The sequence below is a fragment of the Acerihabitans sp. TG2 genome (assembly GCF_035013185.1).
In the GTDB taxonomy this organism is placed as follows: Bacteria; Pseudomonadota; Gammaproteobacteria; order Enterobacterales; family Enterobacteriaceae; genus Acerihabitans.
On record NZ_JAYGJO010000005.1, the window covers coordinates 1 to 57,132 of the forward strand.

Below are 57,132 nucleotides of genomic sequence, written 5' to 3' on the forward strand. Positions count from 1 at the left end.
TCCTAATATGGCTTTGAATGGCTACACACCGATGCAGTATAGACAATACATGACCTAATTCTACTCATAACCTCTGTTAAAAATGGGAGGATTACCGGGGCTGCGGCTGTAGTAGGTGAGCATTTTGGTCGCCCGCTGCGGCTGTCAAGTATGTCGGCATCTACGACTATCGCCGGCGGTTTCTGGTGGATCTGTTGGCAGATGAAGAGCGTGGCAAAGATGAGTACGATTTAATCCTACTCACTAAGAGGAGAGATAAAATGAGCACTATGCAGCAGATGATCATCACACTGCCTACTGAAACGGCAACCAAGGTTAAATCAAAAGTCGCCAACGGAGAATATGCTTCAGAAAGCCACGTTATTCGCGAAGGCTTGCGAGCGCTGGACGCACGTGATCAGGCTATGGAACGCAGGTTGCGAGAAGACGTGATCCCAGCATATGAAGCGCTCAAGGCGGACGGAAGTCGGGGATTGAGCGCGGTAGATGTACGTGAAAACCTGGCGCGGACTCACGGGGTGAAAACCAAAAAAACATGACGTACTATCGGGTTGTGTTCACACCACAAGGGAACAAGCCGCTTACCGCCCTGGTGACTATATCACTTAAGCCGCTTCGACGGCGGTGGCACAAAGCTATACGAATAGCATTATTAGCGGACTGCTGGCCGACTTGGCAGCACAAGATGAGGCAGAAAAAGGCAAAAAAGTTGACGGTAGGGGTGGCTGAGAAAATACTAACATATAGCATCATTAGTCTGGAGATAGTCATGACAACCCGTATCGCGTTAAGTCATCATTTCGAGCAGTTTATTCGTGCGCAAATCGAAAGCGGTCGTTATAACAATGTCAGTGAAGTGGTAAGCGCGGGGTTACGCTCGTTAGAAGAGCGTGAGCAACACAAGAAACTCGAGGCGTTGCGCGCAGCGGTTGATCTGGGTGCGAACAGTGGGGAAGGCAAAACGGTGGAAGAGGTGTTCGGCTCGTTGCTCGAAAAATATCGGCGCATGATGGAAGATAATAACGCCTGTTGAAACTAAGGATATCCCCGTTGCTAAGACAGAATATCGCCGCGATAGGTGATTACTTCGTGCCCTCCAGGAACAATCGACATATCATTATTATTTATGGGGTACTTGTTTAAGTAATATATGTGGTGAATTTTTAGCTTGCAACTTATATCCATATTAAACAAAAAATATATTAATTGCATTTAACATGGGATGACGATATGTGTATTGATATAATGTCTTATTAAATAATTTTAACAATTAATTTTTTGATGGCGTAAGCATTATGAATTTCTTTGCTTAAAGAGAGAGTAATGTCCTATATGTATACTGCAGGAAATTTTTATGGATTGTGGGCAAATTATTATATCAGGTGCAGTAGGTATGGCTGCATGGTTTTTTTTGACTAAAATAAACGCTAAGTGGCATATCGGTAAAGTGACGGTAAGTATTCTAACATTAGTGGCTATTGCCTTATGGAATACTATTGCAGTCGATTATTTATTTTCTAACAATAATAAAAAAGAAATGCGCAATTTTGAACAGGCTATGGCCGACATTCCAATGTATCAAACTATTAAGAAATATGAACCTACTCTGTACTCTTCCATGTTGGAATCGGCTGTATCGCTCAAAAAAAATGGTTCGTCGCGTCAACAAATAATTGATATGTTACAACTTAAGCATGCATCTATACTGCTTGCACGCATACGGTATGCTACAGATGATACACTCATTGAACATGTGGCTGTGAATTTGCAGCAAATACAAAAATTATATGTGCAAAAAGAGCAAAAATGTTTTAAGTATCTGTTTCCTCAGTTAGACGGTGGCATTGATCCTGTGCAATTATTGCCGCTTAACATCATGCAACGCAGAATGGCAGTGGATAATGCTTTAATTATTGCTTCTTATGAAACCCCTAGAACGATAAATACACAACAGGATGACGCAATGGCACAGCATGAGCTATCGTTGATTTTTCAACAAATGTTGCTGCTCTATGGGCAGGATATAACGATGTTAGATGCGCCAGCTGATCCGAATAGTGATCGCGAGAAAATTTGTGAGATGACTATTGATTTGTATCAGAGGGTACTGAAGCTGCCGGCAAAACAATCCTCGAGTGTATTGAGAACGATGCTAACCAATTAATCATCATCATCGCTTACAAGCTCCGCTGACCCGCGCCCAGCAGACGGCGAGACAGGTCAACTCGCATCAGCTCAGGAAGCAAACTTAACAGGCGGAAAACACGTGCCGGGCCGGGAACGGTGTTCGTCCATGAAAGCGCCGCTATGCCGGCCACGCCAGCCTGGAAACCACGGCGCTGTATACGCAGGTGAGCATCAAGGCGCTGCAGGCGGGGCATGGGAGTATCCATCCGGCGGCGCTTAATCCTGAGGATGACATAAGTGATGATGATGTGAATAATGACAACACAAATGACACCACACTGGCGAACCAACATGAGCACGATCCACTTCAGAATAGATGAAGAGACAAAGCGACTGGCGACGCAGGCGGCGGAAAGACATAACAAGAGCCTAACGGAGCTGATGCGCCGACGTGCAGAGGAACTGGCTGCAGAAGAGGTAGAATATCAGGGCAATGAGCATGAGTACTGGCTAGCTCAGCAGATACAAGAAGCCTTTGATAGCTATGATGCCGGCGAGGTTGAGTTCATTAGCAATGAAGAAATGAATGCCCGAATGGATAATTTAAATAAACTGGCCATGCAGGGAAAGCTGTGACATCAGTGGTGGTATGGGAAAAAAAGAGAACGTTCATCATTCTGTGTCACGTTAAAAAATCACTACAACGTAATCACTTTATCGAGGCGACCCTCAAAATAAATCGCCAACTGGGACAATGTCAAATTCCAGCTCTGTATCGGCATTATCCATTTTTCCTATGCGTTCATTAACCTCAAACAAAGCAACTTCAACAGACTGTTTTAATTAGGAAATGCGCCTTTGGTTTTCATCAGCTTTCTGAACTGACGGCGCACCGATTCAATTGCGTTCGTCGTGTAAATTACCTTGCGGATCGTCGCCGGATACCGGAAGTAATGCGACAGATTATCCCATTTCCTTCGCAACGACTGGATCACCTCAGGGTACGGCTGACCCCATTTCGCCTCCAGCTCATCCAGCGCTGTTTCTGCCGCCTGTTTTTATCGGTGACAGCACTAATTGTGGCACTGGATACGCTGAAAGCGTATAAAGCTTCGATTTCCTGGCTGATGTCTTTGCCGCTCATACCCAGCGCGAACATGCGGATGATCTTGCGCTCCATCTCGTCAGAGAGGGTGGTCTGATACTTCTTCACCAACTGAGGTTCAAAGGAGCCGTTACGGTCGCAGGGAGTGGCGAGTTCAAAGGTAGCGGTGGGTGGTTTAACTGTCTTTTTGGTCGCGCTGTTTTTACGGTTAGCGGCAATATCCTGAGCGAGGTGAGAATCCAGCTCATCAGCTAGCGCAGCTACCGCTAACTGTTTGATTAAAATTGTTAATATGCCATCTTTATCCGTTAGGGCCTGACCCTCCTGAAGTGCTTTCAGGGCTTTATCAAAATCGAAGGGCTGGGACATGTATCATTCCTTTTTGTCGGTATTTTACTGGAATGACATAGAACTTCTAACACTCCCAACAGCCTAAATCAGCAGGGCGTGACAACAACGTTGACCCTGATCGATCACGTCCCTTAGCGGAATGATTTTATCATGCCGGATTTCCAGTTTTGAGTTGAGCAAAATTGTGGATTAGGGCCAACAGCTACTCTGGCTAACCGCAAGTTATCTCATCCCAGTGTCCCCTGATCTTAAACAGTTCTTCACATCCCAGCGCCATAGTCTGTAATTTAGATTGTATGATTGGCTGCTTTTGTTATCATTATCCCAACAACGAAAAAAGAAGGCTTATTTACGGCAACCTACTCAAGGGAAAAACATTTAGAAAGAAGCTGATATCAACTCTTTCTTTGGTTATCCGCTCGAACTCTGCAATGCGAGCCACACAACGAATGCTATTGAATTGCTAAACTGTGTCAGTCAGTAAATAATCTAAAAATCTATCAAATGGATGACTTGGTATGCAATGCAATGTGATTTGCCAATGCGTCGGCTTAAAAAAGAGTCTGCAAATATTAAATTGGAAAATAAATATGATTTTTTATCATTGATTTAGGTAAGTAGCTAACGATTAGATTCAATATTGTCGCAATAGTATTGCATTATATACAGAATCGATTGAAACTAAAAAATCAATCAAAGTGAAAAAATAATAATATGAATTCTTATATTTACTTCAAAAGAAAAATTAAAAACACTATTTTAGTGATTGTTATTTTTTGTGCAATGGCTTTGTGGTTTTGGTATATGCTGTGGGCTTCCAAAATTGGAAGAAATACCATTTTAATGAAATCTATCCCGGAATTTATGTCCTATATAACTTTCGGATGTATTATCGGACTTGTATTTGCTGGTTGTGTAACTTATCAACGCCCAGAAAATAAAACACCAGCACATATACTGGAGACCTTCTTAGGGGGGTTTTGTATTGGTTTTGTTTGCATTTTACATTGTTACGACGTTTGTACTTACCTATTACCGGGGGAGATAATTCGTTATGAATCTGATTATGAGTTAACATTCCCTGGACCGGCTATTGGGAAATCTAGTCGCTGTGAGGCAGGGTTATGGATTAAAGATGCTCACACAACACGCTGGATTCAACTTTGTACCAATAAATCAACTTTATTTAAGAAACAGCAGTACGGTATGGACGCAGTATGGATAACTGCCCGTTCTAATAGACTTGGTTCTTATATTGTAGACTATCAATTCATTAATAGACAAACTTCTGTTACGGTTCCCCCCTTTCACAACGGGGTTCGTAAGTACAATTCAGTTAGCCTGTTTTCACCCATTAGCCCTGACTAAACATCGCTCATATTAGGGAATATTTATGACACCCAGAATACAACCATTTTCAAGCTAGTAGTATTTTTCTCAATACTGATGGGCGCTGATATTCCTTGGCTACTGTCGGCACTCATATCCAGCAATAAAGGACGGGACCGCTGGACTGCTAAGGCAGCAGCAACTTACGTGCATCCTTGAGCAATAACAGCAACTGCTGTTCCCGTGCAGGTGAAACGTCGAAGCCGAAACGCTGGTAGAAGCGTGTCGCGGCTTGATCAATCGGGTGCGTCAGTATGGCGCGCACACCGGCCTGTTCGGAAATAAAAACCGTACGTCGAATGGCTTCTTGCAGCAGACCCACACCGATACCCGGCCGTGCATCCGCTGGTCTACCGCCAACCGTGCCAGAATGATCATGGGGATCGGATAGCCGGCCATGCCTTTACGCACACGATCTGGCGCTTCAAGTGTATCAATTTGGCCCACAGTCAGGCTGAAATAACCAGCAACGTGCTGTCCCTCTGCTACAACATAGGTTTTAGCCGAACCACTGGATTGTGCCTGACGCGCATATCGCACTAGCCAGTCGTTCAAACTGGCCTTGCCGCAATCGAAGTCGTCGAGCACATGGTTTGCGTCCAGTCCATGCGGACCCGCCAGTGGCATCAATTACTCCAGGGCACAGAGCGAGAGAACAGATCCCGTAGCCCTGCGTTGTCCTGGGCTGGTCGATCCAGTAAATCAAACAGCGCATGCGACTGACTTCCAGACACCAAGAACAGGCGCTGGTCGAGAAGCGTCTGTTCAGCCGCCTGATAGGCGCTATCGAGGATGAAGTCCGTCATCGACTTATGAGCGATGTCGGCCGCGCGCCGTAGCACAGCTTCCTGCTCTGGCGTTGCACGCAGACCCAGTCGTGCCGACCTCAGGGCTGTCGAACTCATTAGATGACCTCCGGAGTAATTGCGAAATTGTATGTCGCGTTAGCACAACAGGCGTACAGGAACCAGTCCAGCCCATGCATTTTTTCTGGCCCTGCCCCGTGACGGTCGCCCATGTGCGCCATCTACTTGGCACAACACGTCATGCATCGCTAATTCCGTCGACCCTCTTGGCGTCATTACCCCCGAGTGTCACACGAGTTGTTGTTTCTAATTTATTTATTTGATAAAAGTAGAGGCGTAGATTGCAGGTGAAACAAACGTATGTTCTTTTAATCAAAGTGCTAAGCGGGTTTAGGAGGGTCGATGCAGGTGAGGCTGGCTGTCCCTGATGAAGCTGAAGAATGTTGGCAGATCAGAAATCAGGCTATTCGTTATGGATGCAGAGAAAGCTATGATGCTTCAGTGATCAACGCCTGGACGCCGGATAAAATGCCGGAAAGCTACCCCATGGTGATAACTGATCACCCCTTTTTTGTCATCGATGGCCCGGAAGGCCAACCTGTTGCCACCGGTTATCTCGACGTTACCGCCGGCAGTGTTGAAGCGGTATTTACGCTTCCCGCGTTTGTCGGCAGAGGTATGGCGAGTTTGATTATTGAAACGATAAAACAGGAGGCAAAGGCGCGGGGGTTTACGCGGATCACGCTTTGCTCAACGCCTAATGCGTCTGGGTTTTACCAAAAACAGGGTTTTTCTGTTTTGGGACAAAATGGGTATCCATCCAAACTGGCACAAACGCATTTACACTGCCTGGATATGTTTATCCTGCTTTAAACGATATAACCAATCAAATAATGTGTAATTTTGTAATATATTACTTATTTTTATTGAATGGCAGGAATATCGTTTGGCCAGTATCGCAAACATATCTTTCCCAACCAGTGAACCCCTGTTTGCAGAATAGAGTGGGTTTAATTATCTATGGGGTTCCTAGGAACTATTTACTTACCGCGCATGACAGATTAACACCTAATCCTGCAATTTTTTTGAATAAAATTGCAGATAAGCAACAAAGCAACATACCGGGTGATAGGCGGGTTTGGTTGCTGGTTTTTTGATCTTATTTTCTTAATTTTATACGTTGTCTTCTGTAGTATTGGTTCACGCCGATGGGGCGAGCGTATTTATGAGTATCGGATGCAACATCATCTACCCATAGTGTCAGGTTGATTTACTATGCTACGATTAACTGCCATCAGATTTATGTTAAGCGATTTTATCGGATTATACTCAAGTTGTGTTTTTTTTAAAAAGTAATTCTATATTTAATTCCTTTATTTATTAATGCCATGAAGGTTTATTGTATGATTTTTCAATAAGTAGTGGTTTATATTTTTCGCGCTGACTTAGTTGACTAATTAATGACTTTAAATCTAACTCTCTGTTTTTGATCTGTTTTTTACTCACCTTCTATAAAGTTTTTTCAACATTTGCCGATAACCATTAACGCTAAAATATTAATCTCATCGGGAGTTGTACTATAGAGGATACACATTAACACCTAGATCACCTCAGATTCCACTGGGCATAAACGATGTACATCATTTTCACGGTCCCCACCTTGAATGCTTACCCATATATGCCAAAAAGCCAGCATAGGAATAATGAACAGGAGTAGGATTATGCACTTTCTTAAAAACACCAGCATTAGGGTTGTACTATTAATCACGCTTGGCTTTTTTTTGGCGGTCTGGAGCGGGGTAGCGGCATTTACTCTCGTCTCGCTCAATCAGGTCACCCAGTTATTAACGGTCAGTGAAAATCAGAAAAAAGATATTGATATCATTACCCGCGGAAACGATCAGTATTTTCGTACTGTGACCCGGTTAAACCGCGGCATGGACTTCTCCCAGACCGGTGATATGTCGGAGGCGGCCGCAGTGTTGGCTAAGGCGACTGTTGCCATGAACAATAGTGAAAAGGCCTTGGAAGAATTTAAAGCGCGTCAGCATTCTTCGATGGACGCCGCCACCACTGATGACATGATTACGACCTGGTCGCATTTGTTAACCGATGGGCTAAAGCCGATGCACGACGCCGCACTGGCCAATAATTTAGCGGAATATCGTCGTTTTTTTCGTACTGAGTATCCACCATTGAGTGTGGCATTTGGCGCGGCGGCAGAAAAATTTAAAACCGAAGCGATGTCGGATCACAGTGCGCGCCAGATGGTGGCGATGGTGGAACTGTGTAAAATCATCTTAATCATGGCGCTGATGGCTGGTGTGGTCATTTTGATCCTGACCGATCGGTACTTGATTACGTTTATGATCAAACCACTCGATCGGATCAAAGCCTATCTACATACGTTGTCCACTGGGCATTTGGGGGATGTCATCAGCGACATCGGTCAAAATAATGTTGGCCGGCTCATTCCCTATTTGCAGGAAATGCAGCGTAACCTGATTAGCACGGTAACCGCTATTCGTGATGGTTCAGCTTCCATTTACCAAGGCGCGGGAGAGATAAGCCTGGGCAATAGCGATCTGTCCTCCCGCACTGAGCAGCAGGCAGCGGCGCTTGAAGAAACGGCCGCCAGCATGGAGCAACTGGGCGCGACGGTGAAGCAAAATACTGAAAATGTCATTCAGGCCAATAAGTTGGTACAGGATGCGTCCAATACCGCCAAAAAAGGCGGAGAAATCGTCGATGAAGTGGTATCGACCATGGGTAGCATTAGCACCAGTTCGCGTAAAATTGCCGATATCACCAGTGTAATTAATGGCATCGCTTTCCAGACCAATATTTTGGCGTTAAACGCTGCGGTGGAAGCGGCTCGTGCCGGTGAACAAGGGCGTGGTTTCGCCGTGGTGGCGGGAGAGGTGCGCAGCTTGGCACAGCGCAGTGCTCAAGCGGCAAAAGAGATAGAAGGACTGATTGCAGAGTCGGTTGAGCGAGTCAATGCTGGCTCCCAGCAGGCTTCCCGTGCGGGTGAAACCATGCACAATATTGTGCAGGCGGTGACTCGGGTAACGGATCTGATTGGGGAGATTTCGTCAGCGTCACAAGAACAAAGTCGAGGTATTACCCAGGTGGGTCAGGCGGTATTGGAAATGGATGGCGTGACCCAACAAAATGCGGCGTTGGTGCAAGAATCCGCAGCGGCGGCAGCGTCATTGGAAGAGCAGGCGCGTTTGCTGACGGAAACGGTATCGGTATTCCAACTTCCGCAAGACAATAAATTGAATAATAATGCCACGACGGCTCGGGTGAAGGCATCGGCGAGTTCCTCTCGCGTGGCGAAAGCTGATTCAGATAAATCCAACGGCAATTGGGAAAAGTTTTAACCCGCCGATAATGTCGATAATAATTTGGCTTAAGGTGGGTTAACATTCTGTTTTCTCTACCGTGCACTCGAGTGTCACGTTACTGACATGCCACCGTCGAATACTGCATTTTATTTTCGGCGGAATACGATATATGTCAGTGAGAACGCAGTGGTTTTACCTAAAGCAACGATGGGGGCGAGTGGCGCCGCCGGAGTGGGCAACGAGCCTGCGCGGCGGTTTTATTCTTTTCCTGGTGGTATTTTGTTTATTGCAATGTGCATCAATGGTATTGCTAACCCGTCTGGTCGCCCACACCCAAGACAATATCACCGTGGTCCATGCCCTGGCTGAGCGTCAGGCGTTGATGGATAAATCCCGCATAGAGTTATTGACCGCCAGTGACGATATAAACCGCGCCGGTATCTATTTTATGCAAGACAAGCAAACGGGTTCAGTGAATAGCTGGCAGGCGCTGGCCGACAGCGCTGCACTATCGTTAACACACGCTCAGGATTATTTTGCGGCTTACCAAAAAAACGTGGGAGGAGGGGACAAGAATGCCCCGTTGCAACAGAATTTTGCATTGTTGTTCGATGGCCTTAACGAGCAATTAAAAGGCCTGCGCTCGGATAATCTGGACGCATTTTTTATGGTACCCATCCAAGCATTCCAGGAACAATATAATACTGTATTTTACCAAATTCTTAATCAAGACAATGCAGATGCCGGGCATTTCAACCAGTCCATTCTTAACTCGCTTACCGTCAACCGTAACCTGTCTCTCGGGATTTCCGCGCTGCTGGCGGCGCTGTTGGCCCTGGCCTACATCGTCTTGTCCCATGCGGTAATGGTGCCACTTAACCACGCTTTGCGTCATATGGCGCAAATTGCCACCGGTAATATTGCCGAATCCTTGCCGTCTTCACGCTGGCAGTCGCGGGAAATGCGCTGGTTGCATAAGGGTCTCGGTCAGATGCAACAGGGCTTGCAGCATATTGTCGGGGAGATTAATGATATCTCCTCTCTGGTCATGGGTGGGGCAGGGGAAATCGCCGATCATAATCAGCGTTTTAGCCAATCCAGCCTGCAACAACTGCAGGTCTTCGAAACCATTGGCCAAAAGCTAAACGGTGTTGCTCAGGAGGCGGACAATGGTGCGCGTTTCGCCGGCACCGCCACCCAACAAATGAGCGATGCGGAAGCGTTGACCCGGCAGTGCGGCACGATGGTCGCGGAGGTCGGCGAAAAAATGCACGAGATTGTGGCGGAATCGGAAAAAATCGCCGGTATCGTGGTATTTCTGGAAGGCATTTCCATGCAAACCAAACTGTTATCGTTAAATGCGGCCATTGAGTCAGCCCATGCCGGGGCCTTTGGTCGGACATTTTCAGTGGTGGCGCAAGAGATGGCGTTGCTGTCGAAAAAGAGCGGCGGTTCGACGGCGGATATTGATACCCTGGTTAACTCGACTCATCAGCATATTGATTCTGGTTTTAGTCGGGTAAAGGCGCTGGATGCGTTTTATCACGATATTATTCAGGCGGTACGGGGCGTTGCCTTGTTATTAGGTGAACTTCGGAAAAATGCCACACTCCAAAGCGAACAAGTGAACAGCGTTGCGGCTGAGATTGCCGAACTAAATCAGCAAATTCAGGGTAGCAGCCGCCTTACCCTGGCGTGTGCCGAAGCGTCGCAGTCCTTGATTGACCATTCTCAACGTTTGCGTCAAAGCGTAAGCAAATTTATTTTGGCATAAATTGGGGTCCACGAGGCCGGTAGTGTTTACCGGCAATGGCTGGATATAACCTAAAGTGTCAATGTATTACCACGCAACACGGCGGGTAACAGGCCAGAATATTTGCCTAATTTTTAAATTAGTTTACCTCCTGCCAGTTTTGTTGGCGCTCAAAGGGTATGGTGGATTCAGAAGCGCCCATTATCACGCCTTATGTGTGATTGTGGGTTCGTTAATGTTGAACCGAAAATTTTGAATCTACCCCTTAAGGAGTCGCTTTATGACCATCTCAACGTTCGTGTTGCCGCGAACCATTATCTATGGTGAAAATGCCCTGGATCACCTGGGAACATTAACCGGTAAGCGGGCCGCTCTGGTGACCGGCGGCAGTTCTATGAAACGTATGGGCTTTTTAGACCGGGCTCGGACATTGTTGGAACACGCGGGTTTCGAATGCATGATTATCGATAATGTGGAACCCAACCCCTCGGTAACCACCGTGCGCAGAGGTGCCAAGGAGATGTTGGCATTTCAGCCTGACTGGATTGTGGCCATCGGCGGCGGGTCGGCTATTGATGCAGCCAAGGTGATGTGGTGTTTCTACGAGCATCCGCAGTTGGACTTTCAGGACATTATCCCGGTGGGCTCAATGCCGCCATTACGTAACAAGGCGCGTTTTATTGCCATTCCTTCCACCAGTGGCAGTGGTTCCGAAATTACGGCGTTTTCGGTGATCACCGATACCGAAAGTCATATTAAATACCCGATAGTGGCGGCGGATATGGTTCCGGATATCGCGATTCTCGATCCCCGCATTCCGGCCACCATGCCAGCGCATATCACGGCGTATACCGGGATGGACGTATTGACCCATGCCCTGGAAGCGTACGTGTCTACCGCTGCGACCTCGTTTACCGATCCCTATGCGCTAGAAGCGGTGCATCTGGTGTTTGAACACCTGGAAACTGCGTATCTGCAGCCGGACAACTTGACCGCGCGTTACCACATGCACAATGCCTCAGCCCTGGCCGGTATTGCTTTTACCAATGCCTCTCTGGGGTTGGTTCATTCCATGGCGCATAAACTCGGCGGCGAGTTTGGTATTACCCATGGTTTGGCGAATGCCATCATGCTGCCATACGTTATTCAGTACAACGGCCTGTTTACCGATAAGTACCGCCAGTTGGAAAAACGCTTGGGCATTGGCAGCCTGATCGACGCTATCAATGATTTGAATTGCCGACTGAATATTCCCCGCACCATGAAAGATTGTCGTGAAGTGGTGATGGAAGAAAAGCAATACAATACCGTGTTGGACCGTATGAGCGGTAATGCCTTTGCCGATCCCTGCACCTTGACCAATCCGGGCAAACCGACGGTGGAGGATGTCAAATCGTTATATCAGCACGTTTATTACGGCGATTAGCACACTAGGCGCGCCGCCGTTATCGTTTAACGGTGGTGATGCGCGGGTGTTATCGACGGGGACATTACACAGGCGGCCATATGGCCGCCTGAATGATAAGTAAAAGGGGGAGAATGGATGGATAAGCTGCCTGTGCGTATTGCGGTCATTGATGACTGGCAATCCGTAGCTGAAAACATGGCGGATTGGTCGGCGTTGGCCTCGGTCGGTCGGGTGGATTTTTTGGCTGATTATCCCGGCACCGCGCAGGAGATGGTCGCACGGTTACGGCCCTATACCATTATCTGCGCCATGCGCGAACGCACGCGGTTTGATCGGGCATTGTTGTGTCAACTGCCCCACTTAAAACTGCTGGTCACCAGCGGCATGCGTAATGCCGCGATTGATCTGGTCGCCGCGGCACAGTCCGGCGTTGAGGTGTGTGGCACCGGCGGCGATGCCAATGCGGCGCCAGAACTGACCTGGGCGCTGGTGATGGCGTTGACCCGCGGCCTGCTCACGGAGTCCGACTCGCTCAGAGGGCGGGGCTGGCAGTGTGGCCTGGGGTGTGGGCTGCACGGTCAAACGCTGGGTATTCTCGGGCTAGGCAAGATTGGCCAGAAGATGGCCGGTTATGCCCAGGCGTTTGGCATGCGTACCATCGCCTGGAGTGAAAACCTTACCCCCGAGCGGGCGGCGCTAACCGGTGTCACCTACGTGAGTAAAACCGCGTTGTTTGAACGTGCGGATGTGCTGAGTGTACACCTGGTATTAAGTGAACGTAGCCGCGGACTGGTGGATGCCACCATGCTGGGGTTGATGAAACCCTCGGCCTACCTGATCAATACCGCGCGCGGCCCGATCGTTGATGAAGCTGCATTGATCGCGGCACTGCGGGCACGGCGCATCGCCGGCGCAGCTCTGGATGTCTTTGAACAAGAGCCTCTGCCGGCCGATCATCCTTTTCGCACCCTGAATAATGTGTTGGCGACGCCACATATCGGTTATGTTACCGAGCAGAGCTATCGACTGTTTTTTAGCCAGATGATCGACGATATTCTCGCCTGGCAGGCCGGTGAGCCGATCCGGATCCTCAGTTAACGATCGTCGAGCGGGTGCACCCTAAGAGGGGATTACCCGCTGTGCTTTTAGCCGATCAAACAGGTCGATAAAACTGTCTCGGGTGTTTTGATAGTCCATAAATCCAGCCTTCCTGCTTTTACTCATATCGGTGATGATCTCCATCGGCCGGCCGAGGTCGGCATCGGTATGCCACCAGGAAACCAGCCTGCCGATATCGTTCTCCTTTAGAGTGAAACGTTGAGCTATCGCTTGCCACTGTGCCGGTGCTGCTTGCATCCGATTGGATAGTGGGCGCGTCTCGCCGGGGAACGGTGCCGCTTCCAGACCAAAATAGTCCGCCAGTTGCGACCACATCCATTTCCAACGGAAGACATCACCGTTTACCACGTTAAAGTCTTGGTTTTGCCCTTGACTGTGGGTGGCGGCCCATTCCAAATGACGGGCCAATAGCCGGGCGTCGGTCATATCCGTGACGCCGTGCCATTGGGTCGCCGATCCGGGGAAAATAAACGGTTGGTGGGTTTGTTTGCATAATGTGGCGTATACCGCCAGGGTTATCCCCATATTCATGGCATTGCCAATGGCATAACCGATAATGGTATGGGGACGGTGCACACTCCAGGTAAAACCGTATTGCCCGGCGGCGGCGAACAGGCGATCTTCCTGTTCGTAATAAAAGTTGTCCACCGGCAAGCGGCCCTGCTCTTCGCGAAAAGGGGTTATGGGCACCTCGCCGGTGGCATAGGACTCAAATGGTCCAAGGTAATGTTTAAGCCCGGTCACCAGCGCCACATGGCCGGCTGCCAGACGGTCGCCCAGCGCATTGAGCACGTTGCTTACCATGGCGCCGTTGACGCGGATATTCTCCTTTTCCGTGTCCTGACGCGACCAGGCGGAAAAAAACACCCGGTCCACGGTAAGATTGCCGATCGCCGACTTGACTGATGCTGCATCGGTGAGATCGGCCAATAGGGACTCACAGCCGACGGGAACCGCCGTGTGGCCACGTGACAGGCCGTAAACGTGCCATTGGTTCGCCAGTAGTCTCTCGGCCAGGGCGCTGCCGATCACACCGCTGATACCCACGATTAATGCGCGTTTTTGCATCGAGTACTCCTTCGTTTGAAAATCAAAACATGCTCTAAATAATTCGTGCTACAGGAAAACCCACATCCCCTTATAACGTGAAGTATGACGGGTATAACCCTAAATAGTTCGAGTTGCAGGAAGGCGGCGACGCAGAGAATCCCCAGGAGCTTACTCTAGTAAGTGACTGGGGTGAGCGAGGTAAGCTAACGCACCTGCAGCGTGAAGTATGACGGGTATAAGCATAAGCTAGAATTAATGTCTTATCCCGGGTAAGGTTTCCCGACACTCACGACAATATATCCGTAATAGCATGAATCCTAATGAACGCTTAACCGGCCTGACGCCGTTTGTCTATGCCGCCAGATGTGGTAGTTTCGCCGCCGCTGCTGTGCAGCTCAATCTCACCCCTTCGGCGGTGGGTAAAAGTGTGGCGCGTATGGAGCAGCGCCTGGGTACCCGGTTATTTGACCGTACCACACGTCATTTATCGTTGACGGATGCTGGGCAGGCCTATTTTGAGACATGCCTGCGTGTGCTAAACGAGCTAACGGATGCGCAAGCGGTGCTGGCTTCCCATGCACAAACGCCGATGGGGCGATTGCGTATCGATCTTCCCGCCTCATTTGGCCGTCTGGTCGTCATGCCATTATTAATTGCGTTCAGCCAACGTCATCCTTATTTGCGACCACACGTGACCTTTACCGATCGATTCGTTGATTTGCTTGAGGAGGGGGTGGATGTTGCGGTGCGTATTGGCGCGGTGAATACTCTGCCTCCGGCGATCGGATCTCGTTATCTGGGGACTGAACGATTGATTTTTTGTGCGGCGCCTGGCTATTTGGCGCGGCGGGGGGAACCGGTCAGGGTTGACCAATTGGGGCAACATGATTGCGTGGTGTATGGCAAAAACGATGGGGCGGTAAGCCCGTGGTCGGTGACGACACCTGATGGGCTGCGCGCACCGGTGGCCGTGGCATGTCGTATGGTAGTGGGCGATAGCGAAGCTCAGGTGGCGGCCCTTGAGGCTGGGGCCGGTATCGCGCAAATGGCCACCTGGCTGGTTAACGACAGTCTGCGAGCGGGCCGGCTGGAACATATTCTGGCCGAACAGGTGGCGGATGGCCTGCCGTTACATCTCGTTTGGCCAATCTCCCGGCGGTTAACCCCTAAAATTGATTTGCTATTGCAGACCCTAAGCGAGCAGTTGTCGATCCTTTGACCTTTGCCGACCCCACCGACTTGGCGTCGGGCCAGCGCGATCGGCCGGGTGTGTTATTCGTTAGCTAACTGGGTGGTGCGTTTTACTGCCGCCAGGACGCTGCGCTGCAATCCCGCCGCGAAATCGCTATTGTTGAGTTCATACAGGCCGTGCATGCCGACGCCGGCCGGGGAGTTATTGATATCCAGCAGTTGCCGGGGGTGCAGTTGGCTGCGTTTTAACATTTCCACCGCGCCCACCAGATTTTCCAATACCACCGCGGTTGCCTGGGAACGGGGAAGTCCGGCCAGCACGCCGGCATCGGTGAGCGACTCGATAAAATAATAGATATAGTTGGGGCCGGCGATGGCAAAACCGGTAAAAATATCCAGTTGACGTTCGTCTAAATAAAGCACTTTGCCAAAGCTTTCAACAAAATCCTGGATATCGGTGGCCTTGACCCGTTCGTTAAGCACCACACCACTAAAGCCATAACCCGTATCGGTCAGGGTATTGGGAATGATGCGGGCAATGGGATGACGTCCGCCGAGTAAGGTATCAAGATGCGCCAAGGTGACACCGGCGATGATCGAGATCACGATAGCCTCTGCCGGCGCACGGTCTAGGATGCTTTTGGCTACGGCGGTCAGGTTGTCCTGAGGACGTACCGCGATGACCACCAGGCGGGCGTTGCTTAGGGAGGTTGACGCCGTCACCGCATATTTTTCCGTTAACCGGGTTATGCGGGTTGGATCAATATCTTCGATGGTGATGTTTTCCGCCTGGAGTTTGCCGTTGTTAATGCCCGCCCGGATAATGGCTTCAACCATTTGCCCGGCGCCGATAAAATGTATTTTGTTCATGAAATCCCCTGAGTCATATTCAGTTGCGCTGGTGTGCCATGTAACGGACAAGATTGTTCAATCAGTCTGGTCCAAAGATTGACGCCGGTTTCGATAATAGCATCGTTAAAATCATAGTGCGGATGGTGCAGCCCCACGGTACCAGCATCGTCTCCGGCGCCGAGCCAGAGATACGCACCAGGGCAGACTTGCAGCATAAAAGCAAAATCTTCCGCCGCCATGGACGGCTCGGCGCCGAAGGTGGCTCTGGCGGGCCCGACCACCTCAATCGCCGCGCGGTAAGCCGCGGCGGCGGCCTGGGGATCATTGAGGGTCACCGGGTATCCACTGCGATAAGACAACCGGCCGGCGACGCCAAATCCCGCCGGGATCTGGCGGACCATATCCTCCATGATACTGATGGCCGTGGTCCTCACTTGTGGACTGAGACAACGTACTGTACCGCGCAAGGTGGCGGTTTCAGGAATGGAGTTAATGACTTCTCCGGCGTTGAGCTGCGTGACGCTAATGACGATGGCGTCCTTGGGCGACACGCGGCGTGAGGAGATGGTCTGCAATCCCATGATCAGTTGCGCTGCAGCGATGATAGGGTCAGCGCCGCTTTCGGGCATGGCGGCGTGGCAGCTTTTGCCGGTCAGTGTGATCTCGAAAGTATCCTGTGAGGCCATCATCGGCCCGGCGTTGACTACGATGTGTCCCTCAGGCAGTCCGGGCCAGTTATGCAGGGCATAGATGGCATCCATGGGAAAGTGTTCAAATAACCCGTCTTCGACCATCTTTTGCCCACCGGCCAGATTTTCCTCGGCCGGTTGGAAAATAAAATGTACCGTGCCGCTAAATTGACGGGTGGCGCTCAAATGCGCCGCAGCGGCCAACAGTATCGCACTATGGCCGTCATGACCGCAGGCATGCATCCGGCCTGGGTACACCGAACGGTACTCGCACTGGCCCAGTTCCTGGATCGGCAACGCATCCATATCGGCGCGCAGACCGATCACCGGACCAGGACCGTTTCTCAAGGTGCCCACCACAGCGGTCACGGCAAATTCACGGTTGACCTCCAAGCCAAAACTTAACAGTAACGAGGCGATGCGTTGGGCGGTGGTGTGCTCCTCAAAACCGAGTTCAGGCGCGGCATGAAACGCCCGACGCCAGGCGATCGCTTGGGTTATCAGAGTCTGGGGTATCGACATGGCAATGTTCACCTGCTTGGGGGTTAACTGATTATTCGGCATAAACGTTCTCGTACTGAACGGTGCGGCTGCGTCAGGCGCAGAACAACGGTGTCAGCGGTGCTGGACAAACTCGATAATCACATTGCCTGCAGCATCGGGTGCCACCAGTACCCTGCCAGGGGTGTGGTGGTAAGCCACGCCGTGGGTCGTTAATCGGCGAATCAAGGGTTCCAGACTGGCGGTGTGCAGCCGTAGTGAAATACCGTGCGCTCGCGAACTGGCTGCTGCGGGCAGCGCGACCCCAGCATATTCTGACTGTGCGCTAGCGAGATCGATGGCACGCAGCACACCGGATCCGGTATCGACTTCGGCTATGCGGCCATCGTAGCGAACCCGATCCCCATAAAGTCGTTGCCAGCCAGCCGCCAGTTCAGCCGGATCCTCGACCAGATAGGTTACCGCCAACATCGCGTCGGCGCCATTCTCATGCTGGCGCCACTGATCTTGCCAGATCAAATCAGGACGGTGCTGTTGGCATAAAAACCACGAGCTGTCGGGCGAGTGCTGATCGATAAACAAGGCCATTGACACCACCACCTCATCCGGCTGACCATTTTCCAGGATAATGGGTCGCCGAAAATCGACCACACCCTGGTTTTCAGGTATTTTCGCCGCGAGTTGGCTGAAGTGTTGCCGGACATCTTTGCTGTGCAGTGCTATCAGTGAAATGCCTTCTTCACCCCGGCGCGCAAAGGCGTCCATCTGACGGCCGAAACAAAATCCATTGACCGCGCCGGTGCCCAATTTGTCGGGGTCGGTGACGCTTATCAACTCAATGAAATTATCGGCAAACATGATAAAACAGGTGGCTGTGCCCCATGGATGATAGCTGATGGGCGAAGGAGAAAACCCCAACAGGCGGAACTGCTCCAGCGTTAATATATAGTCTTTAGGCGTGACCAACACATGGTCCAGACTGAATGCTTTTTTTTCTGCTATGTTCATTTATACTATTCCCGGCGTGGGCCATTGTTTGGCCTGGCGTCAATAAAATGGTGTTATTGATAAAATATAGTCTGTTATTTTCGGCCGATACAGGACGCTGGCACTAAATACTTGCCAAGGGATATCGTGCCGATGAATTAACTGTATTCAAAACTGTACGATAATGTGTATACACATAAAATCAATAAATTTTTTACCGCTGATAGCCGAAGAAAATACGCGCCAAACCTTCTTTAGTGACCTCTACCGCATGTTCGGAACTGAGGGTGATATGCTGTTCGACGATCTTAACCCCGCGTTCTGCATCTCGGCAGCACAAGGCATCGATGATTTCCACATGCTCGTCATAAGCGTTAATCCGCCGGCTCGGCGTGGCGAGATCAATGCGGCGAAAAAACCTGATCAGCGAGTTCAGCCCTTCCAGTGTTTCATAGAGCAATTCGTTTTTCGACATGAGGGCAATGGACATATGAAAGGCTTCGTCAGCCTCAGCCACGCGCTCCCAGTTACCGACAGCGTCGTCTTCCAGGCTAATATCCTTATGGGTGTTCCAGATAGCGACGGTCGCGGCGATGTCATCATCGGAGCCGCGCAGGCAGGCAAAACGAAATGCTGCCTGCTCAATCACCGCGCGCATTTCATACATCGCATGCACACCCTGGGGGGTAATTTCCCGTGAATAGAAACCCCGATTGGGTACGCAGGTCATAAATCCGTCGCGCGCCAGTCGGTTTAACGCTTCACGCACCGGAGTCCTGGATACACCTAACCTGCCGGCTAATTCGACTTCATTGATGCGTTCCCCCGGCCGGAAATGATAATCCACAGCGAGTTTTTTCACCGCTTCGTAGACCTTGTCCACACTGTCCGCGCTACGACCGGTTTTCTTGGGCTTAGGGCTGGTTTTACTTTGCTGCACTGTCATTGAATACCTGATGCATTGGTTACCTGAGGAGGGGTAGCCTTTTTTTAATAAATAACATGGCCCAAAAAAGAAAACAATCAGATTGTGAATACACTGCTATCTACACATCGCTCGTGTTATTTTCCCCCGCTGCACCAGAATAATACAATACCGCCGACGTAATGCACCGATTTAAAGCAATTCATCTTATTTACCGTGGCAATGGTTAATACATTTTTCACCGCAAAGGGCAATATTATCAATCAACCGGTAAAAGTTTGCTGCCGGTTGATCACGCAGGATAAAGATAATTTTTATATTAATTACAGCCAGTAACCGCAAAAAAAGTCTCCGATACCCCGGTAAGTTTTTGGTTTGATTTACCGGTAAGCGCAGCAATACACACAGAATGGCATAGGTTTTGCTGTGTTTATTTAAAGTGTATTCACATTGATATACAGTAATGAATTTACTTGTAGATAATGTGTATAACATTTTGTTTTTTTTATAGTTATTAATTTATTACCCAGACTGGGAATGCGTTTTACTCACCTGATCACAGCCGATTCTTAACACCGGGAGCACTTTAATGTCATTACCTGTTCATAAATCGTTAACCCTACTGGCATTGGCCGTTATGTCATATGCCGGGGCGGCGCAACTTGCTTTGGCGGATATTACCGTTGGCGCGATTCTGCCGTTGACCGGCACCAGTGCCGATATCGGTAAGGATCAGCAGCGCGGCATGGATTTGGCTATAGCGGATATTAATGCCCACGGGGGTGTCGCCGGCCAGAAAATGGCGGTTATGGTCGAGGACTCGGCCGGCAGTCCTGGCATAGCACTAGACGCGGTTCGCAAGCTGACTGAGGTGAATAAAGTGCCGTTGGTCATCGGTGAGTTCTCTTCCAGTGTCACCATTCCCATTGGTCAATATCTGGTTAAAAATAAATTAACCCACATCAATATCGCTGGGACCAGTACCGGTATTCGCACCATTGGCGCAAGTTCATTTAGCGTTATCGGTCTTGACGATCTCTCCGCGAAATTCTCAGCGGCAGATGTATATGCACAAGGCTACCGCCATGTCGCGTTTATCGCGCCTAACGGGGCTTATGGGCAGGGCATGGCGGAACAGTTTGCCAAATTTTTCACCGCCGACGGCGGCAACGTCGTTGCCAAGTTGCTGTATACCGCTGGGCAGTCATCCTATCGGCGTGAGCTGCAGCAAATATCGCGGGCAAAACCGGATCTTTATGTCTATACCAGCTATGGGCAGGAAGCGGTAGTACTCAATCGCGAGTCCTACGAATTGGGGTTGAATAAAACACCCTGGTACGGCATCTACCTGACCATGAGCACCGCCGATTCGCCGGCTCAGTTTGTTAAGGGACAAACCGGGATGGAAGTTGCCGGCCTGAGTGATAAAGACGGGGGTTATGCTGACGAGTACCGTAAAAAATACGGTGAAGGCATGAAGTCTGCCTACGGCAGTTATGCGTACGACGCAGTGAAACTGGCCGCGGCGGCGATTAACAAGGCCGGCAGTGCCGATCCGGCGGCCATTCTGGCAGCCATGAAGCAGGTGGCCCCGAGTTTTGTTGGTGTGACAGGGGCGCTCGATCTCGATAGTGATCGTCAACGTCAGAAACAGCCCTATGAAAAAGTAAAAAGCCTCAACGGCGCTATCGTCGCCCGTTAAGCCTGGTTTCGCCGGTGGGCGGTTGCACCGGCGAACTTACCGCCAACCCGGACTTTTATTATGTTTCAATTCATCTTGGATACCCTGATTCGGACCTCGGATCTGGCCCTGATAGCCTTAGGGCTGAGCTTGGTATATGGCTTGGTAAAATTCCCGAATATCGCCCATGTACAGTACGCCATGTTGGGGGCGTTTATTTCCGGTTACCTCCTGCGCGCCGGTGCGCCGCTGTGGTTGGCGGCCGGATTTTCCTGCGTGCTGATCGGCCTGCTGGCGATATTGCTGCACCATCTGGTCTTTCGCCACCTCCTGCGCAGTGGACCGGCGCAAGGAATGATTGGCGCGCTGGCGGTATCAATGATCCTGATCGCGGCAGTGCTGGGTATCGCCGGTTCCGCGCCACTCACCTATGCTTTGCCGGTAACCCGTGCCTTGGCCTGGGGCGGAGCCTTGATTTCACCAGAGCAAATCTGGTCCATTGGCATTACCGCAGTGCTGCTGGTGCTGTTTACGTTGCTGTTGTTTAACACGTCCCTGGGACGTTCCATCCGCGCATTGGCCGGCAATCGGGAATTGGCCGCCGCGTCCGGACTGAACGCGGATGCCATCACCAATGGCGTCAATTTTCTGAGTGGGGTATTGGCCGCGTTAGGGGGGACCTTACTGGCGATGAATACCAGTGCCTACGTTAACCAGGGTAACGATCTGCTATTACCCATCCTGGCCGCCGCGATTTTAGGCGGGTTGGGCAACCCACTTGGCGCGGTGGTGGGCGCCCTGCTGATCGCCGCCACCGAGACCTTGGTGATAAGTTTTGATTTCAGTGACATCAGTTTTGGGCTGTTTTCCTTCGTGCCGGTGACCTACATTAACGCGGCCTCATTTATCATTTTACTCGTTACGCTATTTTTGCGTCCTTACGGTCTCTTTCACCGGGAGGTTAACCGTGTTTGATTTTCTATTACATATTATCAGCATTGCTGGCATTTATGCGCTGATTGCCGTTGGCCTCAATATTCAAAGCGGTTATGCCGGCTTACTCAATTTTGGTCATATTGCGTTTGCCGGTATAGGCGCCTATGCGGTGGGTATCGGTGCGCACCTGGGATGCTCTCCTTTATTGTCTATTCCTGCGGGCATCGTTATTGCCATGATGGTGGGTCTGTTGATGGCCGGGTTGGGCGGTAAACTGGCGTCCGACTATTGGGGCATAGCCACTCTGGCCATTGCGGAAGTGATCCGCACCCTGGCGTTTAATGAAGATTGGCTGACCGGGGGGCCCCAGGGGCTCAGCGGTATTGTTATTCCTTTCGATGCCGGCAGTCAGCGTGCGGATAATCTCCTGTTCGCCGCCGTGGTGATGGTGATATTGGCATTGGCAGCCTTTGCCAGCCAACGCATGGCGGGACACCGGTTTGGCCGGGCGCTGCGCTTAATGCGCGAACAACCCCAGTTGGCGGTCTGCTTTGGTTACTCGTTACCGGGACTCAAACGCACGGCATTGATGGTCAGCGCGGCGCTTACCGCTTTTGCCGGCTCGCTATTGGCGTATTACACCGGCTATGTTAGTCCGGATTATCTGCTGTCGTCGGAAACGTTCATTATATGGAGCATGGTGATGATTGGCGGCCTAGGCAATGTTTATGGTGTGGTGGCCGGTGCGTTATTGGTGCAATGCCTGTATTCCTTTATTCCTTTCGCGAAAGATTTTATCGATATCAATACTGATATTGCCGGTGCACTGCGATTGGGTACGTTAGGCGTTATTTTGCTGGCCTGTTTGTTGGGGCGTCCAGGGGGAATATTCCCGGAACGATTGAGGAAAATCCCATGAAACCATTGTTGCACGTGAGCAATCTCAGCAAAGCGTTTGGCGGCAATAAGGTGCTGGAGCAGATCGACTTTGTGGTCGGGCAAGGGGAAATCCTTGGGCTGCTGGGGCCCAATGGTTCGGGTAAAAGCACCTTGCTGAACACCATATCGGGGTTCACCACCGTTGATACCGGCGAGATAATGATTGATCAACTGCATATCGACCGCCTGCCGACTTACCAATTGGTGGGCAAGGGCATCGCCCGTACGTTTCAATTGCCCGTCATGCCGGAGAAAATGTCGGTAATGGAAGTGGTTTTGGCCGCCGGCATCCGACACCATGGTTTTTGGAGCAGTATCTTGCCGCTGCCGTCAGCCCGTTTAGCCGAACGTGAGGACCGCGAAAAAGCCAGCGCATTGCTTGATGAATTGTTGCTGACCAAGGTCCGCGATTTACCGGCGGCCGCCTTGTCCGGTGGACAGAAAAAATTGCTGGGTATTGCCTGCGCACTGATGGGGTCGCCCAAGCTGTTGATGCTGGACGAACCCATGGCGGGGGTGCATCCGAATTTGCGTAACGATATTGTCGACACCTTAAAAAGGCTCAATCGAGGAGGATTGTCGCTTATGATTATTGAGCATGATATGCATTTTATCCGTGATATCTGCCATCGTTGCATTGTGCTCGATCGGGGACATATTGTTGCCACCTGTCGCCCTGATGAACTCACGAATAACGCCAAGGTGTTGGAGGCCTATTTAGGTACCAAGGCCAAGCCATTACCGGAGGCGGTATGATTAGCCTGCGCGAGGTGATTGCCGGTTATACGCCGGGCATCGATATCCTTAAAGGCATCTCCATCGACGTGGGCCGCGCTGAGATCGTGACGTTGCTCGGTCCCAATGGATGTGGCAAGTCCACCTTGTTAAAATGTATTGCCGGGTTCTTGCGACCACGTTCAGGGCAAATGCTGCTGGACGGTTCGGAAGTGGGCATGTTGCCGGTTCATCTTAAGGTGCGTCAGTGCGCCTTGGGTTTTGTGCCGCAAACCGATAATGTGTTTACTAACCTGAGCGTGCGTGAAAATCTGCTGATCGGCGGCCAGTTTATGCGCGAGCCGTGGCGTCGTCAGCGTATGGACGCTTTGTGTGATTTATATCCGATGTTGGGGCGCAAATTCAACCTGCCCGCCGCCACACTGTCCGGCGGCGAGCGGCAAATACTGGCCCTCGGCCGGGCGCTGATGCCTGCGCCGAAAACGCTGTTGCTCGACGAGCCTTCAGCCGGTCTGTCGCCCAAAATGCTCGATGATGTGTTTGCGGCTATTTTACAGATCAGAAAACTCGAAGATGTGGCCATATTGATGGTGGAACAAAACGCCATGGAGGCACTCAGGATCTCCGATCGTGCCTATATCTTGGCGCTGGGCAACGTGGCGCTGACCGGTAAATCCGCCGAACTGGTGCATGATGATCGGGTGCGCGAGCTTTATCTGGGCGGACGGGCGGCCTGAGTCAGTAGGCCGGTTTTTTTACGACGCGCCAGCGGGGGTAGCGCTATGCGTGGTGAAAAAGTGGGCGCTTAGGGCCGTGCAGTGATGCGATCGCGACCCGCGGGTTAACTAAAACGGGCGGCGTCTCAGCTAAGGCGGGGTGCGCTATCAGCGCATCGCCAGGTAGGCGTTTTTTACTTTCGACAAATAACGGGGCGCCTGGGGCTGAGGATGTTTTTGCTGGATATGTCGGGAAAACTCTTCCGGGGTCAATCGATTGATTTTACTAATAGCGTAACCCCGATCGCTGGAGAACGAGCGCAACAGGGCACCTGCGCCGTTCACATAAGCTACGGCAATTGCATAACGTAACGTTTCCGGGTTTTTAATCCCCGATAATTGTCGCTGCAAGATGCTAATATAAGCTGTACCAAGATCGATATTGGTGGCAGGGTCTTTTAAGTCTTTGGCGCTGGGTTGGCCGTAGCGGCCTTTTAATCGGTAGGCATCACGCCCGGCGGTGGAGGCTTTTAGCTGCATCAACCCGATGGCATTTGATTTGCTCACTGCTCTGGGATTAAAACCGGATTCTACCTGAATGATGGCTTTGACCAACTTCTCATCTACACCGTAAATACTTGCAGAATCGTGTATATAACCACCATAAATCCCTTTCGGCGCCTCCACCAGTAATTTTTGTGGTTGCGGTGGCATGACCAGCGCGATTGGCCGTTCGACGGGTTGTTTTGCACAACCGGCCAACAGTAAACCGGCTAAAAGGTATAGGGCGTTTACTTTCACGTTATGCCTCTGGCGACAGGATCGACCCTAAGCATATACAGGTTTTTTGTTTTGCTGAATATCTCTTTTTTCCCATATTGTGGTGCATAAGTCATTTTTTATCCACCGGCTGGCTCGGGGCTGGGTTCGATTAAGTGGGTGTTACCCCAATGGCTTGCTTGCCATGCGCAGCGCTACCGCTGGTTTCACCGGCACAAAGCCCCCCGCAGTACCCCGTGCCTTATTGCCAAAAATACGAGGGTGGTAACGCTGTATTCCCTTTAGGGTGAAAAATGAAATATAGGATTTATCTGACCGTTTTTTATTGTCCGGGGCATCATGTTTTGAACATTGCGGATGCTGGAAACGGGTGGACATAAAAAGATTTTGCATAATACCCGGTCTTTTACCATTATTTGAAAGCAACCGTTTTTTTATAGCTGGGACAATTTTGCAAAATATCATAACCCCTGTGCGACACGCTATCGAGCGTACGGCGTGGTATCCCAAACGGCATTCCTACCGAGTCTTGTTCTGGCGTGAAATTACACCGCTGGCGGTACCGATATTATTTGAAAATATGTGTGTATTGCTCATGGGGGTGCTCAGTACTTTCCTGGTCAGTTGGCTAGGCAAGGAAGCGATGGCCGGGGTAGGGTTGGCAGACAGCTTTAATATGGTGATCATCGCTTTTTTTGCCGCAGTGGATTTAGGCACTACGGTGGTGGTGGCGTTCAGTCTGGGCAAGCTTGATCCTAAACGGGCCCGCGCCGCCGCCCGGCAATCCTTGTCCATGATGACGGTGGTCTCAGTGCTGTTGGCGCTGGGTATTGAGTTTAGCGGAGAAGCTATCATTAATATCATCGCCGGCAACGCCGAGCCGGCGGTAAAATCCTTGGCACTGACCTACCTAAACATTACCGTCTGGAGTTATCCTGCCGCCGCCATCGCGTTGATTGGCAGTGGGGCCTTGCGCGGTGCGGGCAATACAAAAATCCCGATGCTGATTAACGGTGGCATGAATATTTTGAATATTGTCATCAGTACCGTATTGATTTACGGCTGTTTTTCCTGGCATGGCTTGGGGTTTGTCGGCGCAGGGTTAGGGTTGACCATTTCCCGTTATATTGGCGCTGCGGGGGTGATTTACGTCCTGGTGATCGGGTTTAATCCGGCGCTGAAGATTTCCCTGAAAAGTTATTTCACCCGGTTTAATACCAATATTCTAATGGAAGTCTTAGGTATTGGCATTCCCGCCAGTATTGAATCGGTTCTGTTTAACGGCGGCAAGTTATTAACCCAGGTATTTGTTGCGGGCATGGGCACCAATGTGATTGCCGGGAATTTTATTGCGTTCTCCATTGCCTCTTTAATTAATTTACCGGGTAATGCGCTCGGTTCAGCCGCCACGATTATCGTTGGCACCCGGCTGGGCAAACTGCAAATCGGCCAGGCGGAGCGACAGCTTAAGCATATCTTCTGGTTGGCCACCCTGGGTTTGTGCGTGATTTCGTGGTTATCGGCGCCGTTGGCCGGTTTGCTGGCACAATTTTATACTCGTGAAGAAGATGTGATTCATGTGGTGAAAATACTGGTCTGGCTTAATGCCGCGTTTATGCCTATCTGGGCGGCGTCATGGGTTCTGCCCGCCGGCCTCAAAGGTGCCCGTGATGCACGCTTTACCATGTGGATATCGCTGTTGGGTATGTGGGGATGCCGTATCGTCGCGGGTTATATCCTGGGTATCATGTTGGGCTTTGGCGTGGTGGGCGTTTGGTTGGGCATGTTCCTGGATTGGGCGGTACGCGGCGTATTTTTTTACTGGCGTTTGGTCAGTGGCCGCTGGTTACGCAAATACCCTAAGCCGGTCAAGGCGCACTGACCGCTAACGGTGGGTGGTTTTGTTATATTTAGCGTTGTAAGATCAAAAAATAATTTTTATGATTGGCGTATTTTGTCTTGTCTTCTCATGTTATTGCAACGGGTAAAACATGGCCAATCCCACCCTGTCGTCCAGTAAATGCCAAGCGATTTTCCTGATGTTTTTTTTGGTGTCGGTAAATGTTATCGCATGGGTCTGGGCATGGGTGGTGTTTGCGCACAATGCCACCTTAACCGGCGCAGCGTTGCTGGCCTACAGCTATGGATTGCGTCATGCGGTTGACGCTGATCATATCGCCGCTATCGATAACGTCACCCGCAAACTGATGCAGCAGGGGCAACGGCCTATTTCCGTCGGCGCTTTTTTTTCCCTGGGGCACTCCACTATTGTTTTGCTTGCCTGCGCGGCTATCGCCGCCACGTCGTTAGCGTTCAAAAACCAAATGGGCTGGATCCACGATTATGGCGGGATCATCGGCACCCTGGTTTCCGCCGTTTTTTTACTGATCGTGGCGTTAGTCAATCTCATGATTTTACACACGGTCTATAAAAAATTTAGGCAAATCAAACGAGGTGGGGCAGTTAACGACCAACACATCGACGACCTGCCGGCCAGTAATGGTGGTCTGATGACGCGCATTTTTCGGTTTGCTTTTAAATTTGTTAATAAAAGCTGGCAGATGTATTTGGTCGGGTTCTTGTTTGGGTTGGGTTTTGACACCGCGACCGAGGTGGGCTTATTAGGCATTTCCGCCGCCGGTGCATCTTCGGGTCTCTCAGTCTGGTCGATTATGGTTTTTCCGGTACTGTTTGCCAGCGGCATGGCGCTGATTGATTCCCTCGATAATTTTGTGATGGTGGGCGCTTACGGCTGGGCTTTTGCCAAGCCGGTGCGCAAGCTGTATTACAATATGACCATTACGGCAACCTCGGTCGTCATTGCTCTCTTTATTGGCGGCCTTGAAACCCTGGGATTGATTACTGATGAGTTCAGTCTGCAGGGGCGTTTTTGGCATATGATTGGTTATCTCAACACGCATATGGGCCAGGTGGGTTATTGGGTTATCGGTCTGTTTGTGTTTTTTTGGTTGGTCTCGGCGCTCAACTACCGCTGGCGAAATTACGACAGCATCATGGTGAACTGAGCGTCTGCCCTTGGCACCGCGCCGTCAGGCCATACCGTTAAGCAACAGTAACTCCGCCGGGGGCAGCACCAAATCCGCTGCGGCCAGGTTTTCCTTTAGATGCGATAGCGATGATGTACCGGGAATCAGCAAAATATTGTCGGAACGCTGCAGTAACCAGGCCAGAGCAACCTGCATGGGTGTGGCCTGCAGTCGCTGGGCAACATCATCCAGCACCGTTGATTGTAATGGCGTAAAACCACCCAACGGAAAGAAGGGCACATACGCCATTCCCTGGGCGGCCAGTTGGTCGATTAACTCATCATCCGCGCGCTGAACCACATTGTAGCAATTCTGTACACAGGCGATCGGCGTCATTTTCTGGGCAGCGGCAATTTGGGTGGGGGTGACATTACTTAGCCCGATATGTCGCACCAGGCCACGGTGTTTGAGTTCGGCCAAGGCGGTCAGTGGCGCTTCCAAAGAACCTTCCTTTGGCTGGTGGATATCCAGCATACTGCGAAGATTGACGATGTCGAGGACATCCAGGCCAAGATGGCGCAGATTCTCTTCCACCGCCAGGGTTAATTCTTTGGCGGAGAACGCCGCTATCCAGCCGCCTTTCTCGTCGCGTCTCGCACCCAACTTGGTCACCAGGCAAAGATCGTCCGGGTAGGGGTGCAGCGCGTGTTTGATAAGCTGATTCGTCACGTGTGGACCGTAAAAATCGGCGGTATCGATGTGGTTGACACCCGCTGCGACGGCTTCGCGCAGTACACGCACCGCCATGGCCGGATCTTTTGCCGGGCCGAATACTCCCGGACCGGCAAGCTGCATCGCCCCGTAGCCAAGCCGCTGGACTTGCCGATGACCAAGTTGATAACGATCTGATGTATTGATACTGGACATAGTGCTCTCCTCTTCAAGGTAAGATGCATTGTAGGTGGATAAACTCTGTGCGACTATCCTGCTAAATGAAGACAGGTTGTACGGAGTTTCGCACAATGCAAATCGATCTTGGTCTGTTGCAAGCGGTAATGGCCGTCGCTCAAGCTGGCGGCTTTCGACAGGCGGCACGTGCCACCAATAGCAGTCCATCGCGCCTGAGCGACGCCGTGCGCAGAGCGGAGCAGCAGCTTGGTGTCCGGTTATTCAACCGTACCACCCGCACCGTAAGATTGACCGAAGCCGGGGATACCTTGTTGCAACGGCTGTTGCCAGCCATGAGTGAAGTGGAATCGGCGCTTGATGCCGTTAACCAGTTTCGCGCCACACCAAGGGGTACCCTGCGTCTTAACGTGCCGGTGAGTGCCGCTCGTCTGGTCTTACCGCACATCGTGCCGGCTTTTTTGGCCTGCTATCCAGAGATCCAATTAGATATTATTGCGCAAAGTAATGTGCTGGACGTATTTCGTGCCGGATGTGACGCGGGCATTCGTTATGATGAGTGTTTGGAACAGGACATGATTGCGATACCCATTGGGCCGCGCCGACAGCGATTTGCCGTCGCGGCGGCGCCGGGCTACCTTGATCGCGCGGGAAGGCCTACTCATCCGCGCGAGCTGCTGGACCATGCCTGTATTCGCGGGAAGTATGCCAGCGGTGTCATGCCGGAATGGGTATTTGAACGGCACGGTGAAATCTGCCGGGTGCAGCCTTCAGGACCGCTGGTGGTCAGTGTGGGCGCGGCGGTGGATCTGGCGGTGCAGGCGGCAGTGGCGGGAGTAGGGGTGATTCAGTTATTCGAGCAATGGCTCCAACCCCATATCGCCAGCGGCCAGTTAGAACCGTTGCTCGAACCTTGGTGGCAGTGGTTTTCCGGCCCCTATCTTTATTATCCGGACCGGCGGCTGGTGCCCGCACCACTGCGCACCTTTATTGATTTTATTCGCGAGCATGATAAGCACGGACATGAGGTGACAAATGATTCATTACCACCGGGAAAGGCATAGCATCGGGCACGTGGGATGGCTGCGGGCTGCGGTATTAGGCGCCAATGATGGCATTGTATCCACCGCCAGTTTGCTGTTGGGTGTCGCGGCGGCGAACGCGAGCCACGCCAGTTTGCTGCTAACGGGCATTTCCGGGCTGGTTGCCGGTGCCATGTCGATGGCAACCGGAGAATATGTTTCGGTTTCCTCGCAGTCAGATACCGAACAAGCCGCCCTGGCACAAGAGAGCGCTGAGTTGACTGATGATTATCATGCCGAACATCGTGAATTGACCGCTATTTATGCCAACCGCGGTTTGGACGTAGCCCTGGCCGACCAAGTGGCGCAAGCTCTGATGGCGCATGATGCGCTGGGTGCCCATGCGCGGGATGAATTGGGGATTAATGAGATCACCACCGCTCGTCCACTGGAGGCGGCGCTGACCTCAGCGTTGAGTTTTGCCGTGGGTGCGGCGCTGCCGTTGGCCATCACTATTGTTTCGCCCATAGCATGGGCCAGCGTGACCATCGCCGGTTCAACGCTGATTTCGCTGGCCGTCTTGGGTGGGGTTGCCGCTAAAATCGGTAATGCCTCGGTGCTCAAAGGCATTGTGCGAGTGACATTTTGGAGTGCGTTGGCTATGGCCGTGGCGGCGGGCGTGGGCCTCGCCTTCGGCCATGTGGTTGCTTGACGTCATCTCATTCTTACCTCTGCGCGAGAGTGCAATATCAGGTTAATAACGGACCATGGATAAATTGAACACCCTGCAGCTGTTCACCCGGATTGTCGAGCTGGGCAGTTTTAGTCAGGCAGCGGATCAGTTGGGGATTCCCAGAGCAACGGCCAGCAATGCGATTAAACAACTGGAAAAGCATCTCGAGTGCCGCTTGCTGGAGCGCACGACCCGGCAGGTGCGTGTGTCACTGGATGGCCAGGCGTTTTATGAACGTTGTTTGCATATACTCTCGGAAATTGATGATGCACAATCGTCTTTACGCCATGTCGCAGCCAGGCCACAAGGGGTGTTGCGTATTGATCTGCAGGGTGCCCATGCCACGCGCATCGTATTGCCGCGTCTGGATGAATTTCATCGGCGCTATCCCGATATTGAGGTGATCATCAGCAGTGGTGATCGGTTGGTTGATTTGGTGCGCGAGGGCATCGATTGTGTTCTGCGCGCTACGTGGTGCGGGTTTGGTGCAACTGCCCCGTTATCATGTTAACGACGCGTTGCAGGATGGGCGCTTGGTTGAAGTCTTGGCCGAGTGGCCAAGCCCGACTATGCCGGTATCCGCGCTGTATCCCCAGCACCGGCAACTGTCGGCGCGGGTACGGGTGTTTATTGACTGGTTAATCGGTTTATATGGGGCGTTTTTTCCCACTACCTATTAGGCCTGGGGCGCCTTATTATGGCGGTTAATCTGATGATGTTCATAAGAGAACCGCAATGAAAAAAGACATTACCCTTGCCGATGCAACGCAGGCGGATATTCCCGCGATCCAGGCGATCTATTCACATCATGTTTTACAGGGTATCGCGAGTTTCGAAGTCGAGCCGCCAAGTGTGACCGAAATGGGCAAGAGGTACCATAATGTGTTGGCCCATGGACTGCCTTATCTGGTTGCCACCCATCATGGCGACGTGGTGGGGTATTGTTACCTTTCTCCTTACCGGCCACGCTACGCCTATCGCTTTAGCGTGGAAAGTTCGGTCTATATTGCCGCTGATAGGCAAAAACAGGGGGTCGGTTTTTTACTGATGCATGAGGCTATCGCTCGGGTTGAACTACAGGGTTACCGGCAAATTATTGCGGTAATCGGCAATAGCCAAAATATCGGCTCTTTACGCCTGCACGCTTCTTTGGGCTTTGAGATGGTCGGCACGCTCAAGGCAGTAGGGTTTAAGCATGGTCAGTGGGTCGACACGGTACTGATGCAGCGCGCCTTGGGCGAGGGGGCCGCGTCATTGCCAATGGAGCGGGGATAAATGCCGTTGGGATAGCCGCCTCGGTTAATCGATGGAATATTTACCTATACCGGATGATTTGGCTCGGTACATTGCCGCATCCGCTTTGGACAGCAAACTTTCCCCGGTGGTGTTATCTCCTGAGTAGATGGCCGCACCAATACTCACGGTTAACCTGACATCCGTTTCGCCTAATCGCGTTAGCGCCGACAACTGCGACATGATCTCTTCACACAACTGTTTTAGTTGTTTCATGGGGGCGGTCAATGTAGTGAGAATAACGGTAAATTCATCGCCAGCCAGCCGGGCAACGAACCCTTTATCCTGCACACAGCCAGACAGGATCTTGGCGAAGTGAATTAATACCAAATCGCCGATGTCATGACCCAGAGTATCGTTAATGTGTTTGAAACCATCGAGGTCAAGGAACAATAACGCCATAGGTTGCCCCCTGGCCGCGCTTTCTGAGATGCTCAAGGTGAGCTGTTGGCGAAACGCCCGACGATTCGGTAAAACCGTAAGGGTATCGTGCATGGCTTCGTACTCGGCATGTCGTTGCAATCTTTTTAGTTCGCTTATATCCATCGACAATATATAAAATCCGTGAGTTTCACCGGGCACCAGAATCGTTTTAATTGTCAGCATCTCAGTGCGCGCGCGCAGTTCATGTTCAAAACTGACGGTTTGACCTGATAACACTTTGTCGATCATTGGTTTGGCCGTGAGGTATGCCTCCTCGCCGATGAATTCTCTAATGTGCATCATTTTTAGCGAGGTTTCGTCAATGCCAAACCACGTCATATAGGTACTGTTCGCAAACAGGTAAGTTTCTTCGGCGTCGACCTGACTAATCAATGCCGGCATGTTATCGGTAATGGCGCGCAAACGTTCCTTTTCGGCATTGAGTTGTAGCTGAGTATTTATCCTGTTCTGTATTTCAATATTGAGCTTACTGACGACGGTATTTAATTCTTGGGTTCTCAATACCACCCGTTCTTCGAGCTCATGTTGTAAAATATAAAGACCGGCTTCCGCTTCTTTGCGTTCGGTAATATTGACAATCACGGCAATAAAATGGTGGGGCGACCCATCTAATTGGCTATTAAGTGAAACGGTGAGTTGTGTCCATACAATTTTTTTGTCTGAGCGAAAGTAACGTTTTTCCATAGAATAGGTGGGTATGGTGCCCGCCAGTAGCTTGTTGAGCAAATCCAAGTCAGTATCCAAATCGTCTGGATGTGTAATATCCTGAAAGGTGAGGGCTAAAAATTCACTTTCTGAATAACGTAACATTTCACAGAGACGCCGATTGACCCTTAACCAATGCCCGTCGAGCGAGACCAGCGCCATTCCCACCGCCGCCTGAGAAAACGTCTGTTTAAATAAATTTTCCGTCCGCCACAGGTCGGATTCAATACTTTCGGTGTGAGCCTCGCGCTCAATATTGTGCAGGTACTCTTCAATGATGGCGGCAAAATAACGTAGGTCTGTCGCTTCATCAGACGATAATGTCCGCGGACGCGGGTCTACTATACACAAGGTACCCACTGGCAAGCCGGCGAGTGACAGTAAGGGTTGTCCTGCATAAAAGCGAATTTTGGGACCACTGGTGACCAGCGGGTTATCAAAAAAACGCCGGTCTGCCAGGGCATCGTTTATGATAAAAGTGTCGTGCTGAAGAATGGCATGAGCGCAAAACGATATATTCCGTGACGTCTCTGATGCTTCTAGGCCAAAACACGTTAAAAACCATTGGCGTTGGTGATCGATCAACGAAATCAGCGCCATTTCCACATCAAAAAATTTGGCGGCAAGCCGAGTCACCTGGTCAAATTTTTCCGCTGCTGAAGTATCTACAATATGAAGGGAATCGAGTGTCGCTTGCCTTGTGATTTCATTATCGGGAATGCCAGGCTCGATCATACACAAAACTCCATTCTTTTTTTCAGCGCGCTATGACAAGGGACTCAACCGGTTGAGCCCATTGTATTTTGGCTCCATACCGCAACGTGAGAACTCTTAACAGTATAGTCGCCCACGCAAATCGCGCCGTCTTAATGTCCACATAGTCAGTAATGCATCACCTCATGCAGATTATGTTGCCGCACGAACGAAAACCTCTATTTTCTCCGTGCGATCGGTGTATAGAATGCCGTTCAGATGGTCAACTTCATGCTGGATGATGCGCGCATGAAAGCCGGTGGCCTGGCCCCGCAACGGGCGTCCATTGATATCCTGAGCGGTAAATGCAATATGCTGCCAGCGTTCCACATAACCCCGATAACCGGGAATGCTAAGACAACCTTCCCAGCCTTCGGTTTTATCATGACCTATGGGGGTGATCTCTGGGTTGATTAACGTGGTTAAGGGCAGCGCGGCAATCGATTCACCCTCGCGCTCCATGGCCTGCGCCACTTCCACCACGATCGCGCGCTGCAATATGCCCAATTGCGGTGCCGCCAATCCAACCCCTTTTTCCTGGCGCATAACACACACCATATTATCCACCAACTCCTGCAGATCGGTGTCGAATGCGTCAACCACCAACGATGTCGCCTGTAATAACGGATCGGGTACATAGAGTAAAGCGTGATGCGTCATAGGGTGTTTCCTCTTCTCACCGTCTTGGTCACCCGGTACTGACCTGGTGCACCGTAACGCCCAATCTTCAGGGGGGCGGATATCAAAGGCGTGTAATGACCTGCTCCTGTGGGAAACGCGATTTTGGCAATGTCGCGTTGAAATCCGTGTCTTCATGATAACCCACCGTGGCGACCACTACGCTGGTCAGTTGTTTGGCGTCAAGATTCAGTGCCGCGTTCATTTTATCGACAAAAAAACCTTCAATCGGCGTTGCATCCAGACCCATGCTAGCCGCGCCTAACAGCAGAAAACCCAAGGAAATATAGGCCTGGCGGGCCATCCAGTTACGCTGCTGCTCAGGGGTGTGGCTATTAAGACCCACATAATGGCGGCGGCCTTTATCCTGATTTTGTTGTTGTTCGTCGGTGGCGAAACGGCCGTCTGATTGCTCTTGGGACAACAGTGCGTTCAGGTGTGCTTCACTGATTTGCGTACGGGTCGTGAACACCACAACCAGAGCGGATTTTATGATTTTGCTGCGATTCGCTTCAGAGACGGCGGGCAAAATTTTCTCTTTTGCCGCATCAGACACCAGCGTGAAGAAATGCCAGGGCTGCGAGTTCACAGATGACGGGCTATAGCGCAGTAAGTCAAGAAGCTGTTGTTCCTGCTCCGCGGTGAGTTTTTTTGTTTCATCGTAAACTTTGCTGGCATAGCGGGTTCGAAGCGCAAGATCGAGATTCATGTATAAACTCCTTTCACACCCTCATTCAGTGAGGGTGGTGGGTGGCCGGTTTCAGCCGATTCTTGGCTAATAATAACTTATTTTATTAATATCTATATCATAGGAGAAGACGTATCACCATAAGGTGTCACCAGGCTGGGCTGGCCATTGCAATCCGTCACTGGACGTGGTTATCCCTGTGAACATATTAGCCAGCGCACGCTGACCCAAAGTCTATGATGTTCGATACGCTCTTTAAGCAAAACCACCGTTAACACGTACCACCTGAGAATTCACCCAGCTACCATCCGGACCTGCCAGTGCGGCGACCACGCTGGCGATGTCGGCAGGTGTGCCGATACGTTCCAGCGGTGCCATTTTTGCGATGGTATTGATTTGCTCTTCACTCTTACCGTTGAAGAACAGCTCGGTGCCGGTCGGCCCAGGGGCCACTGCGTTGACTGTGATGTTGCGGCCACGCAGTTCGTTTGCCAGCACATGCACCAGGCCTTCTACGCCGGCTTTAGAGGCAATATAAGGCCCATAAGCCGGGAAGGATTTAGCGATAACGCTGGTGGACAGTGCGATAATACGGCCATTATCGCTGATGCATTCCGCTGCATTTGCCAGCACCAGGAAGGCACCACGCAGGTTGGTATGGATCACTTTATCGAAAGCGGCGAGGCCCGCTGGGGTGATTTTTGCCATCGGCATGATACCGGCACTGTGTACCACCACATTCAGTTGACCGTTGATGGCTTTTGCCTCGGTGAACAGGCGATTCACATCAGCTTCGCTGGCAACATCAGCTTGTATGGCGACGGCGTTTCCACCCTGGTTGACAATGGCCTGGACCGTTTCTTCGGCGTTCGCGGCATTGCCGGCATAGTTGACGATAACGGTGAATCCGTCTTTTGCTAGACGTTCCGCAATGGCTCGGCCAATGCCACGGGATGCGCCGGTTACTAAGGCTGTTTTGATTGATGTGTTCATGTGTTTCTCCCGATATCGTGTTGAGTGACGTTCAGTGCTGCTGTGTTATGTCGATATAGTAGTGTTTATATCAGGAGAATAAAGAGTGATAATTTGAAATGATAATTCCATAATTACCAACAATAGCGGGCGTTGCGACCAGACTAGGTGGCATTCGGTGTGACTGACAGGGTGTTTTTTTCAAAAACAGGGGTTTCGGTCGAAAATCGTGCAGTTTGCAGTGTACATGCACCGGGCCGTCGGGCATACATACCGCATAAGCGTTTTGACATACCTAGGCCAGTCCGAAGAGGTGTAAATACCTATCCCGCAGCGCCGGCGGCAGATGTATGTCAAGAAAATCGGTCACAACGCTGATATCGCTGAAAAATTTCTTGAACAACAGATCATGAGGTGTAGGAGATATTTTCATTGATGCACTGTAAACGCGTCAACATCTACCCACGTTAAACATCATCCGGGCCAACAGCAGCATATAAAGATCTTTCGAGGCGTTTCTCAAATAAATGAAACGCCACCGCTGTTTTCTTCCACTTATCGGACTTAACAAAAAACTGCGCTTACCCCACCAATGCTGCCAATTCCTGGGCACTCAATCCGGTGGCAAGTTCAACCGTGGCGCGATCGAACCCCATGGCCAGCATCGTTCGGGCAATTTCACTATTGCGCTCGCTGCGTCCTTCCTGGAGGCCAATACTACGTCCCTTTTCTTCCAACTGCTCGGCGATGGTCATTATTTCCTCCTTATAGCCTGTCGTCTTTTGTCCCAGATTACGGAAAAAGGCCTCCGAGTCAAGGGTATTTGCCTCCTGCGCCAGGTAGTGCAGCAGGCATGTCACCTGCTCTTTATTCGGTTGGGTTAACTCCAGCAGAAAGGCAATATCCCGCAGTCGCACGTTGATATCCCGTTCGCGGATATGCTTTTGCACATACTCCAGCAACGCCACCTTGCGGTGGGTTTTGATCTCTTCGTCTGGGATCACCGTCAGATCCACCAGGGGCATCGCCTGCGAGTACAGTGCTTGCGCCTCGGCAGGATGGGCAAAGCAGTCCAGCCAGCAAGTACTGTAAGGATAAGGGCTTTGACTACCATGATAAAACAACAGTGGGATCACCAACGGCAGCTGTTTATTGCCCTGATCAATATGCAGTTGCATGGCGTCCATACTGTAGCGCATCAGACGAAACGCCATCTGCGCATCCGCGCTGGACTGGTGCTCAATCAGGCAATAGATATAACCCGGTCCTGACGTGGTGTGCAGGCGGTAAAGTATATCGCAGCGCCGGTTGCGCATATCGTCCGTGACAAAACTGCCGTCGGTAATGACCAGCGTGCCAAGATCGCATTTTTCCCGCAGCGCCGGCGGCAGATGTATTTCCAAAAAATCGGTCACAACACTGATATCGCTAAAAAATTTCTTGAACAACAGATCATGAGGTGTGGGAGATATTTTCATTGACGCACTGTAAACGCGTCAACATCTACCCACGTTAAACATCATCCGGGCCAACAGCAGCATATAAAGATCTTTCGAGGCGTTTCTCAAATAAATGAAACGCGACCGTGGTTTTGTTTCATTTATTCAGCGATCAGGCCATATAGAGATCGCTGTTAAAGCGTTCCTGCGATTAATTGATTTGTCTGCGTGCGTTTTCCCCTATCCACGACCGTTAGACCTCGGCCCGGGCTACTTGGACGGGATAATGACCACTTCTACGTGCCAGCGCGCAGACGGAGAGGAAAATGCATGGCCGGGAGTTTGGGTGTGCCGGTTATCGGGTCTGCAACAAAACCGGGGGCGAGGGGAATGTGCTCCGTCACTGCTGGCGGGGTTTGGGATCTTGCTGAATACGCTGACGTTATTGTCAGAATACACACCGGAAGAACTGACCCGGCTGGCGACAACCGTTCTAGGCCAGTCCGACGATGTGTAAATACCTATGGCCTGAAGGCCGAGGTTTTACGGCACAGCGGATAAACGCAGGGCTAACGCCGCCAGCGTGACAAATAGCACGGGAACGGTCATCACGATGCCAACCCGCAAGTAATAACCCCAGGTAATTTTAATGTTTTTCTGCGCCAGCACATGCAGCCATAGCAGTGTGGCCAGACTGCCAATAGGCGTGATTTTTGGCCCCAGATCGCAGCCGATAACGTTGGCATAAATCATCGCCTGTTTAATCACCCCGGTTGCACTGCTTGCGTCAATGGACAGGGCGCCAATCAATACCGTGGGCATATTATTCATAATCGACGACAGCAATGCGGTCAAAAAACCGGTGCCGAGGGTGGTGGCCCACAAGCCGTGGCTGGCAAACCCATTGAGTACCGAAGATAAATAATCGGTCAGGCCGGCATTGCGCAGCCCGTAAACCACCAGATACATCCCCAGAGAAAAAATCACAATCTGCCAGGGGGCACCTTTTAACACCTTGCCGGTATTGATGGCATGCCCTTTTTTGGCCACCAGAAACAGAATGAGTGCGCCAACCGCGGCCACTAAACTGACCGGTACGCCCAGTGGTTCCAGCCAAAAAAAGCCCACCAGTAATAATCCCAACACTCCCCAGCCGGTTTTAAAGGTATTGGCATCGCGGATCGCCATAGCGGGCGCATTCAGTTTTTCCCGCTCATAAGTGGCTGGAATCGCCTGGCGAAAGAACAGGTGCAGCATGGCCAACGTGGCGACAATCGAGGCGATGTCCACCGGCACCATAATGGCGGCATAGTCGGTGAAACCGAGCTTAAAAAAATCGGCCGATACGATATTCACCAGATTGGAGACCACCAGCGGTAGGCTGGCGGTGTCGGCGATAAATCCCGCCGCCATCACAAAGGCCAGGGTCGCGCCACGGCTAAATCCCAGAGCCAGTAGCATGGCGATAACGATGGGCGTGAGGATCAGCGCCGCGCCGTCATTGGCAAACAGTGCCGATACCATGGCGCCGAGTAACACGATATAGGTAAATAACAGCCGTCCTCGGCCATTTCCCCAGCGTGCGACATGTAACGCCGCCCACTCAAAGAATCCGGCCTCATCGAGCAACAGGCTGATGATGATCACCGCGATAAAGGTGGCGGTGGCATTCCAGACAATATTCCATACCACAGGAATATCACCGATATGCACCACGCCCGATGCCAACGCCAGGACGGCGCCAAGGGTGGCGCTCCAGCCAATACCTAATCCTTTAGGTTGCCATATCACCAACACAATAGTCAGGATAAAAATTGCGCCTGCCAACCACATACTGCCTCCGGTCTTGGGTTCTATTTTTCTTTTAGACGATGGGGCCCATCCGTGCTTCTTCACGATGAAACACGATCGGATTATCGATTACTGTCTAAGGAAAAACGTTAATTGCCAATGATTAAATGTGTTTTAGCGAATAGGGTAGGATGTGTCATGTTGTAAACCGCTAGCGGCATGCCGCCTTGTCACCCACACTGGCATTGCTGCGGGTGGCACGCTGCTCCAGCAGGGTAATCTCTTTTTGGCTGCTCAGATACGCCTGTTCAATAATGGCGGACGCCCAGGCAGGCATATGGGGTGAAAGACGATAATGGATCCATTTTCCCTGACGGCGGTCTACTAATAAGCCGCTTTCACGCAGCATCGCTAGGTGACGAGATGTTTTGGGTTGCCGCTCATCAAGGTGAGTAGAGAGTTCACATACGCACAATTCGCCCTTATCCCGCAACAGCAGAATAATATTCAGGCGCGTCTCATCCGACAGGTTTTTGAACAACAACAGGGGGGTAAGCTGTGACATAGGCACGCCCTCAATAGTGTTATCGCTAATACTAAAGTGTCTATTGCTAATGTCAATATCATATTTGATTTAACGAATATGATTATATGGAGTCTGGTGTAAAACCGGTGGGTAGACTGTCGATAATCTATCAGGTGCTTCGGAGGGAAACGCGCTCCCCCCGTTTTTTTTCCTACGCGACAGACGTCGGTTTAGCTATTGCCGTCGGTTTTCGGTTCAGCAGGGTGTTTAACGCCAGGCGTGTGACGTGCCGTTGGCGCAGCGGTGGATTTATTGCGATCCAGTATCCGGTAAGCGAGCAACTTGATACGATCATTGACCAAGAACCAGACCAGCGCGTAACCCCACACGAACAACGCCCATCCCCAGCCCAGAGGGGCCATTAACAGACCGTAAACGGCGATAAGCGTGGCGATAATCTGGGTGCCGAATACCGCAATCAGCAAAACTTTTGCCGGGCGAATGGACCAGAACGGACCGCGGGTACGCGACAAAAAGATCGTCAAATGTCCGGCGACCGACAGCATCAGATACATCAATGTTTGCACATGTGACCGGTCAAACATAAACACCCGATCGGCAAGGTAAAACAGACCGAATGCGGCAATCGGTCCGACGACCCCGAGCACGGTGGCGATCCCCAGCACGCTGCGCATATCCCACGACTCGGGCTGGTTTTTGTACTGCACATTGTCATAGGCGATCGATAAAATGGCACCGTCGTTGAGCAGTGCCAGCATGACAATCATCACCGCCGTCAGCGGATAGAAATTGAATACCAGGATGGCCAGTGTCATGAACAGCAGTACCCGCAGCGTCTCCGCGATACGGTAGATAGCGTAGCTGTTCATGCGTTGGAAGATACGCCGGCTTTCCTTGATGGCATCGATGATCACCGATAGGCCCGGGGTGGTCAGCACAATTGAGGCTGCCGCCCGTGCTGCATCCGTGGCGCTGGAGACGGCGATGCCGCAATCGGACTTCTTCAGCGCAGGTGCATCGTTCACCCCATCACCGGTCATGCCCACGATATGCCCATGCTGCTGGAGCACATCTATGATGTGAAACTTGTGTTCGGGGAAGACCTGCGCAAAACCGTCAGCATGTTCAATGGCGTCGCCTTCCGCGCCCGAGTTCTTTTGCCCGTCGCTATCCAAATGACTGGTATCGAGGATATTGGCGCCCATATCCAGCTTCTTGGCGGTTTCCTTGGCGATAGCCAGCGCATCACCGGTGACCATTTTAATCTTGACGCCCATCGCCAGGGCGGTAGCAATAGTGGTTTTAGCGTCATCTCTAGGCGGATCAAATAAAGGTAAAACCCCCACCAATTGCCATGGCCCCTCGGCATCGGCACGCGCCACACCCAAAGAGCGAAAACCCCGTGATGCGAAGTCATCCACCACTTTTTGCACCGCCGATTTCATCTCATCGCCGTTACTCGAGAGTTCCAGTATCACTTGCGGTGCGCCTTTCGCCACCTTAAAGGTTTTACCGTCCTGGTCTTTGACTGAGGCTTGTGTACGCTTGTTGACGGGATCGAATGGTGTAAAGTGAAGCACCTGGTAGCTTTTCAGTAATGACGCATCCTTGATACCACTTAATACTGCCAGGTCGATGGTGTCGTCATTGTCGGCACGCGATGCCAGCGCTGCATCCAGGATGACTTGGTCAGCCGTCAAATCGCCCACACAATACGGATCGCCCAGCGTCAGTTGGTTCTGTGTGAGAGTCCCTGTTTTGTCCGCACACAATACATCCACGCCGGCAAGTTCTTCAATGGCCACCAGGCGACTGACAATCGCCTTCTTCTTGGAAAGCAACCGGGCACCGACCGCCATCGTCACCGATAACACCGTCGGCATGGCTACCGGAATCGCCGCAACCGTCAGAACCAGTGCAAACTGCAGGGTAGTGAGGAGCGGGTCGCCACGGTATATCGACACAGCGATAATGACCGCGACCAGAATGACGGCAAGAAAGATCAAATAGTTACCAATCTTTAACACGGCCTTCTGGAAATGACTGACGTTAGTCGCCTCGGTGACGAGTTTCGCCGTCTTGCCGAAGTAGGTGTCCGCGCCTGTCGCATAGACCAACGCACTATTCTGTCCTCGACGGACAATCGATCCTGAAAAAATCGCGTCACCAGGATGGCGTGTTGCGGGCAAGGATTCCCCCGTCAGCGCGGACTGATCGACTGACATCGGATCGCCGTCCAACAAACGCACATCCGCTGGCACAATATCACCGAGCTTAAGCTGGATCACATCACCTGGCACTAACTCACGCGCTGGCGGGGTGACCCACGCCTCATCGCGCTTCACCCGGCAGTGGGTTGCGAGCTTGGCTTTCAGTGCTGCAATGGCGTTGCCTGCCGAATGTTCTTCCCAGAACCCCACTACGGAGTTGGTCACCAGCAGTAGCAGGATGATAAAGAAGTCCGGCCAGTGGCCGACCACACCTGATAGGATCACTGCCGCCTCAATCATCCAGGGGATGGGCCCCCAGAAGTACGAAAGGAACTTTATGAAAGGATTGGTTTTTTTCTCTGCAATCTCATTGGGTCCATACTGGTCTAAACGTTTTTTCGCCTCGGTCTGCGTCAGGCCTTTGGGCGATGAGTTCAGTGTTTTTTCGACCTCGTCTAGAGGCGCAGTCTTAAGATCCTCTCCAGTAGGGGCCTTAGCGTTTGTTTTTGCGCTAGAACGGGGGGATTGATCAACCATAGCGGTGAGTCCTGAGTGTTCGGTGAGTCTTTCTGACACGGTCTGGCGAAGTGGGTCGTTGTGGGTTTTCGCCCTCAATGGGGATAACCGGCGCAAACTGTCTCTTCGTCTGTTCGCGCTAATTCGCGTCAGCCCTTGACGTAGTTAACTCTGCGTCAGTTTTTCCACTTAAAGATTGTCGTTTTCAGCAGTTTCGTTTTGTCCATATAAAACGAAAACCGTAGGTCATCGAGCCTTCTTCTAAGTGGCTGCTAACCTGTCCACAGGCGGATGAAGGTGGTGTGATGGTAGGCATGCGATTGGTGAGACGGTAAATCTTCAGGCGGTACCCTAATAATTATAAAGGGTACCTACGATTTTGCAGGAAAAATTACCCGGTTATTCCTCTTGGCGCTGTATTTTGGTATGAAGTGTTTTTCGGGTGATGCCCAGACGTCTGGCGGCCTCACTTTTATTTCCACCGGTGATTTCCAATGCATTGATGATCGCGTTGTGCTCAATCTCTTCCAATGTCATATTGGAAAAATCGGTTCCCATGGCTGGGCGTTCATTTTCACCATTGCTCAGAGAGGGAGGGAATTCCTGGATACTGACATATTCACCCATCATCAATACCACTGACCGTTCCACCACATTTTCCAGCTCGCGTATATTGCCGGGCCAATCATATTTCAGCAGCCGATCCATGGCTTTTGGCGTAAAGCCTTTGGCTTTTTTATCATTTTTTTCGGCGAATTTTTTCAAAAAATGCATCGCCAGCAAAGGAATATCTTCGATGCGATCGCGCAGCGGCGGCAGCGTGAGTGACACCACGTTGAGACGATAATACAGATCCAGTCTGAAACGCCCGGCATCAACTTCTTTTTGCAAATCCTTATTGGTGGCGGCGACAATGCGCACGTCGACTTTAAGCGGCCGATCGCCCCCCACCCGCTGTATTTCCCTTTCTTGAATAACACGTAATAACTTTACCTGCATTTGCAGCGGCATATCGCCTATTTCGTCGAGAAAAAGGGTACCTTTGTTTGCTGCGGCAAAACGCCCGTCACGTTGTTTCTCCGCACCGGTAAACGCGCCTTTTTCATGACCAAACAGCTCAGATTCCAATAAGGTGTCATTTATCGCAGCACAGTTGATCGCAATATAAGGGCCGTTACGGCGATGACTGTTGGCATGAATGGCCTTGGCCACCAATTCCTTGCCAACCCCCGACTCCCCGGTAATCAGTATGGTCGCTTCCGATGGTGCCACAATCGCCAGCATATCCATCAGTTTTCGTAATGCATCGCTGTGGCCGACCATGCCTTCGCCATCAAGGGACGTGGCAAGCGTGTTGCGCAAAGTTTTATTTTCATTGCTCAGGGCGACGTGATCCAACACTCGCTCCAGGGTGAGTCGCAACTCATCAAAATCCAAAGGTTTGGTCAGATAATCATAGGCTCCCGCCTTGATGGCTTGCACCGCCGTTTCGGTATTGGAATAGGCTGTCATGATGAGAATAGGAATGGACGGGTTGTATGACTTGATTTCTTTCAGTGCCTCAATACCATTCATGCCGGCCATGCGGAAATCCATCAACAATAAATCATAGGCTTGTTGCTGGCACAGGGTCACGGCCAAGGCACCGTTTTCTGCCCCTTCCACCTGGTAACCCCAATCGGCAAGCAGTGTCAGCAGCATAACCCGATGGCTGCTGTCATCATCCACCACCAATACTGTGGTTTTTTTATTCATCATTATCGTCCCATCCCGCGTGTCTGAGCGAGAGAAAAATCGTGAAAACACTACCGACACCGGGCTGACTGGTGACATTGATTTCTCCGTTATGGCCTTCCACTATCTGCTGGACAATGGCCAGACCAAGCCCGGTGCCGGAGGATTTGGTGGTGAAATACGGTGTGAAAATGGAATCGATAATTTCCGGGGACATGCCGCGGCCATTGTCTTTGATGGCAATGGCCAAACGGCGCTTATTATCATCAATCGCCACCGACACACTGATGGTCCCCGCTGTAGACATCGACTGTATGGCATTGATCAGCAGGTTAAGTAACGCCTGGGTAAAACGTTCCTCATTGAGTGGTACCTTGGGCAATAGCGCATCAGGTGAAAAAAGTAACCTGGTATTCTGTATTTTAGCGTCCGTTTCGGCTAAGCGCAGGGCGTGAAGGATCACCACATTAAGGTCAGTCTCCTTCAGTACCATCGCGCCGGTACGCGCAAATTCCAGTAATTCGGAAACCACGCGGTTTAATCGGTCCACTTCCAGAATCATCGTTTTGGCGGCGGTACTTTCCGGGCCTTCACTGAGAAACTTGCCGGACAAATACGTGGCAAGTCCTTTGATGGAGCTGAGTGGATTGCGGATTTCATGTGCCACGCCGGCGGCCATATGGCCCAGGGCGGTCAATCTCTCATTACGGCGCACGTCGGCCTGTAACTGTTTTACCTCGCCCAGGTCACGCAAGATAAACACATATCCAAGGTCCAGTCCTTGTTCATTACGAATTTGCGACGCGCTTAAACTGATGGGAATTGTTCCTCCTTTCGAATTATCCAATTCCATTTCTTTTTCCAGAATTTTTTCATTTTTTGCGAGGATGGCAATAATGGCGTGCCAGTCCAATCCGCCAAGGCTTTGCAGCGCAATGCCCATGAAGTGATTATTCTTCATGCCTAGCATATCCAGCGCGAGGGTATTGGCCATGACGATATTGCCCCCACTGTCACAGGTCAGCAATCCCACCGGCAAACAGGTCACCACCTCGGCGGCCAGTGCCTGGGTATCTTTGAGCAGCCGGTTTGAACGTCGATAACTATGGGCCCAGAACAAAGAGATGAATCCGCCTAAACCCAGCAACGCCACCAAGGATGCCAGGATCAGATTATTGCGGCGGTCGGTGTTGAATGTCTCTTCGGACGGTTTGGGATCCAGCCCGACGAGTATGTGTGTTTTCTCATCGAGGGCAGATGTCGTCGCGCCGTGCATCATCATCATCATGGTGGAGTGGGGCGAGGATGGGGTGAATAAACGCGACGCCTCGAAGACTTCGCCGTTAGTGGTTTTCAGTCGCCGCCAGTGCGTTTCTCCTGCGGGTGGTGCGTTTAGAAATGCCTGGTCTTCCGGGATGGTGGTGCCGATTTTAGCCTGTTCACTGTGCGCGATGATCTGTCCTTGGTTATTGATAACCATAAGATAGAGGACCCCGGGTTGGTGGGCGGTTTGTTCAATCAATGATTGTAATAAGCGATTATCTTCCTGAAACCCCATGGCCGTCCTGGCGCCCGCTTCTATAGACCAGATCAAGGAGTCAGCCCGGTTGAGCAGGCTTTGCGTCATATAGTGTTTTTCCCGGGAGGTATTCGTCGTGGCGAGCACGGCAATGGCCAATCCCAGGATTAAAGATAATCCCACCAATAACCAAGGGGATAAATCCAGCGACATTTTTTTCCGCCGGGAAAATAAAGCTGAATCGCTGGGCATAGTGATCCTGGGTCAGGAGATGATGCAGTATCATGACACTTTTTAACCCACATGGTCTAGTTTTGGCGGGTAATATTTACCCATAAAAGGTGTTCGTTTTTTTATTTATGGCAATAAATCTAAATAATACTATGTATTTCATATGGTTAAATAATTGGCACGGTGATTGCTTGTTACTCTATATTGGCGATGCAGAATATCGCAGCATAACGCGATGAAAACCGGTGTGGTGCTTGATGACATTTTTACGTCGAACCCCGAGATCTCGAGGTGGTCTGGTCGCCCAGTATCCATTAATCGTAAAAATTGGAAGGAACATAATGATGAAAATCGCAAAACGAAATGTTATCGCTACGACTATCGCCGTGGTCTCGCTGCTGGGCGTGATCGGCGGTGTGAGTGCTGCACCCGCCCAAGCTCCGGTAAATACGGCCAATAGTGCACCGGGATATATGATGGGCACAAATGCAGTAACACCTGAGCAGCAACGTGCTTTTAACGAACACTACAAAGCGGTTGCGTTATTGCAACAACAGATTTTGGCGAAACAAGCCGAAATGAACGTGCTGTACTACGGTAATAATCCGGATCAAGCAAAAATTAATACATTAACCAAAGAGTTAGGCGACCTTAATGCTAAGTTGTATTCTGAACAAGGCGCGTTTCGTGCACAATTGGTCAAATCAGGTGTACCGTGCGAAGGCGGCGGTTATGGCATGATGAATAGGGGCGGCGGCTACGGTATGATGGAAGGTAACGGCGGCGGTTATGGTATGATGGGTTATTAATTGTTCAAATATACTGAATAATTTTTACCCCACTATACCTTCCGGTATTTGACGGAATGCGCCAACAAATCAGCCCGGTATAAGGGCACATTATTTGCTGGCCATTCTGCATAATCATGATCGGTTGTGATGCGTTTGCATCAGATATTTTCATGCTTGATGGCACTTTCTGATTCGATAACTTTTTCAACCGAAACCGTATTCATCGCCGTCTCCTGGCGTTGTAACGTACGGGCTAACAGGGCTGAATATAAGGGTTTTCCGCCCAACAGTTGTGCCACTATCGTTGCGCCTAAACAGGTAATAATCATCGGCAAAATGAGTTGATAGTTGTCGGTCATTTCCAGTACTAAGACAATCCCAGTCAGTGGCGCTCGCACCGACGCGGCAAACAGCGCCCCCATGCCGGCAATGGCAAAGGTTCCAGCCTCAAGGCCATAATAGGGAAACCAATGGCTGCTTACCATGCCGAATGCGGTACCCAAGACGGTTCCCAATGCCAGCATAGGTGCAAAAATACCCCCTGGTGCCCCCGAGCCGAAACACAGTAAGGTCGTCACCATGCGGGCAACAAAAATGAATATCAGCATCCCCAGGGTATAATTCCCTGCTGCTACGATGGGAATTAACGCAAACCCCCCGCCGATAGCCGCCTGTTGAATGAGCACCAAAAGACCGCAACCGCCACCCAGAATGCCGCCAATCAGTAGAATTTTACGTAAGTTGCCGTTATGTATACGAGCAAACATGTCCTGGCTGCGAAACACCATACTATTGAATGACATTCCAACGAAACCAAATACCAGTCCCTGGACCAGATACAACCACAGGGTATTCATGGGGGCATAAGCCAATCGGCCAATATCGATTACCGAATGTTCGCCATTAAATCCGCGATACACAATTGTTGACATGATGACGCCAATAAATACGGCTTTAATTGAAATCAGGTTATAGCGAAACTGCGGACGCATTTCCTCAATGATAAACAATATACCTGCCAGTGGCGCATTAAACGCCGCTGAAAGTCCTGCAGCAGCACCGGTGGCCAAAAGGGTATGCCTTGCTTCGGCGCCGCGTACGCGAAATATATCCACTATCATGCGCCCGATACTGCCCCCCATTTGCACCGTGGGTCCTTCACGCCCTAATACCATTCCTGCGCCTAGTGTTCCCATACCACCGAAAAATTTTACCGGGATAACTCGCCACCAACGTACTGGCCTAAGTTCTTCCAGTGCGCCTTCAATTTCTGGAATACCTGAGCCACTGGCTTCCGGCGCATACCGTCGAACCAAATAATAACCCAGCATCGCCAGTAATGCGGAGAGGATGAAAGAGAGTGGCCAAACAAGGATCCCGATATTGGCAACATGTGCTAAGGCGGATAAACGTTGCTGTTGCACCCAATCCACCGCTTTCTCAAATGCCACACCGAGCAAACCGGCAATAGCCCCGACCAATGCCGCCAAGAGTAAAATGACTACCGGTGTTTTATCGCGTTGGATAAATTGGCGAATGACATCCCTACGCAGTTGTAAGGTCAGTACTGTGGGAGATGTAGACTGCAGCCTCTTCATAATATGTTTTTGTCATTGGTATTAAAATAAGGGACATAGTGTAACGTAGCAATCTGGCGATGGGGCTAGCAAATGGATACAAAATGTTAAATCAGGTGGTGTATGATCAAAATGATATATTTCAGTAGAAGAATTGTTATGGAAAAGATTCGAATAGTTGAGGATGCTGGTATTACCGCTAAATTTATCAGGTGTTATGCCGCTAAGAGGATAAGATCAGTCATTTTAATGTAGACGGTATTATGTCCTAATCAACTCTATGTCAAAGGATAAAATCATTTTTTTATGAATAATATTGGTTTTTAGCAATCTGGTTCAAGAGAATTCTTCCTAAATTCCTAATAAAAATGAACCACTAGGGTGAATAAAACATCGTCAACACAATCAACTTTCTTGACACATATCATGCTTTTGGCACATTATGTTACACCTCACATCACATAAAGTTATCTTTAATGTTTAAGTTGATGATTTCATAAGGCATAGAAAATCACGATGAATACCTCTTATCCATCAGCATTCGTAAAAAACTTTCTGGGACAATCGCCAGATTGGTACAAAGTCAGCATACTCGTCTTTCTTATCATAAATCCATTGTTGTTCTTTTTTGTGAGTAAATTTTTTACCGGATGGTTATTGGTCATCGAATTTATTTTCACCTTGGTGATGACGTTAAAATGCTACCCACTCCAAGCCGGGGGCTTACTCATCCTTGAAGCCGTAATTATCGGTATGACAACGGCCGAAAATATTTGGCTAGAAGTCACAAAAAACATTGAAGTCTTGTTATTACTTGTTTTTATGGTAGCAGGCATTCATTTTATGAAAGATTTGCTACTTTTCATTTTCACCAAAATATTACTTCGGATACGTTCCAAGATTACGCTGTCGGTGACATTTTGTTGTGCTGCGGCATTTTTATCTGCTTTTCTTGATGCGTTGACTGTGATTGCGGTGGTGATCAGTGTCGCCATGGGATTTCTTCTTATTTACCATCGTTTTATTTCTGAACAAGGCGCCATTGTCGACAACGATGATAAAACGGCTCCGTTAAGTGACGATCATAAACAAACATTAGAACAGTTCCGTTCGTTTCTGCGTAGCCTGCTGATGCATGCCGGTATAGGTACTGCATTAGGCGGCATCATGACGATGGTCGGTGAGCCGCAAAACCTGATTATTGCCAAAACGGTAGGATGGGGGTTTTCTGCCTTTTTCTTACACATGCTCCCGGTCACGGTCCCGGTGTTTATCTTTGGTATAGCGACCTGTATTTTGGTTGAGCGTTTTAAGGTATTTGGTTATGGTGAAGCATTGCCTGAGGACGTAAGGATAGTGCTGTCTGATAATGATATTGAAATGACAGCCAAACGTACTCAGCGGGAAAAAGTTAATTTAGTCGTACAAGCGTTGATTGGTGTTTGGCTGATAGCCGCATTGGCGCTACATTTGGCGGAAGTCGGCTTAATTGGCTTATCTGTTATTGTGTTGGCCACTTCATTTTGTGGCATTGTTGAAGAGCAAAATATTGGTAAAGCTTTTCAAGAAGCACTTCCCTTTGCCGCCTTACTGACGGTATTCTTCTCAGTCGTGGCCATTATAATAGATCAGCAATTATTCGCTCCACTTATCGACTTTTTATTACAATCTTCCGAAGGCTCACAACAAACATTATTTTACCTGTTTAACGGGGTGTTATCCTCTATTTCAGATAATGTATTTGTGGGTTCTATATTTATTAACGAGATTCATAATGCCTTTTCACAAGGGATCATATCGCGCGATAAATTTGAAATACTGGCGGTCGCCGTTAATGCGGGGACCAACTTGCTTTCCATTGCTACACCTAATGGCCAAGCGGCATTCCTGTTTTTGCTGACCTCAGCGGTAGCACCGTTGGTTCGCCTGTCTTATAGCCGAATGGTCATTATGGCATTACCCTATACGCTGGTGTTAAGTGTGGTGGGGTACTTGTGTGTGGAATTTATCTTATCGCCGTTGACTGCTGTGTTTTTTTAACTCATGCGATGTATCACGTGCTTCACGTTTGTTGCCGCGCGATGATAGCGTTTATTTATGTCACCAGCCCCTTACCTGGAGGATACCAGTAAGGGGTAAAACATCGCGGTGTGTTAGATGTGTTTGATCGCTATCAGATGGGCCATCTGGCCCATCTGACTGATGGTTGGCTTCACTCCTGCCATGGGGACACCTTGCTGTCGCTCTCCTTTTTTGTTATGCACCATTCTCTTTCTCTCTTGCACAATGTTTGTGCGTCAACCGCAAATTGCTCCCCTCTTGCCCGCTTATTCTTTAACGGTATTTTATGAAATAACCTTATATTACAGTATATTAAATAACTCCCTTTTTCTTGGCCTGTATTTTGCTTTACTGGTATACCAGTGGGCAACCAGTAAAAAAATATGGAACCAGATGTTTACGGCCGGCTACGTCAGATGATTATTGACCGGGAACTTGTCCCCGGGGATGGTGTATCAGAGCGGGGTATCGCCACGCAGTTCGGTGTGGGCCGAATGCCGGTACGTGAAGCAATACGTACCCTGGCCCAGGAAGGGTTACTTGACGTGTCGCCGATGCGCGGCACGTTTGTGCGCCAGTTGAGCTTAGGGGATCTGCAGGAAATCCATGAGCTACGGATGGCGCTTGAAGGCATGGCGGCCTTTTTAGCTGCGCAGCGGGGATCGTCGGACCAACTGCCGGCTCTTGAAGATGCCTTGGGGTGCTTATTGGCCGAACGGTTGCTCGATGTACCCGAGGCACAGCGCTTGGGTTGGCTGTTGCATGACGAGATGTTTCGTATGGCGGGCAACCTGCGTTTGCAGCATACGTATGAAAATTTACGCCTGCAAAGCGGCCTTGCGTTGCAAGGGCTGAAAGACTACGACCCGGCCCGGACCCGGCTGGCGGTCGCCGAGCATATCGACATCATTCAGGCCATCAGCCGTCGCGAGGCGGAGCAGGCGCAGCAACTGATGTTGACACACTTGCAAAACGCCATGCGGGCGCGTTTGCAGATACTCATCAAACCCTGACAGAAAAACAGCGAGTGATACGATAATGAACGAAGCAACAGCGAAGAGATCCGGTAAACGCAAGCGGCTCCTGCCCTTGCCGATACAGATGCTTTTGGGACTGGTCTTGGGCGCGCTGGCGGGCTTTTTGGCTCCAGCGTTTTCGTCCAACTTACAGCCAGTGGGGACCGCATTTATCCAGGCGGTTAAAATGATCGTTGTGCCGTTGGTTTTTACCGCGATCACCCTGGGTATTTACCAGATGGGTAGCAGCGTCGGGCGGCTGGGTAAAGTGTCGTTGATCAGCATGCTCTATTTCCTGGTTTCCACCGTCATCTCAGTGGCTATTGGACTGTTGCTTAATAACATTTTTCATCCCGGTGCCGGGGCCGATCTTTCGCAACACAGTGCCATCCCCAAACACATCGCCGTGTCTGTGGACTGGACTAAATTTTTTCTGGATATGATCCCATCCAATATCGTGGTCGCCATGTCCGGCGGAAATCTCCTGCCGGTTCTGGTGTTTGCCGCGATGTTAGGCCTGGCGTTGGCGACCCTGGGTGTTAGAGCCAAACCCATGGTTGATATGCTGGATGCGCTGATGGCCGCGGTGTTTAAAATGACCGATTGGATCATTTCCCTCTCACCCATTGCCATATTTGCGATTATCGCCTGGCTGTTCGCGACCAAAGGCCTAGGTACCCTCGTAGCGCTGATTAAACTGGTGGGCGTAATGTATCTCGGTTTGGCGATTTTGATGCTGGTTTTCGCCCTGATCCTGCGCCTGGCCGGAGAGCGACCTATCACTACCTTTCGCGAGGTTATGGAACCCTTTTTGCTTGCCTTTGCCACCCGTTCCTCCGAAGCGACCCTGCCACTGCATATGGAAAAACTGATCGCCAACGGTGTGCCCAGAAGCCTGGCTTCATTGGTGCTGCCGCTGGGTTATGCGTTTAATCGCGATGGTTCCATCATGTATTTCGGGCTGGCGGTTGGGTTTCTGGCCGATGCCTATCATATCCCACTCACCTGGCCAACCTTATTGTCGATTATTCTGGTGACCACCCTTGCCAGTAAAGGCAGCGCCAATGTACCGTCCGGCGGGCTGGTGGCGGTGGCAATGGTGCTGAGCACCATTGGTGTGCCGGTGGAGGCGCTGGCGGTCATTGCCGGGGTGGATGCGTTTTTGGACATGGGCCGTACGGCAGTGAATGTCATTAGCAATACCGTCGCCGTCAAGCTGGTGATGCGCTTAACCTCGGCTGATGAGTTGGTGCAAGCCGAGGCGCAGAGCGGCCTTGGCGTCACGTCGGAGATAAAATCCTTATGATTGATCTCCGTAGTGATACCGTCACGCTCCCCAGCGAAGCCATGTGGCAGGCCATGCGCGCGGCCACGCTTAACGACGACACTCTGGAAGGTGACCCGACCGTCGCGGAACTTGAGCAGTATGGCGCGCATTTGATTGGCAAGCAGGCCGGCCTGTTTGTGACCAGTGGCACCATGGGCAATGTCATCGCCGTGCTGGCTCACAATCAACGGGGCGGCACGGAAATCATAGTGGACCAGCAGGCCCATATGGCAGTCTCCGAGGCAGGCGGCATGTCGCGCCTGGCCGGCCTGTTTTGCGTCGCCATTCCTTCGCATCGGGGGGAAATGGATATTTCACTGCTGGCCGCACGGCTACGTGAAGGTTATTCCCGCTACGGCGGGCCCACGGCGTTGGTCTGCATTGAAAGCAGTCATAACCATTCGGGTGGCCATGTGCCGTCATTGGACTATATGCACCGAGTGACAACGCTCGCCAGCGCAGCCGGGGTGCCGGTCCATATTGACGGTGCGCGTATTTTTAACGCTGCAGTGGCACTGGGAACCGACGCCGCCAGTCTGGGGGCAGGGGCCGACAGCATGAGTTTTTGCCTGTCGAAAGGACTCGGCGCGCCCATGGGCGCGCTACTGGTGGGCGATGCTGCTTTTATCGAGCGAGCGAGCATTTTTCGGCGCATGTTGGGCGGTGGACTGCGCCAGGCCGGCATCATGGCTGCCGCTGGACTGGTCGCCCTTAAAGAGGGAGTCAACAGGTTGCAGCAAGATCATGACTGCAATCAGTTAATCTGGTCCGGGCTGCAGCAGTTGGATTCCTCGCTGGTGGATGTCACCCCGCCGGTGACCAATATTCTGCAGGTGCATGTGGCTTGCGACGCACAGCGCAATGCTGGAAGTTGGGTTGCCGGGTTAGCTCGGCAGGGGGTATTGACGCGAGTCAGCCGCCCGGGCATATTGCGGTTGGTGACCCACCAGCACATCAGCCGCGCGCAGGTGCCGACGATCGTTGCGGCGTTCGGCGCACTTATCGCCGGTGGTCCGGATTAACGGTATACAGATTAGTATTGCAATAATCGCGACGTGATGATGTCGAACATGATTAAAACATTGTTAAAAAAATAAATAAGATATGATCAATGTATCTATTTTTTTCGTGTGTGTTTTGTGTCTTTTTTGATTTTTGTCATATAGGAAACGATACTGATCTGTATAGTCGGTACTTGGCTTAGCTTCATGAGGAAGACGTTGTGCCTTACTTACTGCTTACGTTAGCAGCCCTTTTCTGGGGAGGTAATTATGTCGTGGGACATATCCTGGTGTCAGGCACCGACCCTGTCATTCTGACTGAAGCCCGTTGGGCTATCACCGCAGTGTTACTGCTGATCTTATATCGAAAACAGGTCATCGCTAGCCGCATTTTCCTGACACACTCATTCCCTATTGTGGTGTTTCTGTCGATATTGGGTCAGGTTCTTTTTCCCCTCACCCTCTATATTGGGTTGCAGTATACCAGTTCGTTAAATGCAGCCATTTATATGTCGGCAACACCCTGTATGGTATTGCTGATAAATAGAATAATATTCAAAGATTATGTATCTAAAAATAATTGTTTTGGTGTGATATTAAGCACCCTGGGGGTGATCTATCTGGTGTTTAAGGGACAATTAACCCATTTGAATACGTTTAGCCATCTTAATCAGGGTGATCTATGGACGATGGGTTCTGCTCTGAGTTGGGCGTGTTATTGCTCTTTTTTGCGTAAAAAAGATAAACGTATACTGGGTAACGCATTTGTTGCCGTGAGTTCATTGATCGGCGCGGTGATACTGATCCCTGTTCTTATTATATATGTGTTATTACACCGCCATATTGAATTATCATCCTATCATCAGACGTTTTTTTTGGCCGGGTTAGCATATTTGGTTATTTTCCCTTCATGGCTTTCCTATGTTTTCTGGAATCGGGGTATCGCTGAAATTGGTGCAACGCGAGGGGATATTTACACACATATTATTCCGCTTTCTGGTGGGGCGTTTAGCGTCGTGTTTCTGGGCACTGAACTGAAGCTTTTTCATGTCATTAGTGCTGTTTTTATCAGCCTAGGTATTTGGTTTTGCTCTAAGAAAGAACGAACAGGCATCACTAAAGTGTCCCTCCCTCTGAATAAATAATGGCCTTGGTTGCCATCCAGGCAATCATGGCTGGTGGATATTCTTTTGTTGCCATTCCTTGTGACTGACTGGCAGCAATTGCACCGTCAATTAACATGATGATAATAAATGCGGTTCTTTCGGCCGGTTCCGGTTTCAGACATGACAATAAAATATTGCGGATCATATTTCCCAGTTCCGTTTTAAACCTGATATTTATGTCATAGATGGCCGATATAGAATGGCCGAATTCCATCACGGCTCGGGTGAACATACACCCATTAAAATTTGACCCGGAGAACCATTGATCATAATACTTAAAGATTGCAAAAAGCTTGTCTTTTGTTGAAGATTTTTTTTCTACCACCTGTCTGATATCTGACATAAAGTGAAGACGTTTTTCTTCTAAAATAACAATGATTAACGATTCTTTATCAGGAAAATATCGATAAAATGTCATTTTTGAAACTCCTGCTACTTCTGAGATGCGATCAATTCCAGGGGATTGATACCCTTCATTGTTAAACAATCTCATTGATGAGGTAATAATGTCCTGCTTTTTAGTTTTCATTCGTGTACCGATAAAAATAGGGGTGCTAGCCCAAGAGTCGATGAGATGGGTCATGCGCGCCGATGACTATGATCTGAATATCACCAAACCGGATATTTCGCTTAAGTAGACTATGTTATGCCAATCGTTGGTCCAGCCATTGATTTGTATGCGGGAAACCTTCTCCCGCACGGAATACATGTTTCTCCGAACGCTATTGATTTTCACTGCACAGAGAACATGATGACTGCCATCAACCACATCCAACCCACCATGCGTCAACCAGCAACGCATTTTTTTGTCTAAAACTGACCTTTTTAACCGCAATATCACCGGCATTGGATACTTGAACACGATGTCTGATTGCCGCAGTATCTACCCACGATCTGTGGTTAATTTCTCTGTTAAATGCCTACTTCTTTTTTGCGGATTTTTTTAGTCTGTCATGACTATCCTGAAGCAATTGCCTGATTTTTTTCAATTCTTTATGGCTAAGCGGCTCTTCAACCGCGTGCTCCTCAGTATTTTGATTATCAATCAAGCTTGCAACTTGATTTTGATTATCAATCAAGCTTGCGGCGTGCTCTAAATTCATCGTACTGATTTCGAAACTTTTTTCTAGGCGAGCACAGACTTCAGCGCTCAGGGAAACCTGTGTTTCCTGTGCTGCAGCTCTGATTTTATCTTTTAATTCCAGAGGGATTTTGATTGTCAGGTTCGTTGTATCAGTCATTTGATCCATTCCTTTATTGTTGGCACCGCATGCTAGACCCAGTCTATTGAATATCTCATGGTGTAATAACAATTAATACTAGCAATGTCATTTATTTAAAGGTTTTTGAATGGAAAAAAAATTGGTGATGATGTGCGTTGACGATAGTCAACAATACTGACTGACGTAAGCCTCGCACAGGGTATTAAACAGGGGATTTCAATATGACCGAGATGTTTAGTTGTTGGGCGGAATGTACATGCCTTTCAACGAAATAACAAAATAGTTTTCTCCTTTCATGATCTTGTCTCCTGGGCTACAACAATTGGTTGCCAGTTCGAAGAATTCATCCGTTTTGATTTCATAGGCTAGTTCAATTTTATGCGCTGCATGTGCTGCAACCAGTTTTACTGCT

Annotated in this window: 54 protein-coding genes and 2 pseudogenes (1 of these 56 only partly in view); 29 read left to right on the forward strand and 27 right to left on the reverse strand. The window is 50.3% G+C overall.

What is annotated here, in order from left to right:
• Nucleotides 1-260: 260 nt before the first annotated feature.
• From SJI19_RS05810 to SJI19_RS05820, 3 genes are all read left to right on the forward strand, one after another.
• Nucleotides 261-539 (forward strand): ribbon-helix-helix domain-containing protein, encoded by a 279-nt coding sequence (locus SJI19_RS05810; RefSeq protein WP_323477328.1) that lies wholly within the window; start codon nucleotides 261-263, stop codon nucleotides 537-539.
• Between the two features lie 230 nt (nucleotides 540-769).
• Entirely contained in the window at nucleotides 770-1,033 is a 264-nt protein-coding gene (locus SJI19_RS05815; protein WP_323477329.1) for a type II toxin-antitoxin system ParD family antitoxin, read from the forward strand.
• Nucleotides 1,034-1,354: 321 nt separating this feature from the next.
• The gene (locus SJI19_RS05820; RefSeq protein ID WP_323477330.1) at nucleotides 1,355-2,164 is read left to right on the forward strand and encodes a hypothetical protein; all 810 of its coding nucleotides are present in this window, start codon (nucleotides 1,355-1,357) and stop codon (nucleotides 2,162-2,164) included.
• Between the two features lie 13 nt (nucleotides 2,165-2,177).
• On the opposite strand, the gene SJI19_RS05825 is transcribed toward SJI19_RS05820, so the two are convergent.
• Entirely contained in the window at nucleotides 2,178-2,480 is a 303-nt protein-coding gene (locus tag SJI19_RS05825; RefSeq protein ID WP_323477331.1) for a hypothetical protein, read from the reverse strand.
• Here SJI19_RS05825 and SJI19_RS05830 point away from each other — a divergent pair.
• Nucleotides 2,479-2,763 (forward strand): damage-inducible protein J, encoded by a 285-nt coding sequence (locus SJI19_RS05830; RefSeq protein WP_323477332.1) that lies wholly within the window; start codon nucleotides 2,479-2,481, stop codon nucleotides 2,761-2,763. The two genes, SJI19_RS05825 and SJI19_RS05830, sit on opposite strands and share 2 nt — an antisense overlap.
• Before the next feature lie 62 nt (nucleotides 2,764-2,825).
• Here SJI19_RS05830 and SJI19_RS05835 read toward each other — a convergent pair.
• Nucleotides 2,826-3,601, reverse strand: a pseudogene (locus SJI19_RS05835) (transposase).
• 696 nt (nucleotides 3,602-4,297) lie between these two features.
• Here SJI19_RS05835 and SJI19_RS05840 point away from each other — a divergent pair.
• Nucleotides 4,298-4,951, forward strand: a complete 654-nt coding sequence (locus tag SJI19_RS05840; RefSeq protein ID WP_323477333.1) for a hypothetical protein — start codon at nucleotides 4,298-4,300, stop codon at nucleotides 4,949-4,951.
• A gap of 148 nt (nucleotides 4,952-5,099) precedes the next feature.
• Here the strand turns inward: SJI19_RS05840 and SJI19_RS05845 are convergent, their stop codons facing one another.
• Nucleotides 5,100-5,294, reverse strand: a complete 195-nt coding sequence (locus SJI19_RS05845; RefSeq protein ID WP_323477334.1) for a hypothetical protein — start codon at nucleotides 5,292-5,294, stop codon at nucleotides 5,100-5,102.
• Nucleotides 5,295-5,598: 304 nt separating this feature from the next.
• A complete protein-coding gene (locus SJI19_RS05850; protein ID WP_323477335.1) occupies nucleotides 5,599-5,877 on the reverse strand; it encodes a DUF1778 domain-containing protein in 279 nt (92 codons plus the stop codon).
• 303 nt (nucleotides 5,878-6,180) lie between these two features.
• On the opposite strand from SJI19_RS05850, the gene SJI19_RS05855 reads away from it, so the two are divergent.
• The 5 genes from SJI19_RS05855 to SJI19_RS05875 all read left to right on the forward strand — a co-directional run bounded on the left by SJI19_RS05855 (nucleotide 6,181) and on the right by SJI19_RS05875 (nucleotide 13,387).
• The gene (locus tag SJI19_RS05855) at nucleotides 6,181-6,651 is read left to right on the forward strand and encodes a GNAT family N-acetyltransferase (RefSeq protein ID WP_323477336.1); all 471 of its coding nucleotides are present in this window, start codon (nucleotides 6,181-6,183) and stop codon (nucleotides 6,649-6,651) included.
• A gap of 848 nt (nucleotides 6,652-7,499) precedes the next feature.
• Nucleotides 7,500-9,164 (forward strand): methyl-accepting chemotaxis protein, encoded by a 1,665-nt coding sequence (locus SJI19_RS05860; RefSeq protein WP_323477337.1) that lies wholly within the window; start codon nucleotides 7,500-7,502, stop codon nucleotides 9,162-9,164.
• 133 nt (nucleotides 9,165-9,297) lie between these two features.
• Entirely contained in the window at nucleotides 9,298-10,902 is a 1,605-nt protein-coding gene (locus SJI19_RS05865; protein ID WP_323477338.1) for a methyl-accepting chemotaxis protein, read from the forward strand.
• 259 nt (nucleotides 10,903-11,161) lie between these two features.
• Complete coding sequence (locus SJI19_RS05870) at nucleotides 11,162-12,307, forward strand: iron-containing alcohol dehydrogenase (RefSeq protein WP_323477339.1); 1,146 nt, start codon at nucleotides 11,162-11,164, stop codon at nucleotides 12,305-12,307.
• 126 nt (nucleotides 12,308-12,433) lie between these two features.
• Entirely contained in the window at nucleotides 12,434-13,387 is a 954-nt protein-coding gene (locus SJI19_RS05875) for a D-2-hydroxyacid dehydrogenase family protein (protein WP_323477533.1), read from the forward strand.
• A 21-nt stretch (nucleotides 13,388-13,408) separates the two neighbouring features.
• Here the strand turns inward: SJI19_RS05875 and SJI19_RS05880 are convergent, their stop codons facing one another.
• A complete protein-coding gene (locus SJI19_RS05880; protein WP_323477340.1) occupies nucleotides 13,409-14,476 on the reverse strand; it encodes an SDR family oxidoreductase in 1,068 nt (355 codons plus the stop codon).
• A 292-nt stretch (nucleotides 14,477-14,768) separates the two neighbouring features.
• Between SJI19_RS05880 and SJI19_RS05885 the strand changes: the two genes are divergently transcribed.
• Nucleotides 14,769-15,677, forward strand: a complete 909-nt coding sequence (locus SJI19_RS05885) for a LysR family transcriptional regulator (protein WP_323477341.1) — start codon at nucleotides 14,769-14,771, stop codon at nucleotides 15,675-15,677.
• A gap of 53 nt (nucleotides 15,678-15,730) precedes the next feature.
• On the opposite strand, the gene SJI19_RS05890 is transcribed toward SJI19_RS05885, so the two are convergent.
• From SJI19_RS05890 to SJI19_RS05905, 4 genes are all read right to left on the reverse strand, one after another.
• On the reverse strand, nucleotides 15,731-16,519 hold the full coding sequence (locus SJI19_RS05890; protein ID WP_323477342.1) for a pyrroline-5-carboxylate reductase: 789 nt from the start codon (nucleotides 16,517-16,519) through the stop codon (nucleotides 15,731-15,733).
• Complete coding sequence (locus SJI19_RS05895) at nucleotides 16,516-17,712, reverse strand: M20 aminoacylase family protein (protein WP_323477534.1); 1,197 nt, start codon at nucleotides 17,710-17,712, stop codon at nucleotides 16,516-16,518. Before SJI19_RS05895 ends, SJI19_RS05890 begins: the two co-directional genes overlap by 4 nt.
• 93 nt (nucleotides 17,713-17,805) lie before the next feature.
• Complete coding sequence (locus tag SJI19_RS05900) at nucleotides 17,806-18,699, reverse strand: VOC family protein (protein ID WP_323477343.1); 894 nt, start codon at nucleotides 18,697-18,699, stop codon at nucleotides 17,806-17,808.
• 193 nt (nucleotides 18,700-18,892) lie between these two features.
• Nucleotides 18,893-19,624, reverse strand: coding sequence for a GntR family transcriptional regulator (locus SJI19_RS05905; RefSeq protein ID WP_323477344.1), 732 nt, complete (start codon nucleotides 19,622-19,624; stop codon nucleotides 18,893-18,895).
• A 568-nt stretch (nucleotides 19,625-20,192) separates the two neighbouring features.
• Here SJI19_RS05905 and SJI19_RS05910 point away from each other — a divergent pair.
• From SJI19_RS05910 to SJI19_RS05930, 5 genes are read left to right on the forward strand one after another with little or no spacing between them, the layout of a single operon-like run.
• Nucleotides 20,193-21,305 (forward strand): ABC transporter substrate-binding protein, encoded by a 1,113-nt coding sequence (locus SJI19_RS05910; RefSeq protein WP_323477345.1) that lies wholly within the window; start codon nucleotides 20,193-20,195, stop codon nucleotides 21,303-21,305.
• A 60-nt stretch (nucleotides 21,306-21,365) separates the two neighbouring features.
• Nucleotides 21,366-22,259 carry a branched-chain amino acid ABC transporter permease gene (locus tag SJI19_RS05915; protein WP_323477346.1) on the forward strand — a complete coding sequence of 298 codons (894 nt, stop codon included), beginning with the start codon at nucleotides 21,366-21,368 and terminating at the stop codon, nucleotides 22,257-22,259.
• Complete coding sequence (locus tag SJI19_RS05920) at nucleotides 22,252-23,139, forward strand: branched-chain amino acid ABC transporter permease (protein ID WP_323477347.1); 888 nt, start codon at nucleotides 22,252-22,254, stop codon at nucleotides 23,137-23,139. The genes SJI19_RS05915 and SJI19_RS05920 overlap by 8 nt, the downstream gene beginning before the upstream one ends.
• The gene (locus SJI19_RS05925) at nucleotides 23,136-23,915 is read left to right on the forward strand and encodes an ABC transporter ATP-binding protein (protein WP_323477348.1); all 780 of its coding nucleotides are present in this window, start codon (nucleotides 23,136-23,138) and stop codon (nucleotides 23,913-23,915) included. Before SJI19_RS05920 ends, SJI19_RS05925 begins: the two co-directional genes overlap by 4 nt.
• A complete protein-coding gene (locus SJI19_RS05930; protein ID WP_323477349.1) occupies nucleotides 23,912-24,631 on the forward strand; it encodes an ABC transporter ATP-binding protein in 720 nt (239 codons plus the stop codon). Before SJI19_RS05925 ends, SJI19_RS05930 begins: the two co-directional genes overlap by 4 nt.
• A gap of 147 nt (nucleotides 24,632-24,778) precedes the next feature.
• On the opposite strand, the gene SJI19_RS05935 is transcribed toward SJI19_RS05930, so the two are convergent.
• On the reverse strand, nucleotides 24,779-25,411 hold the full coding sequence (locus SJI19_RS05935; protein ID WP_323477350.1) for a transglycosylase SLT domain-containing protein: 633 nt from the start codon (nucleotides 25,409-25,411) through the stop codon (nucleotides 24,779-24,781).
• Between the two features lie 141 nt (nucleotides 25,412-25,552).
• On the reverse strand, nucleotides 25,553-25,783 hold the full coding sequence (locus SJI19_RS05940; protein ID WP_323477351.1) for a hypothetical protein: 231 nt from the start codon (nucleotides 25,781-25,783) through the stop codon (nucleotides 25,553-25,555).
• Between the two features lie 58 nt (nucleotides 25,784-25,841).
• Here SJI19_RS05940 and SJI19_RS05945 point away from each other — a divergent pair, with 58 nt between their 5' ends.
• Complete coding sequence (locus SJI19_RS05945; protein ID WP_323477352.1) at nucleotides 25,842-27,272, forward strand: EmmdR/YeeO family multidrug/toxin efflux MATE transporter; 1,431 nt, start codon at nucleotides 25,842-25,844, stop codon at nucleotides 27,270-27,272.
• Between the two features lie 109 nt (nucleotides 27,273-27,381).
• Nucleotides 27,382-28,416 (forward strand): HoxN/HupN/NixA family nickel/cobalt transporter, encoded by a 1,035-nt coding sequence (locus SJI19_RS05950; RefSeq protein ID WP_323477353.1) that lies wholly within the window; start codon nucleotides 27,382-27,384, stop codon nucleotides 28,414-28,416.
• Between the two features lie 24 nt (nucleotides 28,417-28,440).
• On the opposite strand, the gene SJI19_RS05955 is transcribed toward SJI19_RS05950, so the two are convergent.
• Nucleotides 28,441-29,304: an aldo/keto reductase family oxidoreductase gene (locus SJI19_RS05955; RefSeq protein ID WP_323477354.1), complete on the reverse strand. Its 864-nt coding sequence runs from the start codon at nucleotides 29,302-29,304 to the stop codon at nucleotides 28,441-28,443.
• Between the two features lie 95 nt (nucleotides 29,305-29,399).
• On the opposite strand from SJI19_RS05955, the gene SJI19_RS05960 reads away from it, so the two are divergent.
• The 4 genes and pseudogenes from SJI19_RS05960 to SJI19_RS05975 all read left to right on the forward strand — a co-directional run bounded on the left by SJI19_RS05960 (nucleotide 29,400) and on the right by SJI19_RS05975 (nucleotide 32,313).
• Complete coding sequence (locus tag SJI19_RS05960) at nucleotides 29,400-30,347, forward strand: LysR family transcriptional regulator (protein ID WP_323477355.1); 948 nt, start codon at nucleotides 29,400-29,402, stop codon at nucleotides 30,345-30,347.
• Nucleotides 30,319-31,017, forward strand: coding sequence for a VIT family protein (locus SJI19_RS05965; RefSeq protein WP_323477356.1), 699 nt, complete (start codon nucleotides 30,319-30,321; stop codon nucleotides 31,015-31,017). The genes SJI19_RS05960 and SJI19_RS05965 overlap by 29 nt, the downstream gene beginning before the upstream one ends.
• A 55-nt stretch (nucleotides 31,018-31,072) precedes the next feature.
• Nucleotides 31,073-31,718: pseudogene (locus tag SJI19_RS05970) on the forward strand (LysR family transcriptional regulator).
• A 55-nt stretch (nucleotides 31,719-31,773) separates the two neighbouring features.
• Complete coding sequence (locus SJI19_RS05975) at nucleotides 31,774-32,313, forward strand: GNAT family N-acetyltransferase (RefSeq protein ID WP_323477357.1); 540 nt, start codon at nucleotides 31,774-31,776, stop codon at nucleotides 32,311-32,313.
• Nucleotides 32,314-32,337: 24 nt separating this feature from the next.
• Here the strand turns inward: SJI19_RS05975 and SJI19_RS05980 are convergent, their stop codons facing one another.
• The 6 genes from SJI19_RS05980 to SJI19_RS06005 form a co-directional block, all read right to left on the reverse strand.
• Nucleotides 32,338-34,215 (reverse strand): diguanylate cyclase domain-containing protein, encoded by a 1,878-nt coding sequence (locus tag SJI19_RS05980; RefSeq protein WP_323477358.1) that lies wholly within the window; start codon nucleotides 34,213-34,215, stop codon nucleotides 32,338-32,340.
• Between the two features lie 171 nt (nucleotides 34,216-34,386).
• Nucleotides 34,387-34,893: a peptide deformylase gene (gene def, locus SJI19_RS05985; protein ID WP_323477359.1), complete on the reverse strand. Its 507-nt coding sequence runs from the start codon at nucleotides 34,891-34,893 to the stop codon at nucleotides 34,387-34,389.
• 82 nt (nucleotides 34,894-34,975) lie between these two features.
• Complete coding sequence (gene nfsB / locus SJI19_RS05990; RefSeq protein WP_323477360.1) at nucleotides 34,976-35,620, reverse strand: oxygen-insensitive NAD(P)H nitroreductase; 645 nt, start codon at nucleotides 35,618-35,620, stop codon at nucleotides 34,976-34,978.
• A gap of 234 nt (nucleotides 35,621-35,854) precedes the next feature.
• Complete coding sequence (locus SJI19_RS05995; protein ID WP_323477361.1) at nucleotides 35,855-36,592, reverse strand: SDR family oxidoreductase; 738 nt, start codon at nucleotides 36,590-36,592, stop codon at nucleotides 35,855-35,857.
• A 274-nt stretch (nucleotides 36,593-36,866) separates the two neighbouring features.
• On the reverse strand, nucleotides 36,867-37,004 hold the full coding sequence (locus SJI19_RS06000; protein ID WP_416347512.1) for an Rpn family recombination-promoting nuclease/putative transposase: 138 nt from the start codon (nucleotides 37,002-37,004) through the stop codon (nucleotides 36,867-36,869).
• A 148-nt stretch (nucleotides 37,005-37,152) separates the two neighbouring features.
• Nucleotides 37,153-38,049, reverse strand: a complete 897-nt coding sequence (locus SJI19_RS06005) for an Rpn family recombination-promoting nuclease/putative transposase (protein ID WP_323477362.1) — start codon at nucleotides 38,047-38,049, stop codon at nucleotides 37,153-37,155.
• A gap of 247 nt (nucleotides 38,050-38,296) precedes the next feature.
• Between SJI19_RS06005 and SJI19_RS06010 the strand changes: the two genes are divergently transcribed.
• Nucleotides 38,297-38,527: a hypothetical protein gene (locus SJI19_RS06010; RefSeq protein WP_323477363.1), complete on the forward strand. Its 231-nt coding sequence runs from the start codon at nucleotides 38,297-38,299 to the stop codon at nucleotides 38,525-38,527.
• A gap of 26 nt (nucleotides 38,528-38,553) precedes the next feature.
• Here SJI19_RS06010 and SJI19_RS06015 read toward each other — a convergent pair whose 3' ends face one another.
• The 5 genes from SJI19_RS06015 to SJI19_RS06035 form a co-directional block, all read right to left on the reverse strand.
• Nucleotides 38,554-39,843 carry an arsenic transporter gene (locus tag SJI19_RS06015; protein ID WP_323477364.1) on the reverse strand — a complete coding sequence of 430 codons (1,290 nt, stop codon included), beginning with the start codon at nucleotides 39,841-39,843 and terminating at the stop codon, nucleotides 38,554-38,556.
• A 169-nt stretch (nucleotides 39,844-40,012) separates the two neighbouring features.
• Nucleotides 40,013-40,366: a metalloregulator ArsR/SmtB family transcription factor gene (locus SJI19_RS06020; protein ID WP_323477365.1), complete on the reverse strand. Its 354-nt coding sequence runs from the start codon at nucleotides 40,364-40,366 to the stop codon at nucleotides 40,013-40,015.
• A 191-nt stretch (nucleotides 40,367-40,557) separates the two neighbouring features.
• Entirely contained in the window at nucleotides 40,558-43,095 is a 2,538-nt protein-coding gene (locus SJI19_RS06025) for a plasma-membrane proton-efflux P-type ATPase (RefSeq protein WP_323477366.1), read from the reverse strand.
• A 378-nt stretch (nucleotides 43,096-43,473) separates the two neighbouring features.
• Nucleotides 43,474-44,832, reverse strand: coding sequence for a sigma-54 dependent transcriptional regulator (locus tag SJI19_RS06030; protein WP_323477367.1), 1,359 nt, complete (start codon nucleotides 44,830-44,832; stop codon nucleotides 43,474-43,476).
• Nucleotides 44,822-46,579: an ATP-binding protein gene (locus SJI19_RS06035; RefSeq protein WP_323477368.1), complete on the reverse strand. Its 1,758-nt coding sequence runs from the start codon at nucleotides 46,577-46,579 to the stop codon at nucleotides 44,822-44,824. The genes SJI19_RS06030 and SJI19_RS06035 overlap by 11 nt, the downstream gene beginning before the upstream one ends.
• Nucleotides 46,580-46,899: 320 nt before the next feature.
• Here SJI19_RS06035 and SJI19_RS06040 point away from each other — a divergent pair, with 320 nt between their 5' ends.
• Nucleotides 46,900-47,367 carry a periplasmic heavy metal sensor gene (locus SJI19_RS06040; protein ID WP_323477369.1) on the forward strand — a complete coding sequence of 156 codons (468 nt, stop codon included), beginning with the start codon at nucleotides 46,900-46,902 and terminating at the stop codon, nucleotides 47,365-47,367.
• Nucleotides 47,368-47,507: 140 nt separating this feature from the next.
• On the opposite strand, the gene clcA is transcribed toward SJI19_RS06040, so the two are convergent.
• Nucleotides 47,508-48,947 carry a H(+)/Cl(-) exchange transporter ClcA gene (gene clcA / locus SJI19_RS06045; RefSeq protein WP_323477370.1) on the reverse strand — a complete coding sequence of 480 codons (1,440 nt, stop codon included), beginning with the start codon at nucleotides 48,945-48,947 and terminating at the stop codon, nucleotides 47,508-47,510.
• Nucleotides 48,948-49,442: 495 nt separating this feature from the next.
• Between clcA and nhaB the strand changes: the two genes are divergently transcribed.
• From nhaB to SJI19_RS06070, 5 genes are all read left to right on the forward strand, one after another.
• Nucleotides 49,443-50,966, forward strand: coding sequence for a sodium/proton antiporter NhaB (gene nhaB, locus SJI19_RS06050; RefSeq protein WP_323477371.1), 1,524 nt, complete (start codon nucleotides 49,443-49,445; stop codon nucleotides 50,964-50,966).
• 404 nt (nucleotides 50,967-51,370) lie between these two features.
• Entirely contained in the window at nucleotides 51,371-52,000 is a 630-nt protein-coding gene (locus SJI19_RS06055; protein ID WP_323477372.1) for a GntR family transcriptional regulator, read from the forward strand.
• A gap of 25 nt (nucleotides 52,001-52,025) precedes the next feature.
• The gene (locus SJI19_RS06060) at nucleotides 52,026-53,309 is read left to right on the forward strand and encodes a dicarboxylate/amino acid:cation symporter (RefSeq protein WP_323477373.1); all 1,284 of its coding nucleotides are present in this window, start codon (nucleotides 52,026-52,028) and stop codon (nucleotides 53,307-53,309) included.
• Entirely contained in the window at nucleotides 53,306-54,352 is a 1,047-nt protein-coding gene (locus SJI19_RS06065) for a GntG family PLP-dependent aldolase (RefSeq protein ID WP_323477374.1), read from the forward strand. Before SJI19_RS06060 ends, SJI19_RS06065 begins: the two co-directional genes overlap by 4 nt.
• A 200-nt stretch (nucleotides 54,353-54,552) precedes the next feature.
• Nucleotides 54,553-55,476, forward strand: a complete 924-nt coding sequence (locus SJI19_RS06070; RefSeq protein WP_323477375.1) for a DMT family transporter — start codon at nucleotides 54,553-54,555, stop codon at nucleotides 55,474-55,476.
• On the opposite strand, the gene SJI19_RS06075 is transcribed toward SJI19_RS06070, so the two are convergent.
• From SJI19_RS06075 to SJI19_RS06085, 3 genes are all read right to left on the reverse strand, one after another.
• Nucleotides 55,448-56,026 carry a TetR/AcrR family transcriptional regulator gene (locus SJI19_RS06075; protein ID WP_323477376.1) on the reverse strand — a complete coding sequence of 193 codons (579 nt, stop codon included), beginning with the start codon at nucleotides 56,024-56,026 and terminating at the stop codon, nucleotides 55,448-55,450. The two genes, SJI19_RS06070 and SJI19_RS06075, sit on opposite strands and share 29 nt — an antisense overlap.
• A gap of 391 nt (nucleotides 56,027-56,417) precedes the next feature.
• Nucleotides 56,418-56,738, reverse strand: a complete 321-nt coding sequence (locus SJI19_RS06080; RefSeq protein ID WP_323477377.1) for a hypothetical protein — start codon at nucleotides 56,736-56,738, stop codon at nucleotides 56,418-56,420.
• A 216-nt stretch (nucleotides 56,739-56,954) separates the two neighbouring features.
• Nucleotides 56,955-57,132, reverse strand: partial view of a hypothetical protein gene (locus SJI19_RS06085; protein WP_323477378.1) — the 3' portion only. 32 nt of this gene lie beyond the right edge of the window; 178 of the gene's 210 nt are visible here — the last part of the coding sequence; its start codon lies beyond the right edge, outside the window; its stop codon occupies nucleotides 56,955-56,957.

Excerpts from the sequence above, each read along its gene's own strand:
- SJI19_RS06005 (WP_323477362.1), bottom strand. The coding sequence starts at position 38,049 with ATGAAAATATCTCCCACACCTCATGATCTGTTGTTCAAGAAATTTTTT.
- SJI19_RS05895 (WP_323477534.1), bottom strand. The coding sequence starts at position 17,712 with ATGTCGATACCCCAGACTCTGATAACCCAAGCGATCGCCTGGCGTCGG.
- nfsB (WP_323477360.1), bottom strand. The coding sequence starts at position 35,620 with ATGAATCTCGATCTTGCGCTTCGAACCCGCTATGCCAGCAAAGTTTAC.
- SJI19_RS05840 (WP_323477333.1), top strand. The coding sequence starts at position 4,298 with ATGAATTCTTATATTTACTTCAAAAGAAAAATTAAAAACACTATTTTA.
- SJI19_RS05850 (WP_323477335.1), bottom strand. The coding sequence starts at position 5,877 with ATGAGTTCGACAGCCCTGAGGTCGGCACGACTGGGTCTGCGTGCAACG.
- SJI19_RS05885 (WP_323477341.1), top strand. The coding sequence starts at position 14,769 with ATGAATCCTAATGAACGCTTAACCGGCCTGACGCCGTTTGTCTATGCC.
- SJI19_RS05855 (WP_323477336.1), top strand. The coding sequence starts at position 6,181 with ATGCAGGTGAGGCTGGCTGTCCCTGATGAAGCTGAAGAATGTTGGCAG.
- SJI19_RS05915 (WP_323477346.1), top strand. The coding sequence starts at position 21,366 with ATGTTTCAATTCATCTTGGATACCCTGATTCGGACCTCGGATCTGGCC.
- SJI19_RS05965 (WP_323477356.1), top strand. The coding sequence starts at position 30,319 with ATGATTCATTACCACCGGGAAAGGCATAGCATCGGGCACGTGGGATGG.
- def (WP_323477359.1), bottom strand. The coding sequence starts at position 34,893 with ATGACGCATCACGCTTTACTCTATGTACCCGATCCGTTATTACAGGCG.
- SJI19_RS06000 (WP_416347512.1), bottom strand. The coding sequence starts at position 37,004 with ATGAAAATATCTCCTACACCTCATGATCTGTTGTTCAAGAAATTTTTC.
- SJI19_RS05910 (WP_323477345.1), top strand. The coding sequence starts at position 20,193 with ATGTCATTACCTGTTCATAAATCGTTAACCCTACTGGCATTGGCCGTT.
- SJI19_RS05930 (WP_323477349.1), top strand. The coding sequence starts at position 23,912 with ATGATTAGCCTGCGCGAGGTGATTGCCGGTTATACGCCGGGCATCGAT.
- SJI19_RS06010 (WP_323477363.1), top strand. The coding sequence starts at position 38,297 with ATGACCACTTCTACGTGCCAGCGCGCAGACGGAGAGGAAAATGCATGG.
- SJI19_RS05830 (WP_323477332.1), top strand. The coding sequence starts at position 2,479 with ATGAGCACGATCCACTTCAGAATAGATGAAGAGACAAAGCGACTGGCG.
- SJI19_RS06025 (WP_323477366.1), bottom strand. The coding sequence starts at position 43,095 with ATGGTTGATCAATCCCCCCGTTCTAGCGCAAAAACAAACGCTAAGGCC.
- SJI19_RS05975 (WP_323477357.1), top strand. The coding sequence starts at position 31,774 with ATGAAAAAAGACATTACCCTTGCCGATGCAACGCAGGCGGATATTCCC.
- SJI19_RS05925 (WP_323477348.1), top strand. The coding sequence starts at position 23,136 with ATGAAACCATTGTTGCACGTGAGCAATCTCAGCAAAGCGTTTGGCGGC.
- SJI19_RS05980 (WP_323477358.1), bottom strand. The coding sequence starts at position 34,215 with ATGATCGAGCCTGGCATTCCCGATAATGAAATCACAAGGCAAGCGACA.
- SJI19_RS05905 (WP_323477344.1), bottom strand. The coding sequence starts at position 19,624 with ATGACAGTGCAGCAAAGTAAAACCAGCCCTAAGCCCAAGAAAACCGGT.
- nhaB (WP_323477371.1), top strand. The coding sequence starts at position 49,443 with ATGAATACCTCTTATCCATCAGCATTCGTAAAAAACTTTCTGGGACAA.
- SJI19_RS05995 (WP_323477361.1), bottom strand. The coding sequence starts at position 36,592 with ATGAACACATCAATCAAAACAGCCTTAGTAACCGGCGCATCCCGTGGC.
- SJI19_RS06030 (WP_323477367.1), bottom strand. The coding sequence starts at position 44,832 with ATGATGAATAAAAAAACCACAGTATTGGTGGTGGATGATGACAGCAGC.
- SJI19_RS06040 (WP_323477369.1), top strand. The coding sequence starts at position 46,900 with ATGATGAAAATCGCAAAACGAAATGTTATCGCTACGACTATCGCCGTG.
- SJI19_RS05890 (WP_323477342.1), bottom strand. The coding sequence starts at position 16,519 with ATGAACAAAATACATTTTATCGGCGCCGGGCAAATGGTTGAAGCCATT.
- SJI19_RS05825 (WP_323477331.1), bottom strand. The coding sequence starts at position 2,480 with ATGTTGGTTCGCCAGTGTGGTGTCATTTGTGTTGTCATTATTCACATC.
- SJI19_RS06060 (WP_323477373.1), top strand. The coding sequence starts at position 52,026 with ATGAACGAAGCAACAGCGAAGAGATCCGGTAAACGCAAGCGGCTCCTG.
- clcA (WP_323477370.1), bottom strand. The coding sequence starts at position 48,947 with ATGAAGAGGCTGCAGTCTACATCTCCCACAGTACTGACCTTACAACTG.
- SJI19_RS05955 (WP_323477354.1), bottom strand. The coding sequence starts at position 29,304 with ATGTCCAGTATCAATACATCAGATCGTTATCAACTTGGTCATCGGCAA.
- SJI19_RS06075 (WP_323477376.1), bottom strand. The coding sequence starts at position 56,026 with ATGAAAACTAAAAAGCAGGACATTATTACCTCATCAATGAGATTGTTT.
- SJI19_RS06015 (WP_323477364.1), bottom strand. The coding sequence starts at position 39,843 with ATGTGGTTGGCAGGCGCAATTTTTATCCTGACTATTGTGTTGGTGATA.
- SJI19_RS05860 (WP_323477337.1), top strand. The coding sequence starts at position 7,500 with ATGCACTTTCTTAAAAACACCAGCATTAGGGTTGTACTATTAATCACG.
- SJI19_RS05865 (WP_323477338.1), top strand. The coding sequence starts at position 9,298 with ATGTCAGTGAGAACGCAGTGGTTTTACCTAAAGCAACGATGGGGGCGA.
- SJI19_RS05820 (WP_323477330.1), top strand. The coding sequence starts at position 1,355 with ATGGATTGTGGGCAAATTATTATATCAGGTGCAGTAGGTATGGCTGCA.
- SJI19_RS05950 (WP_323477353.1), top strand. The coding sequence starts at position 27,382 with ATGGCCAATCCCACCCTGTCGTCCAGTAAATGCCAAGCGATTTTCCTG.
- SJI19_RS05815 (WP_323477329.1), top strand. The coding sequence starts at position 770 with ATGACAACCCGTATCGCGTTAAGTCATCATTTCGAGCAGTTTATTCGT.
- SJI19_RS06020 (WP_323477365.1), bottom strand. The coding sequence starts at position 40,366 with ATGTCACAGCTTACCCCCCTGTTGTTGTTCAAAAACCTGTCGGATGAG.
- SJI19_RS05900 (WP_323477343.1), bottom strand. The coding sequence starts at position 18,699 with ATGAACATAGCAGAAAAAAAAGCATTCAGTCTGGACCATGTGTTGGTC.
- SJI19_RS06065 (WP_323477374.1), top strand. The coding sequence starts at position 53,306 with ATGATTGATCTCCGTAGTGATACCGTCACGCTCCCCAGCGAAGCCATG.
- SJI19_RS06080 (WP_323477377.1), bottom strand. The coding sequence starts at position 56,738 with ATGACTGATACAACGAACCTGACAATCAAAATCCCTCTGGAATTAAAA.
- SJI19_RS06035 (WP_323477368.1), bottom strand. The coding sequence starts at position 46,579 with ATGCCCAGCGATTCAGCTTTATTTTCCCGGCGGAAAAAAATGTCGCTG.
- SJI19_RS05870 (WP_323477339.1), top strand. The coding sequence starts at position 11,162 with ATGACCATCTCAACGTTCGTGTTGCCGCGAACCATTATCTATGGTGAA.
- SJI19_RS05810 (WP_323477328.1), top strand. The coding sequence starts at position 261 with ATGAGCACTATGCAGCAGATGATCATCACACTGCCTACTGAAACGGCA.
- SJI19_RS05880 (WP_323477340.1), bottom strand. The coding sequence starts at position 14,476 with ATGCAAAAACGCGCATTAATCGTGGGTATCAGCGGTGTGATCGGCAGC.
- SJI19_RS05940 (WP_323477351.1), bottom strand. The coding sequence starts at position 25,783 with ATGCAAAATCTTTTTATGTCCACCCGTTTCCAGCATCCGCAATGTTCA.
- SJI19_RS06055 (WP_323477372.1), top strand. The coding sequence starts at position 51,371 with ATGGAACCAGATGTTTACGGCCGGCTACGTCAGATGATTATTGACCGG.
- SJI19_RS05960 (WP_323477355.1), top strand. The coding sequence starts at position 29,400 with ATGCAAATCGATCTTGGTCTGTTGCAAGCGGTAATGGCCGTCGCTCAA.